At 71.6% G+C, this 57,011-nt stretch carries 52 protein-coding genes, 1 other RNA gene and 4 pseudogenes (1 of these 57 running past the window's edge); 43 read left to right on the top strand and 14 right to left on the bottom strand.

Annotated elements, in window-relative coordinates; translation table 11 throughout:
• Positions 1-539 carry the 5' portion of a TIGR03089 family protein gene (locus Aau02nite_RS01025; protein ID WP_212986366.1) on the bottom strand. It extends 190 nt beyond the left edge of the window, so the window shows 539 of its 729 coding nt (coding positions 1-539); the start codon lies at positions 537-539; the stop codon falls past the left edge of the window.
• A gap of 172 nt (positions 540-711) precedes the next feature.
• On the opposite strand from Aau02nite_RS01025, the gene Aau02nite_RS01020 reads away from it, so the two are divergent.
• On the top strand, positions 712-1,857 hold the full coding sequence (locus tag Aau02nite_RS01020; RefSeq protein WP_212986365.1) for a glycosyltransferase family 4 protein: 1,146 nt from the start codon (positions 712-714) through the stop codon (positions 1,855-1,857).
• Between the two features lie 45 nt (positions 1,858-1,902).
• The gene (locus tag Aau02nite_RS01015) at positions 1,903-3,018 is read left to right on the top strand and encodes a mannose-1-phosphate guanylyltransferase (protein WP_212986364.1); all 1,116 of its coding nucleotides are present in this window, start codon (positions 1,903-1,905) and stop codon (positions 3,016-3,018) included.
• On the opposite strand, the gene Aau02nite_RS01010 is transcribed toward Aau02nite_RS01015, so the two are convergent.
• Genes Aau02nite_RS01010 through cofD form a run of 3 tightly spaced genes read right to left on the bottom strand, consistent with a single transcriptional unit; the run spans position 3,009 to position 5,592 of the window.
• Positions 3,009-3,584: an NUDIX hydrolase gene (locus tag Aau02nite_RS01010; RefSeq protein WP_212986363.1), complete on the bottom strand. Its 576-nt coding sequence runs from the start codon at positions 3,582-3,584 to the stop codon at positions 3,009-3,011. The genes Aau02nite_RS01015 and Aau02nite_RS01010 overlap by 10 nt on opposite strands.
• 20 nt (positions 3,585-3,604) lie before the next feature.
• Entirely contained in the window at positions 3,605-4,636 is a 1,032-nt protein-coding gene (locus Aau02nite_RS01005; RefSeq protein ID WP_212986362.1) for a coenzyme F420-0:L-glutamate ligase, read from the bottom strand.
• Positions 4,636-5,592: a 2-phospho-L-lactate transferase gene (gene cofD, locus Aau02nite_RS01000; protein WP_212986361.1), complete on the bottom strand. Its 957-nt coding sequence runs from the start codon at positions 5,590-5,592 to the stop codon at positions 4,636-4,638. The genes Aau02nite_RS01005 and cofD overlap by 1 nt, the downstream gene beginning before the upstream one ends.
• Before the next feature lie 130 nt (positions 5,593-5,722).
• Between cofD and Aau02nite_RS00995 the strand changes: the two genes are divergently transcribed.
• The 4 genes from Aau02nite_RS00995 (at position 5,723) to Aau02nite_RS00980 (ending at position 10,632) form a co-directional block, all read left to right on the top strand.
• Complete coding sequence (locus tag Aau02nite_RS00995) at positions 5,723-6,772, top strand: hypothetical protein (protein ID WP_212986360.1); 1,050 nt, start codon at positions 5,723-5,725, stop codon at positions 6,770-6,772.
• Between the two features lie 62 nt (positions 6,773-6,834).
• Entirely contained in the window at positions 6,835-7,398 is a 564-nt protein-coding gene (locus Aau02nite_RS00990) for a hypothetical protein (RefSeq protein WP_212986359.1), read from the top strand.
• A 149-nt stretch (positions 7,399-7,547) separates the two neighbouring features.
• Complete coding sequence (locus Aau02nite_RS00985; protein WP_212986358.1) at positions 7,548-10,061, top strand: bifunctional FO biosynthesis protein CofGH; 2,514 nt, start codon at positions 7,548-7,550, stop codon at positions 10,059-10,061.
• 313 nt (positions 10,062-10,374) lie between these two features.
• Positions 10,375-10,632, top strand: a complete 258-nt coding sequence (locus tag Aau02nite_RS00980) for a WhiB family transcriptional regulator (protein WP_015619224.1) — start codon at positions 10,375-10,377, stop codon at positions 10,630-10,632.
• A 44-nt stretch (positions 10,633-10,676) separates the two neighbouring features.
• On the opposite strand, the gene Aau02nite_RS00975 is transcribed toward Aau02nite_RS00980, so the two are convergent.
• Positions 10,677-11,162: a metallopeptidase family protein gene (locus tag Aau02nite_RS00975; RefSeq protein WP_438841085.1), complete on the bottom strand. Its 486-nt coding sequence runs from the start codon at positions 11,160-11,162 to the stop codon at positions 10,677-10,679.
• A 175-nt stretch (positions 11,163-11,337) separates the two neighbouring features.
• On the opposite strand from Aau02nite_RS00975, the gene Aau02nite_RS00970 reads away from it, so the two are divergent.
• Entirely contained in the window at positions 11,338-11,703 is a 366-nt protein-coding gene (locus tag Aau02nite_RS00970) for a DUF3499 domain-containing protein (RefSeq protein ID WP_023358955.1), read from the top strand.
• Here Aau02nite_RS00970 and Aau02nite_RS46095 read toward each other — a convergent pair.
• A pseudogene (locus tag Aau02nite_RS46095) lies at positions 11,684-12,230 on the bottom strand (polysaccharide deacetylase family protein). The gene Aau02nite_RS00970 and the pseudogene Aau02nite_RS46095 sit on opposite strands and share 20 nt — an antisense overlap.
• 526 nt (positions 12,231-12,756) lie before the next feature.
• Entirely contained in the window at positions 12,757-13,311 is a 555-nt protein-coding gene (locus Aau02nite_RS00960) for a DUF3455 domain-containing protein (RefSeq protein WP_212986357.1), read from the bottom strand.
• 114 nt (positions 13,312-13,425) lie between these two features.
• Between Aau02nite_RS00960 and Aau02nite_RS00955 the strand changes: the two genes are divergently transcribed.
• Positions 13,426-13,944 (top strand): GNAT family N-acetyltransferase, encoded by a 519-nt coding sequence (locus Aau02nite_RS00955; protein WP_212986356.1) that lies wholly within the window; start codon positions 13,426-13,428, stop codon positions 13,942-13,944.
• Here the strand turns inward: Aau02nite_RS00955 and Aau02nite_RS00950 are convergent.
• Positions 13,941-15,377: an aldehyde dehydrogenase family protein gene (locus tag Aau02nite_RS00950; protein WP_212986355.1), complete on the bottom strand. Its 1,437-nt coding sequence runs from the start codon at positions 15,375-15,377 to the stop codon at positions 13,941-13,943. The two genes, Aau02nite_RS00955 and Aau02nite_RS00950, sit on opposite strands and share 4 nt — an antisense overlap.
• 57 nt (positions 15,378-15,434) lie before the next feature.
• On the opposite strand from Aau02nite_RS00950, the gene Aau02nite_RS00945 reads away from it, so the two are divergent.
• The 22 genes and pseudogenes from Aau02nite_RS00945 (at position 15,435) to hpf (ending at position 39,026) form a co-directional block, all read left to right on the top strand.
• A complete protein-coding gene (locus Aau02nite_RS00945; protein WP_212986354.1) occupies positions 15,435-16,580 on the top strand; it encodes an SUKH-3 domain-containing protein in 1,146 nt (381 codons plus the stop codon).
• A gap of 72 nt (positions 16,581-16,652) precedes the next feature.
• Positions 16,653-17,924, top strand: a complete 1,272-nt coding sequence (locus tag Aau02nite_RS00940) for a GAF domain-containing protein (protein ID WP_212986353.1) — start codon at positions 16,653-16,655, stop codon at positions 17,922-17,924.
• 39 nt (positions 17,925-17,963) lie between these two features.
• A complete protein-coding gene (gene adh / locus Aau02nite_RS00935; protein ID WP_212986352.1) occupies positions 17,964-19,487 on the top strand; it encodes an aldehyde dehydrogenase in 1,524 nt (507 codons plus the stop codon).
• Positions 19,488-19,490: 3 nt separating this feature from the next.
• Positions 19,491-19,865: a DUF779 domain-containing protein gene (locus Aau02nite_RS00930; protein WP_212986351.1), complete on the top strand. Its 375-nt coding sequence runs from the start codon at positions 19,491-19,493 to the stop codon at positions 19,863-19,865.
• Between the two features lie 67 nt (positions 19,866-19,932).
• Positions 19,933-20,619: an endonuclease V gene (locus Aau02nite_RS00925; protein WP_212986350.1), complete on the top strand. Its 687-nt coding sequence runs from the start codon at positions 19,933-19,935 to the stop codon at positions 20,617-20,619.
• 78 nt (positions 20,620-20,697) lie between these two features.
• The gene (locus Aau02nite_RS00920) at positions 20,698-22,077 is read left to right on the top strand and encodes a phosphomannomutase/phosphoglucomutase (protein WP_212986349.1); all 1,380 of its coding nucleotides are present in this window, start codon (positions 20,698-20,700) and stop codon (positions 22,075-22,077) included.
• Positions 22,078-22,124: 47 nt separating this feature from the next.
• Entirely contained in the window at positions 22,125-22,307 is a 183-nt protein-coding gene (locus Aau02nite_RS00915) for a Trm112 family protein (protein ID WP_212986348.1), read from the top strand.
• Positions 22,307-23,527, top strand: a complete 1,221-nt coding sequence (locus Aau02nite_RS00910) for an SIS domain-containing protein (RefSeq protein ID WP_212986347.1) — start codon at positions 22,307-22,309, stop codon at positions 23,525-23,527. Before Aau02nite_RS00915 ends, Aau02nite_RS00910 begins: the two co-directional genes overlap by 1 nt.
• Positions 23,524-24,480, top strand: a complete 957-nt coding sequence (locus Aau02nite_RS00905) for a cation diffusion facilitator family transporter (RefSeq protein ID WP_212986346.1) — start codon at positions 23,524-23,526, stop codon at positions 24,478-24,480. The genes Aau02nite_RS00910 and Aau02nite_RS00905 overlap by 4 nt, the downstream gene beginning before the upstream one ends.
• Positions 24,481-24,502: 22 nt before the next feature.
• Positions 24,503-25,690 carry a mannose-6-phosphate isomerase, class I gene (gene manA, locus Aau02nite_RS00900; RefSeq protein WP_246594805.1) on the top strand — a complete coding sequence of 396 codons (1,188 nt, stop codon included), beginning with the start codon at positions 24,503-24,505 and terminating at the stop codon, positions 25,688-25,690.
• A 50-nt stretch (positions 25,691-25,740) separates the two neighbouring features.
• A complete protein-coding gene (locus Aau02nite_RS00895; protein WP_212986344.1) occupies positions 25,741-26,307 on the top strand; it encodes a GNAT family N-acetyltransferase in 567 nt (188 codons plus the stop codon).
• Between the two features lie 370 nt (positions 26,308-26,677).
• Positions 26,678-28,165, top strand: coding sequence for an adenosylhomocysteinase (gene ahcY, locus Aau02nite_RS00890; RefSeq protein WP_212986343.1), 1,488 nt, complete (start codon positions 26,678-26,680; stop codon positions 28,163-28,165).
• Between the two features lie 251 nt (positions 28,166-28,416).
• Complete coding sequence (locus tag Aau02nite_RS00885) at positions 28,417-29,265, top strand: helix-turn-helix domain-containing protein (RefSeq protein ID WP_246594804.1); 849 nt, start codon at positions 28,417-28,419, stop codon at positions 29,263-29,265.
• Positions 29,266-29,308: 43 nt separating this feature from the next.
• Positions 29,309-29,509 carry a DUF397 domain-containing protein gene (locus Aau02nite_RS00880; RefSeq protein WP_212986342.1) on the top strand — a complete coding sequence of 67 codons (201 nt, stop codon included), beginning with the start codon at positions 29,309-29,311 and terminating at the stop codon, positions 29,507-29,509.
• Between the two features lie 143 nt (positions 29,510-29,652).
• Positions 29,653-30,510, top strand: coding sequence for an iron uptake transporter permease EfeU (gene efeU, locus Aau02nite_RS00875; RefSeq protein WP_212986341.1), 858 nt, complete (start codon positions 29,653-29,655; stop codon positions 30,508-30,510).
• A gap of 14 nt (positions 30,511-30,524) precedes the next feature.
• Positions 30,525-31,667, top strand: coding sequence for an iron uptake system protein EfeO (gene efeO / locus Aau02nite_RS00870; RefSeq protein WP_212986340.1), 1,143 nt, complete (start codon positions 30,525-30,527; stop codon positions 31,665-31,667).
• 9 nt (positions 31,668-31,676) lie between these two features.
• Positions 31,677-32,948: an iron uptake transporter deferrochelatase/peroxidase subunit gene (gene efeB, locus Aau02nite_RS00865; RefSeq protein WP_212986339.1), complete on the top strand. Its 1,272-nt coding sequence runs from the start codon at positions 31,677-31,679 to the stop codon at positions 32,946-32,948.
• Between the two features lie 103 nt (positions 32,949-33,051).
• Positions 33,052-33,741: an MtrAB system response regulator MtrA gene (gene mtrA, locus Aau02nite_RS00860; protein ID WP_212986338.1), complete on the top strand. Its 690-nt coding sequence runs from the start codon at positions 33,052-33,054 to the stop codon at positions 33,739-33,741.
• 54 nt (positions 33,742-33,795) lie between these two features.
• Positions 33,796-35,496 carry an MtrAB system histidine kinase MtrB gene (mtrB, locus tag Aau02nite_RS00855; protein ID WP_212986337.1) on the top strand — a complete coding sequence of 567 codons (1,701 nt, stop codon included), beginning with the start codon at positions 33,796-33,798 and terminating at the stop codon, positions 35,494-35,496.
• A complete protein-coding gene (locus tag Aau02nite_RS00850; protein ID WP_212986336.1) occupies positions 35,493-37,310 on the top strand; it encodes an LpqB family beta-propeller domain-containing protein in 1,818 nt (605 codons plus the stop codon). Before mtrB ends, Aau02nite_RS00850 begins: the two co-directional genes overlap by 4 nt.
• Positions 37,311-37,326: 16 nt before the next feature.
• Positions 37,327-38,158, top strand: a pseudogene (locus Aau02nite_RS00845) (ComF family protein).
• Between the two features lie 247 nt (positions 38,159-38,405).
• Positions 38,406-39,026 carry a ribosome hibernation-promoting factor, HPF/YfiA family gene (gene hpf / locus Aau02nite_RS00840; RefSeq protein WP_212986335.1) on the top strand — a complete coding sequence of 207 codons (621 nt, stop codon included), beginning with the start codon at positions 38,406-38,408 and terminating at the stop codon, positions 39,024-39,026.
• Positions 39,027-39,069: 43 nt separating this feature from the next.
• On the opposite strand, the gene Aau02nite_RS00835 is transcribed toward hpf, so the two are convergent.
• Both Aau02nite_RS00835 and Aau02nite_RS00830 read right to left on the bottom strand, forming a co-directional pair.
• Positions 39,070-40,203 (bottom strand): GNAT family N-acetyltransferase, encoded by a 1,134-nt coding sequence (locus Aau02nite_RS00835; protein WP_212986334.1) that lies wholly within the window; start codon positions 40,201-40,203, stop codon positions 39,070-39,072.
• Positions 40,200-41,192 carry a GNAT family N-acetyltransferase gene (locus Aau02nite_RS00830; RefSeq protein WP_212986333.1) on the bottom strand — a complete coding sequence of 331 codons (993 nt, stop codon included), beginning with the start codon at positions 41,190-41,192 and terminating at the stop codon, positions 40,200-40,202. The genes Aau02nite_RS00835 and Aau02nite_RS00830 overlap by 4 nt, the downstream gene beginning before the upstream one ends.
• Before the next feature lie 185 nt (positions 41,193-41,377).
• On the opposite strand from Aau02nite_RS00830, the pseudogene secA reads away from it, so the two are divergent.
• A pseudogene (gene secA, locus Aau02nite_RS00825) lies at positions 41,378-43,898 on the top strand (preprotein translocase subunit SecA); the annotation flags it as partial.
• A gap of 71 nt (positions 43,899-43,969) precedes the next feature.
• Positions 43,970-44,269: pseudogene (locus Aau02nite_RS48015) on the top strand (SEC-C metal-binding domain-containing protein); the annotation flags it as partial.
• Between the two features lie 306 nt (positions 44,270-44,575).
• Here the strand turns inward: Aau02nite_RS48015 and Aau02nite_RS00820 are convergent.
• From Aau02nite_RS00820 to Aau02nite_RS00810, 3 genes are all read right to left on the bottom strand, one after another.
• On the bottom strand, positions 44,576-45,160 hold the full coding sequence (locus Aau02nite_RS00820; RefSeq protein WP_246594803.1) for an Rv3235 family protein: 585 nt from the start codon (positions 45,158-45,160) through the stop codon (positions 44,576-44,578).
• A 108-nt stretch (positions 45,161-45,268) separates the two neighbouring features.
• On the bottom strand, positions 45,269-45,502 hold the full coding sequence (locus tag Aau02nite_RS00815; protein ID WP_438841084.1) for a helix-turn-helix transcriptional regulator: 234 nt from the start codon (positions 45,500-45,502) through the stop codon (positions 45,269-45,271).
• Positions 45,503-45,568: 66 nt separating this feature from the next.
• Complete coding sequence (locus Aau02nite_RS00810; RefSeq protein ID WP_212986331.1) at positions 45,569-46,039, bottom strand: Lrp/AsnC family transcriptional regulator; 471 nt, start codon at positions 46,037-46,039, stop codon at positions 45,569-45,571.
• 93 nt (positions 46,040-46,132) lie between these two features.
• Between Aau02nite_RS00810 and Aau02nite_RS00805 the strand changes: the two genes are divergently transcribed.
• Complete coding sequence (locus Aau02nite_RS00805) at positions 46,133-46,552, top strand: rhodanese-like domain-containing protein (protein ID WP_212986330.1); 420 nt, start codon at positions 46,133-46,135, stop codon at positions 46,550-46,552.
• 107 nt (positions 46,553-46,659) lie between these two features.
• Positions 46,660-47,163 (top strand): DUF6912 family protein, encoded by a 504-nt coding sequence (locus Aau02nite_RS00800; protein WP_438841086.1) that lies wholly within the window; start codon positions 46,660-46,662, stop codon positions 47,161-47,163.
• A 4-nt stretch (positions 47,164-47,167) separates the two neighbouring features.
• Here the strand turns inward: Aau02nite_RS00800 and Aau02nite_RS00795 are convergent, their stop codons facing one another.
• On the bottom strand, positions 47,168-48,274 hold the full coding sequence (locus Aau02nite_RS00795) for a hypothetical protein (protein WP_212986329.1): 1,107 nt from the start codon (positions 48,272-48,274) through the stop codon (positions 47,168-47,170).
• A 124-nt stretch (positions 48,275-48,398) separates the two neighbouring features.
• Here Aau02nite_RS00795 and pruA point away from each other — a divergent pair, with 124 nt between their 5' ends.
• The 9 genes from pruA to ssrA all read left to right on the top strand — a co-directional run bounded on the left by pruA (position 48,399) and on the right by ssrA (position 56,865).
• The gene (gene pruA / locus Aau02nite_RS00790) at positions 48,399-50,027 is read left to right on the top strand and encodes an L-glutamate gamma-semialdehyde dehydrogenase (protein ID WP_212986328.1); all 1,629 of its coding nucleotides are present in this window, start codon (positions 48,399-48,401) and stop codon (positions 50,025-50,027) included.
• A gap of 276 nt (positions 50,028-50,303) precedes the next feature.
• Positions 50,304-50,819 (top strand): PadR family transcriptional regulator, encoded by a 516-nt coding sequence (locus tag Aau02nite_RS00785; RefSeq protein ID WP_125809187.1) that lies wholly within the window; start codon positions 50,304-50,306, stop codon positions 50,817-50,819.
• Positions 50,820-50,885: 66 nt separating this feature from the next.
• Positions 50,886-51,998 (top strand): peptide chain release factor 2, encoded by a 1,113-nt coding sequence (gene prfB, locus Aau02nite_RS00780; protein ID WP_212986327.1) that lies wholly within the window; start codon positions 50,886-50,888, stop codon positions 51,996-51,998.
• A gap of 164 nt (positions 51,999-52,162) precedes the next feature.
• Positions 52,163-52,843, top strand: coding sequence for a cell division ATP-binding protein FtsE (ftsE, locus tag Aau02nite_RS00775; RefSeq protein WP_023358989.1), 681 nt, complete (start codon positions 52,163-52,165; stop codon positions 52,841-52,843).
• Positions 52,844-52,904: 61 nt separating this feature from the next.
• Positions 52,905-53,780: a permease-like cell division protein FtsX gene (gene ftsX / locus Aau02nite_RS00770; RefSeq protein ID WP_212986326.1), complete on the top strand. Its 876-nt coding sequence runs from the start codon at positions 52,905-52,907 to the stop codon at positions 53,778-53,780.
• Positions 53,781-53,898: 118 nt separating this feature from the next.
• Positions 53,899-55,164: a M23 family metallopeptidase gene (locus Aau02nite_RS00765; RefSeq protein ID WP_246594802.1), complete on the top strand. Its 1,266-nt coding sequence runs from the start codon at positions 53,899-53,901 to the stop codon at positions 55,162-55,164.
• 87 nt (positions 55,165-55,251) lie between these two features.
• A complete protein-coding gene (gene smpB / locus Aau02nite_RS00760; protein ID WP_212986325.1) occupies positions 55,252-55,728 on the top strand; it encodes an SsrA-binding protein SmpB in 477 nt (158 codons plus the stop codon).
• Between the two features lie 45 nt (positions 55,729-55,773).
• Positions 55,774-56,436 carry a cellulose binding domain-containing protein gene (locus Aau02nite_RS00755; RefSeq protein ID WP_212986324.1) on the top strand — a complete coding sequence of 221 codons (663 nt, stop codon included), beginning with the start codon at positions 55,774-55,776 and terminating at the stop codon, positions 56,434-56,436.
• A 53-nt stretch (positions 56,437-56,489) separates the two neighbouring features.
• Positions 56,490-56,865: a transfer-messenger RNA gene (gene ssrA / locus Aau02nite_RS00750) on the top strand.
• Positions 56,866-57,011: the final 146 nt, after the last annotated feature.

Genomic DNA, 57,011 nt, shown 5'->3' with positions numbered 1-57,011 from the left:
TCGGTGGCGGTGCGGCAGACCGAGAGGTGACTCTCCTCGACCGGGCCGGCCAGCGCGCGGTCGTTCTCGCCGACGGGTGCCGAGGGGACGAACCGGTCGCCGAAGCCGCGGACCTCGACGGTGTAGTCGATGAAGCCGGGCGGGACCTGGCGCAGCGGGGCGGCCAGCGGGAGCAGGCCGGTCGCGTACCGGTCGCCGGTGGACCAGCTGGCCGCGATCTCGACGTGCTCCGGTGTGGTGAAGAGCACCTCCACCGGCTGCGGGTCGGGGCCCAGGTCCGCGGCCAGCCCGGCCGCCCACCCGCCGAGCAGCACTGCCGCCGTCTGCCAGTGCGGCGGCAGCAGGACGGCCACCGAGTCGCCGGAGCCCAGGCCCACGCCGTCCACCAGCAGATTGGCGGTCTTGGCGACCCAGTTGTCCATCGTCACGCCGGACAGCTCGGTGCGGTCGCCGCTCGCGTCGTCGTACCAGGTCAGCAGGGGAGTGGTGGGGCTGGTGCGCACGGCCGCCGCGAGGGCCGCCGGAATCGTCTCAATCATCGGTGCTGACGATAGTCCGTTGACGGTGGGTGACCGTTTGATCTCGGGTCGGCGCGGCTGTGCGACGCCGGCGCGAACCTCGTAAGTCCACCGGCGTCGCGGTCGACACGAGACCCATCGAGCGGCGTACCCTTGCCAGTGGTCTGGCCCACAGCCCCCGAGGAGTTGCCACGTGACCGCCGGTCGTCCGCCCCGAGTCCTCGTCGACGCCACCAGCGTCCCCGCCGACCGGGGTGGTGTCGGCAGATACGTCGACGGCCTCCTGGGTGCCCTCGCCGCGTTCGGCCCGGACCGGGTGGACCTGGCCGTCGTCGCGCAGCGTTCCGATGCGGAGCGTTACTCCCGGATGCTGACCGGTGCCGAGGTCATCGCCGGCCCGTCCGCGGTCGCGCACCGCCCGGCCCGGCTGGCCTGGGAGCAGACCGGTCTGCCGCTGCTGGCTCAGCAGGTCGGGGCCAAGGTGCTGCACTCGCCGTTCTACACCTGTCCGCTGCGGGCCGGTTGCCCGGTCACGGTGACTGTGCACGACGCGACCTTCTTCACCGATCCGGAGCATTACGACAACACCAAGCGGACGTTCTTCCGCAGCGCGATCAAGACCTCGCTGCGCCGGGCCGCCCGGGTCATCGTGCCGAGCAAGGCGACCCGCGACGAGCTGATCCGCCTGCTCGACGCCGACCCGACGCACATCGACGTGGCCTACCACGGCGTCGACCACACCGCGTTCCACGCGCCGACCGAGGAGGAGAAGGCCAGGGTCCGCGCCCGCCTGGGCCTCACGGACGCCGGCTACGTCGCCTTCCTCGGCGCCAAGGAGCCCCGCAAGAACGTGCCCAACCTGATCCGCGGCTGGGCCCGCGCGGTGGCCGACTGGCCGCACCCGCCGGCGCTGGTCATCGCCGGTGGCCAGGGCCACGACGACGACATCGACCGGGCGGTGGCCGAAGTGCCGTCGCACCTGCGCCTGCTGCGCCCCGGCTACCTGCGGTACGCGGACCTGCCCGGCTTCCTCGGCGGCGCGCTGGTGGCCTGCTACCCGTCCTTCGGTGAGGGCTTCGGCCTGCCCATCCTCGAGGCGATGGCCTGCGCCACGCCGGTGCTCACCACGCCGCGGCTGTCCCTGCCCGAGGTCGGTGGCGACGCGGTGGCTTACACGACCGAGGACCCGGACCGTATCGCCGAGGACCTCGCCGACCTGCTGCACGACGAGCCGCGCCGGCTCACCCTGGCCAAGGCCGGCTTCGACCGGGCCAAGGAATTCAACTGGTCGAGCAGCGCGGAAGTGCACGTCGCGACCTGGAACAGGGTGGCGGCCTGAGACTTGGCGCCCAACAGTAACCTGCGCTCGTTACACTCCGTGCGCATGAGTGAGAACCAGGGCGCCCTGTACGCCGTCATTCCCGCAGGTGGCAGTGGTACTCGTCTATGGCCGCTCTCGCGGGCCGGTCACCCCAAGTTCCTGCACCCACTGACCGGCACGGACGCCTCCCTGCTGCAGGCGACCGTCGACCGGCTGGCCCCGCTGGCCGCTCCCGACAAGGTGCTGGTGGTGACCGGCGTCGCGCACGCGGTCGAGGTGTCCCGCCAGCTCGCCGCGGTCCCGGTCGAGAACATCATCGTCGAGCCGTCCCCGCGCGACTCCTGCGCGGCCATCGCCCTGGCGGCCGCGGTCATCGCCCGCCGCGAGCCCGAGGCCCTGATGGGCTCGTTCGCCGCCGACCACCTGATCGCCGACGGCCCCCGGTTCATCGCCGTGATCGAGCAGGCGATGGCCGGTGCCCGGCAGGGGCTGCTGATGACCCTCGGCATCACCCCGACCCGCCCGGAGACCGGCTACGGCTACGTCCAGTGCGGCGGCCCGGTCGGCGAGGGCTCGGTCCTGGCGGTCGAGGAGTTCAAGGAGAAGCCCTCCTACGACGTGGCCGAGAGCTACGTGAAGTCGGGCAACTACCTGTGGAACGCGGGCATGTTCGTCTGGCGGGTGGACGTCTTCCTGGCGGAGCTGGCCCGGCAGCAGCCGCAGCTGTACGCCGGCATCGCCCGGATCGCCCAGGCCTGGGACACGCCGTCCCGCGAGGAGGTCCTGGGTGAGGTGTGGCAGAACCTGCCCCGCATCTCGGTGGACTACGCGGTGATGGAAGGCGCGGCCGCGGTGGGCCGGGTCGGCACGGTCCCGGGCGACTTCGGCTGGAACGACGTCGGCGACTTCCACACCCTGGGCGAGGTGCTGGCCGCGGACAACGCGGGCAACGTGGTGGTCGGCCAGGACCCGTCGGGCAAGCAGTCGGTGCTGCTGCGCGAGACGGAGAACCTGGTCGTGGTCCCGAACTCCGGCCGGCTGGTGGCCGCGCTGGGCGTCCGCGACCTGATCATCGTGGACACCCCGGACGCGGTCCTGGTCTGCCCGCGCGACCGCGCCCAGGAAGTGAAATCGCTGGTCGACGACCTGCGCAACAAGGGCGACCTGCACTACATCTGAGCCGGCCCGGCCGGTGCGAGGCGGGCGAAGGCCGGCGCCAGCTGCTGGACGACACCGTCGGCCAGCGGGCTGGGCAGCTCGCCGGCATTGAACCAGGCCAGGTCCGCCGACTCGTCGCTGATCTGCTCGACCGCGCCCGGCGGGCAGACGGCGACGAAACGCACGTCGTAGTGGTGGGTCGGCCCGGCCGGCTCGCCCGCGGCCGGCGCACAGCGGACCGGGTGGATGTCGACGTCGATCGGGTCCGGGTCCAGCCGCAGCCCGGCGATCCCGGACTCCTCGGTCGCCTCGCGCAGCGCGGCCTGCGCCAGCGTGCCGTCGGTGGGCTCGCAGTGGCCGCCGACCTGCATCCACATGCCCAGCCGCCCGTGCAGGCAGAGCAGCACGCGGCGCTGCTCGTCGACGATGAGCGCGCTGGCGGTGACGTGCCCCGGCCGGTGCTCGCGGGTCATCGCGACGGGGCCGGCGGAGAGCAGCTCCAGGGTGCGCTTGCGCGCGAGGTCGGCTGCCTCCGAGGTGGCCTGCCAGCGGCCGAGCGTCTCGGCGGCATCGTCGAACAGGGTCAAGGCGACATCCTTCGGGCGGGTCAGGCTCTGGCGACGGTGAGGACTGCGGTCGAGGCGTCGTAGGTGACGGTGGACGACAGGGCTTCGGCGGTGAGGGCGGCCCGGAGGCGGTGGACGTCGGCACCGAAGCGCATCAGGCCCGCCGCCGTCACGTCCTGGGGAGTGCAGCGCAGCACGCCCGGCGACTTCGTCTCCACGGTGGTGCCCGCGGCGAGCGATTCCGCCACAGTGGTCAGGGCGCGGCCGATCGCCGCACTGTCAGCCGCGTGCGGGGCCTCGGCGTCCGCGGAATCCGGGAGGGTCGCCGCGGTGCGCAGGCCGGCGGCCCGGGCTTCCGCCGTACCCAGGGAGAACATGTCGCTGGCCGCGTCGCGCAGCAGAGCGACCGCGCCGGCACCCTGCTCGGCGCCCGCTCCCGGGTAGCCGCGCACCACCGCGACCGGCACCTGGTCGCTCTTGCCCTTGACCAGTTCGCCCGCCCCGGCCAGCTCGTCGATCACGGCCATCTGGGTGAGCTGCAGCTCGTTGCCGTACGGATCGATCTCGCCCCGATGGTCGCGGAGCGGCTCGATGCCCGCCGCACCCAGCGCGACGTCGGTCAGGCCGTTGCGCCACGCCCGGCCCATCGTGTCCGACACGATCACGCCCACCCGCAGGCCCCGCTCGATCAGCGCGTCGCGCAGAGCGCGGGCCGAGGCGTCCGGATCCGCCGGCAGCAGCACCAGGTGGGTCTTGTCGACGTTGGACGCGTCGATGCCCGCCGCCGCCATCACGAAGCCGTGATGGGTCTGCACGATCGCCGTCGGCCCGCGTCGGGCCACCACCCGGCGGGTCTCGGCCAGCAGGGCCCGCTCCCGGGCCTCCTCGCGCTCCGGGCCGTCGGCCGGCACTTCGACCAGGCGGCCCTCCGCCTTCGACACGATCTTGCTGGTCACCACCAGCACGTCACCGTCGCGCAGCCAGGGCGCGTTGGCGGTGATGAGCGCGGCCAGGTCGTCGCCGGGCGTCACGTCGCCGATGCCGCGCACCGGCAGCACCTCGAGACCGTCCATCAGGCGACCCCCGCCAGCTCCAGGGCCGCGGCGACCATCCGCGCCGTCGCGGCCTCGTCGGTCATCCACAGCGGCACCGCCCGGGTCGTCACGCCCGGGATCGTCGTGCCCTCGTCGGCCGTGTCGACCAGCCAGCCGTCCAGCAGGCCGTTGTCGGTGCGGCCGGCGTACAGGCCGCCGACCCCGGCCGCGCTCACCTCGACGCCGAGGGTGGCCAGGCAGCGGTCGGCCATGCCGCGCACGGCCGCGCCGCCGATGATCGGCGACACCCCGACGACCGGTGCCGGGCCGTCCAGGACGGTCTCCTTGAGCAGCGGTACGGCGAGAATCGGCGCGATGCTGACCACCGGATTGCTCGGCGCCACCAGCACCACGTCCGCGTTGCCGATGGCCTCCAGCACCCCGGCCGCCGGTTTCGCCGCCTCCGCACCCACGAAGACGAACCGGTGCGTGGGCACGTCGCCGCGGTAGCGCACCCACCACTCCTGGAAGTGGATGGCCTTGCGCTCGCCCTCGACGTCCACGACCACGTGGGTCTCCAGCCGGTCGTCGGTGGCCGGGAGCATGGTGATGCCCGGCTGCCACCGTGCGCACAGGGCCGCGGTGACTGCCGACAGGGGATAGCCGGCGTTCAGCATCGTCGTGCGTACCAGATGGGTGGCCGTGTCCTTGTCGCCCAGGCCGAACCAGGTCGGCTCGGCGGCATACCTGGCCAGCTCCTCCTTGACGACCCAGGTCTCACCGACGCGGCCCCAGCCGCGCTCGGGATCGGCCGCGCCGCCCAGCGTGTACATCACGCTGTCCAGGTCGGGACAGATCTGCAGGCCGTGCATGCGCACGTCGTCGCCGACGTTCACCACCGCCGTGACGTCGGCACCGATCTCGCGCGCGTGGGCGCGCACACCCACCAGGAACCGGGCGCCACCGATCCCCCCGGTCAGGACCACGATCCGCATCCGACCATCCTTGCGCACCGCGGCCCGATCCGCGGCCCACGGGGCGCGGGTGTGACGTGCGTATCGGGTCTAGGCTGAGCCGGCTTGTCCTCGATCCCGTATCTCTCATCCCCGTGTCAGGAGTTCAGCTGTGACCAGCACACCGCCGCCGCAGCCCGCACAGCCCCCGGGGCGCCCGGTGACCCAGGTGATCCGGCCGCTGCGTGACCTCACCGCGTACGCCCTGGTGGCCGCGCCCGCCGTCTGGCTGTTCGTCGCGGTGATCCGGCTGATCCCGTCCGGGGTGGGCCAGGACTTCCTCACCCGGGTGCAGAACAGCTTCTACAGCTTCGTGAACGTCGAGCTCGTCGCGCTGCCGCTGGCGGCGGTGCTGCTGGCGACGCTGGTCCAGCCGGTGCACAAGCACGCCAAGCTGATCACCATCGCGGCCCTGGTCGAGTACGCGGTGGCGGCCTTCTTCGCGGTCGTCTTCGGCTTCCTGATCGGCCTGGTGAAGATCGCCGCCTGGAGTGTCCGGGTGGCGTTCGAGGAGTTCCTGGTCCGCGCGGCCTGGCTGGCGGTGTTCGCCGCAGCGGCGTACGCGGTGTACCTGATCTGGCGCAACCTGTTCTACACGCCGAAGCCGAAGGCCCAGCCCGGCATGTACGGCCAGCCCCAGCAGTGGCAGCAGCAGCCGTACGGCCAGCCCGGCTACCCCCAGCAGCCCGGCCAGCCCGGCTTCCCGCCGCCGCCCGGCCACCCGGGTTACGCCCAGCCCGGCCCGCACCAGCCCGGCCCGAATCAGGCCGGCGTGACGCAGCCCGTGCAGCAGCCGCAGCCCGGCCAGTGGGGTCAGCCCCCGGCCGGTCAGGGCTGGGGAGCACCGACCTCCGGGCAGCAGACGGTGACCCCGTCCTCGGCCCCGCCGGCTTCGGCACCGCCCGCCTCTGCGCCGCCCGCCTCGGCCCCGCCGGTGTCGGCTCAGCCGGCCCCGGCCACCCCGCCGGGACCTTTCGCCCCGGCACCGGGACATCCGCAGGCACCGGGCGCCTACAGCCAGCAGGCGTACCCGCCGCCCACCTACGGCCAGCCGCAGCAGCCGGGCGGCTACGCGGACCCGACCCAGGCGCTCCCGCACCACAACCCGGACGACGACGACCGCACCCGCGTCGTGGGCGAGGAACCCCCGCCCCGTCAGTGACCCGCTCCGACCGACGACGGCGCCCTGAACGGGGCGCCGTCGCTGTTCCCTGGAGACCCAGCTTGCAGGCGCAAGACCCCGACAAGGCCGGACAGCGCCGCCCGGCTGAGCAAGCAGCCCAGCCCTGGACCACGCCCAGAGAGGACGCGGTGCTCGCTGCTCGAAGCGGCGACCGCCCGAAGGTCGCCGCCCGCCAGGCCGCGGTGCTCGCGGCGCAGCGTCTGGACCGTGCCGAGGCCGCCGCTCGTGAGTCGGCCCTGCTCGCGGGGCAGCGCCTGGACCGCACCGAAGCCGTCGCCCGAGAGACGACCATCCGCGAGGCGCAGCGCCTCGATCGTGCCGAAGCCGCCGCCCGCCGAACGGCAGCCGTCGCCGCGCAGCGCTTCGCAGCCGCCGAGGCCGCCGCCCGCCGGACCGCCGCCGTCGCGGCCCAGCGTCTCGATACCGAGGAGGCAGCATTGCGCCGGGCGGCACTGCGCATCCGCGAACGCGAGGCGCAGGCGATCCGCGAGTCAGCACTGCGGGCCGCCCAGCGCCAGGTCGCCGTCGACGCCGCCCTGTTGCAGGCCGCGGTCCGCGCCCGGCGCCCGGACGACAGCCTCCCGGCGGCCGCTGAACCCGCGTGATCCGTCTAGGACCACACCCGTCCGGCGGCGGCGTCAGCACCGACCGGACCGGGAGCGCGAAGGAGTCGGCCGCCGGGCGTGTTTCAGACCACTGCCAGGACCGGGTCCGCTCGTACGCAGTTGTTCTCGATCCGGCCTAGGCTGCACAGGTGGCAGACGTGACTGAGGCCAGCATCCGTCGCGCGCTCAAGCGTGCGACCGACGGCAAGGCGATCGATGCCGGTGAGGCGACGGCTCTGCTCGCCGCCGACGGGCCGCTGTTCGACGACCTACTCGCGGTGGCCGGCGGGGTCCGCGACGCGGGGCTGCGGGAGGCCGGCCGCCCCGGCGTGGTCACGTACTCGAAGAAGGTCTTCATCCCGCTGACCCGGCTGTGCCGCGACCGCTGCCACTACTGCACCTTCGCGACGGTGCCGCACCGGCTGCCGGCGGCCTTCCTGGAGCGCGACGAGGTGCTGGCGATCGCCCGGGAGGGCGCCGCCCAGGGCTGCAAGGAGGCCCTCTTCACCCTCGGCGACCGGCCCGAGGAGCGCTGGCCGGCGGCCCGGCAGTGGCTCGACGAGCGCGGCTACGACTCGACCCTGGACTACGTGCGGGCCTGCGCGATCGCCGTGCTCGAGGAGACCGGTCTGCTGCCGCACCTCAATCCGGGCGTCATGAGCTGGGCCGACCTGCAGCGGCTGAAGCCGGTCGCGCCGAGCATGGGCATGATGCTGGAGACGACCGCGACCCGGTTGTGGTCCGAGCCCGGTGGCCCGCACTACGGCTCGCCCGACAAGGAGCCCGCCGTCCGGCTGCGGGTGCTCGACGACGCCGGCCGGGTCGGTGTCCCGTTCACCACCGGCATCCTGATCGGCATCGGCGAGACGCCGGCCGAGCGGATCGACGCTCTGTTCGCGATGCGCCGCACGGCCCGCGAGTACGGCCACATCCAGGAAGTCATCATCCAGAATTTCCGCGCCAAGCCGGACACGGCGATGCGCGGCATGCCCGACGCGGAGCTGCGGGAGCTCGCCGCGACGGTGGCGGTCGCCCGGATCATCATGGGCCCCCGGGCCCGCCTCCAGGCTCCGCCGAATCTCATCGCCGGCGAATACTCGCTGCTGCTGCGCGCGGGCATCGACGACTGGGGCGGCGTTTCCCCGGTGACGCCCGACCACGTCAATCCCGAGCGCCCGTGGCCGCAGATCGAGGCGCTGCGCGAGCAGTCCCGCGCGGCCGGCTTCGAGCTGCGCGAGCGCCTCACCATCTATCCCGAGTACGTCCGCCGCGGCGAGAGCTGGCTCGACCCCCGCCTGGCCGCGCACGTGGCCGCGCTGGCCGACCCGGCGACCGGGCTGGCCCGCGAGGACGCCATGCCGGCCGGGCTGCCGTGGCAGGAGCCCGACGACGCGTACGCGGGCGGCCGCACCGACCTGTTCGCCACGATCGACACCGAGGGCCGCACCGGCGACCGCCGCGGCGACTTCGACAGCGTCTACGGCGACTGGGACGAGGTGGCCGCGCACATCTCCGCCGAGGCCGTCGCCGCCGGTGCCGGCCACGTCGTGCCCCGGATCGAGTCCGACGTGCTGGCCGGCCTCAAGCTCGCCGCCGAGGACCCGGCCGCGCTGCTGGACCCGGCGCACGAGGCCAAGGCCATGGCGCTGTTCAATGCGGACGGCTCCGCCCTGGACGAGCTCGCCCGCCTCGCCGACGATCTGCGCAAGGACGTCAACGGCGAGGACGTCACGTACGTGGTCAACCGCAACATCAACTTCTCCAACGTCTGCTACGTCGGCTGCCGGTTCTGCGCGTTCGCGCAACGCGAGCAGGACGCGGACGCCTACCGGCTGTCGGTGGAGCAGGTCGCCGACCGGGCCGAGGAGGCCTGGCGCGACGGTGCCACCGAGGTCTGCATGCAGGGCGGCATCGACCCGAAGATGCCCATCACCGCGTACGCCGATCTGGTGCGGGCCGTCAAGCGCCGGGTGCCGGGCATGCACGTGCACGCGTTCTCGCCGATGGAGATCGTCACCGGTGCGGCGAAGGCCGGGGTGTCGGTGCGGGAGTGGCTGACCGAGCTGCGCGAGGCCGGGCTGGACACGATCCCGGGCACCGCCGCCGAGATCCTCGACGACGACGTGCGCTGGGTGCTGACCAAGGGCAAGCTGCCCGCCTCGGCCTGGATCGACGTGGTGACCACCGCGCACCAGGTGGGCCTCCGGTCCAGCTCGACGATGATGTACGGCCACGTCGACCACCCCCGCCAGTGGCTGGGCCACTTCCGGGTGCTGGCCGGCATCCAGGACGTGACCGGCGGCTTCACCGAGTTCGTGGGCCTGCCGTTCATCCACACCAACGCCCCGATCTACCTGGCCGGCATCGCCCGCCCCGGGCCCACCTGGCGGGAGAACAGGGTGGTCCACGCGATGGCCCGGATCCTGTTGCACGGCCGGATCGGCAACATCCAGTGCTCCTGGGTGAAGCTCGGCGACGAGGGCACCATCGCGATGCTCAACGGGGGCTGCAACGACCTCGGCGGCACGTTGATGGAGGAGACGATCTCCCGGATGGCCGGGTCGGAGCACGGCTCCGCCCGTACGGTTGCGCAGCTGAAAGAGCTGGCCGCAGCGGCCGGACGGCCCGCCGCCGAGCGCACGACGGTCTACGGCCGCCGCTAGATCACCCGCAAGGACACCCCTAGTCAACAGGTTACAAAATGGGGTAATTTGGACTCGACGCGCCGACCTCGCGTTACCTTCCGGTGGCCCGGACAGATAGGGCTGGAACGGGACCGCGAGGCCGTCATGGCGCCTCGGGGAAACGGGCCTATTTATCAGGTTCGGCTTGACGACGCACGTCTTACACGCGTGTAATTTCGGTGGGGTTGTGGGAAAGGCGCGTCGCGAACCGCGTATTTCCCGCAAGAAACACGCCGCGTGCGTGGGGGGTCAGCGCAGGCATCGCTGCCGGCGCGGAAAAGGAGGCACGCCGATGGAAGCGCAGGTTGAAGGGGTGGACCTGCTCGGGGACGCGCCCGAGTGGCAGGAGCGGGCCCTGTGCTCGCAGACCGATCCAGAGGCTTTCTTCCCGGAGAAGGGCGGTTCGACGCGCGAGGCGAAGCGGATCTGCGGCCGGTGCGACGTCAAGGCGGAATGCTTGGAGTACGCGCTCGGTCACGATGAGCGCTTCGGAATCTGGGGCGGGCTGAGCGAACGGGAACGCCGCAAGCTCAAGCGCCGCGTGGCCTGACCCGCTTCTGCTGCGGACGCCGGGGGGCCGTCCAGAGCAAGTGGTCAGGAAAGTTCGTCCGGGTCCACACCCAGCAGGTTGGCGACCTGCTCGATGATCACGTCATGCACGAGGTCGGCGAGGTCCTCACGGTCCATCGCCCGGAACTCCAGCGGTCGCCGGTAGAGCACGATCCGCGGGGGCAGTTCCTGGCGTCCGGGCCGGCCCGGCAGCAAGCGGGCCAGGGGCACCTCGCCGTCCTCGAGCACGTCGGAGTCGTAGACGTTCAGATCCGGGGGCACGTCCTCGACGGCGAACTCGACGCCGGCGAGCTCCTTGGCATAACGCCGTTCGAGGCCCTCGACCGTGTCCAGGACGAGATCGTCGAAGATCTCCGCCTTGGTCCGGGCGAGCGGCACCGTCGCCGGCACGAGCCGGCCGCGGAGCCCACGCCCGTGGCGGTCGCGGCGGGCGGGCCGGCCGGGTCCGGCGGCGCGGGGCGACCGGCCGGGATCGGCACCGGACCGGCGGCGGTCGGGGCTGGTAGTCACGTCGTCAGCCTAGCCCGCACCGGCCGTCGTCCGTGGTCAGGCCGTGTCCACCGCGTTTCGTCCCCGGGAATTCGTCCCATTGGGACGGCGTGTCGGTGCGCCATGTCGAAATCGTGATGCATGGTGGGTCGGCGTGTCGCGGCTACCGGCCGCCGCGGGGAGATAACGTGCCGCCGTGAGGTCACCACGGCGCTGCTCCCGGAACGGCTGTCCCCGACAGGCGGTCGCCACTCTGACCTACGTCTACAGCGACTCCACCGCGGTGGTCGGCCCGCTGGCCGCGTTCGCCGAGCCGCACACGTACGACCTGTGTGAGCCGCACGCCCGCAGCCTGACCGCCCCGCGCGGGTGGGAGCTGGTGCGCCACGACGGTGACTTCGCCCCGCCGCCGCCCACCACCGACGACCTGGTCGCGCTCGCGGACGCCGTCCGCGAGGCGGCCCGCCCGGCGCCGCCGCCGCGTCCGGAGGAGCACGACAACCTGCCGGGCCACCAGACCGGCCGCCGCGGCCACCTGCGCGTCATCCCGCCCTCGCACTGAGGCCCCGGCCGGGCAGCGCGACGAGCCGGTAGCGCTGCTGCAACCACGGGATCAGCTCCCGGTACGCCGCGATGGTGGCCGGCTGCCCGTAGTCGTGGGACAGCACGATCGCCCCCTTGCCCACGTGCTTCTTGACCGCGTGCACGATCTTGGCCCGGTGCGCCGCGGCCGACTCGCCGCCCGGGTGCTCCCAGTCGCGCGGGTCCACCTGCCAGTAGATCGACGTCATGCCCAGCTCGGCGGCGACCGCCACGAAGGCCGGCGTGAAGTGCCCGCCCGGCGCCCGCAGGTAGCTGATCCGCGCCCCCGGCACGGCCCGCCGGATGGCGTCGTTGGTGCGCTGCAGATCCGCCCGGATCACCGCGGGCTTCTTCCGGCCCAGCGTCAGGCTGTGCCGCCAGGTGTGGATGCACAGGGTGTGGCCCTCGGCGGCGATCCGCCGGACCAGCCCCGGGGTACGCCGCGACGTTCTGCCCGACCACGCAGAAGGTGGCCTTGACCCGCTTCTGCTCGAGCAGGTCCAGCATCCGCGGCGTCTGCCCGGGGTCGGGCCCGTCGTCGAAGGTCAGCGCCACACCGGCCCCGCCGGTGCGCATCAGGCTGCCGGCCGGCCCGCCGGCGTGGGCCGGGACGCGCTTCGGCGGCTTCTTCCGCGAGGGGGCCGGGCCCTTGACGGGGACCGCAGCGGGCTTCGCCGGCTCATGCCGGGCCGGCTTCGTCGGAGTCTGCGCCGCGGCCCCGGCGGTGGACCGCGACGGCGCCGGGGCGGCCGAGGTGGCCGGGGTGGCGCTGACCCGGGGCGGGTCCCTCTCGGCGGCCAGGGCCGGGCCGCAGCCGGCCAGGACGCTCAGCGTGAGGCCGAGCAGCAACACCTTGGGGGTACGCATCGCAGACGAGCTCCGTCCGTCAGTCACCAACGAGGACGGAGCAGATATGGTCCCGTGCGCTGCCGCGAGGTTCGGTCCCCCGCAGGGCTGGCACTCATCGGGGAGACGACCGGTCCGGCCGGTGACGAAGGGGCAACGCCCCCGGCCGGATCCACGGTTCACCGGGTCACTTGCGCCAGAACACGTACAGGGCGCCGTAGGGGACCGCCTTGGTCGTGCCGTCGGTGCAGGCGCCGGCCGGAGCCACGCCGCCCGAGGTGTAGAGCCGCTGGATGTGGGTGGCCCCGGCCAGCAGCCCGTCGGTCGCGCCGCTGTGGCTGTTGATCGTGAGCAGCAGCTCCGCGATCGTGCCGGTGCGCGCCCGCTCCGCCGTCTTCGTCGCCGTCACCAGGGAACCGTCGCGCACGGACTGCCAGCTCGGGCCCTTGAAGTGGTGCAGCAGGCCGCCGGGGCCGGCCAGTTTGGCCTCGGGCACCGAGGCCCCGGTGAAGACACCGCCGGTGCAGGTGTAGGTCTGGGTGCCCCGGGTGACCCGGTAGCTGCCGAGCCGCACCGCGCCGGCGGGAGGATCGATCACCGACGGCGAGGCGACCGGCCGGGGCCGGGGCCCGCCGGCGAGCTCGGCGGCGGAAGCGTTGTAGCTGACCGCGCCGACGGCCACCAGCATGGTGGCGGCGGCGGTCAGGGTGACGGCACGGACGCGCGTTCGGGTACGGGGCATGGCAGTGATCTCCTCCGATTGGTGTGTCGCACCGGGGTACGCGCGCGACGCGGGCACGGATCGCCGGTTGCCCGAAAGACGACCGTCATTGCCCGGATGGACGATCCTGTGTGGATGACAGATCTCGACCTGCGCCCGGTGACCGAAGCGGACCTGCCGATGTTGCGGCGGTTCGCCGTCGAACCGGGGCTGATCGGCAACGACTGGTTCGGCTTCCGCGACCCGCGGGCCCAGGACCGCCGCTTCGCCCTGGACGGTTATCTCGGTACCGACAACGGGCGGCTCATCGTCACGACCGAGGAACAGGCGGCCGGCTTCGTCACCTGGTCCGAGGGCCGGTACGGCGGCGCGGCGAGCTACTGGGAGATCGGCATCGTGCTGCTCCCTGAGCGGCGCGGCCGCGGGCTCGGCTGGCGTGCCCAGGCCCTGCTCTGCGACTACCTCTTCCGGCACACCCCGGCCCAGCGCATCCAGGCGGGCACCCAGCCGGAGAACGTGGCCGAGCAGAGGTCGCTGGTCAAGGCCGGCTTCCAGCTCGAAGGCACGGTCCGGGCGGCGGAGTTCCGGGCGGGCCAGTGGCGTGACGGGCTGCTCTACAGCCGCCTGCGTACGGACCCGCCGGTGGCGGTCTAGAGGGCGATGCCGGTCAGCACCATGACGCGCGGCTCGGTGTAGTCGTCCATCGCGCTGGCCACACCCTCCCGGCCCACCCCGCTGCCCTTCACCCCGCCGTACGGCATCTGGTCCGCCCGGTAGGACGGCACGTCGCCCACGATCACGCCGCCGACCTGGAGATCCCGGTGCGCCGCGAACGCCGTCTGGATGCTGTGGGTGAAGATGCCCGCCTGCAGGCCGTACGCTGAGTCGTTGATCGCCGCGAACCCGGCGGCGTCGTCCGCGACCTCGGCCACCACCAGCACCGGGCCGAAGATCTCCTCGGTGATCACCTTGGCGCCGGCCGGGACGCCGGTCAGCACCGTCGGCGGGTACGTCGCACCGTCGCGCTTGCCGCCCACGGCCACGGTCGCGCCCGCCGCCACCGCCTCGTCGACCCACTCCTCGACGCGTTTCGCCGCGTCCTCGCTGATCATCGGTCCGACCTCGACCGCCGGGTCCTGCGGGTCACCGGTGCGCAGTGCGCTCACGGCGTCGAGCAGCCGGGGAAGGAAGCCGGTGAGCCCGGCGTGCACGTAGACCCGCTGGACGGCGATGCAGCTCTGGCCCGCCTGGTACGTGCCGAAGGTCGCCACCCGCTGCGCCGCCCAGCTCAGATCGGCGTCGCTGTCGTAGTCGCCGCAGAGCAGGACCGCCGCGTTGCCACCCAGCTCGAGCGTCACGTGCTTCTCCGGCGCGGACCGGCGGATCTGCGCACCGACCGGGCCGGATCCGGTGAACGACACGATCGGCAGGCGCGGATCCGCCACCAGGGCCGCGGCGCGGTCGTTCGGGATCGGCAGCACCGAGAACAGGCCGGCCGGCAGCTCGGTCTCGGCCAGCAGCTCCCCGAGCAGCAGTGCGGTGAGCGGGGTCGCGGGCGCAGGCTTGAGCACGATCGGCGCGCCGACCGCGATGGCCGGGGCGATCTTGTGGGCGACCAGGTTGAGCGGGAAGTTGAACGGGGAGATGCCCAGCACGGGCCCGCGCGGCACGCGCTTGACCAGGGCGAGCCGGCCCACACCGCCGGTGTCGGTGTCGAGGCGCTGCAGGTCGCCGGTGAACCGGCGGGCCTCCTCGGCCGCCCACCGGAAGACCGACACGGCCCGGTCGGCTTCCAGCCGGGCCCATTTCAGCGGCTTGCCGTTCTCGGCGGTGATCAGTGCGGCGATCTCCTCGCGGCGTTCGGCGAGGCGGCGCGAGACGTGGTCGAGGGCGGTCGCGCGCACGTGCGCGGGAAGGGCCGCGGCCCGGCCGGCGACCTCGGCCGCCGCCGCGACTGCGGCCTCGACCTGCGCCGGCGTGGCCCAGGTGGTCCGTCCGACCGGGCGTCCGTCGTACGGGTGCGTCACTGTCACTTCGCCGTCACCGTGCGCTGCTTCGCCCGCGACATAGAACGCTGTGGTGTCCACCCGGTCAGCCTATGTCGCCACCCGCCGGTATGGTCGGCGCTCGGCCCGGGAGGATCGATGACTATGCAGCTGGTGCTGCCCAGCGGTGTGACCTTGCAGCGCCGCGACGCTCCGGCGGACCCGCGTGACCTGCCGCCGCATGTGCTCGAACGCATCGCGCTGCGCTGGGCGGAGCGCGCCGGGTGCGAGCCCGCACAGGTGGTGCTGGACGAGGAGGAGCTCGGCTGGGCGGTGCAGGCGCCCGGCAGCGGCGCGGGCTACACGACGTTCGTCGACAAGGTCACCGGCCGGGTCGTGAGCTTCGCCAATCCGGCCTACCTGGACGAGCAGTACCGCGCGCAGCTCGTCTACGAGCGGGGGGTGCCGCCTCGACCCGGCTTCGGTGGAACCGAGGTCGAGGTGCCGGGGGCGATCGCGGCGGTCTCGCTGGAGTCCTCCACGACCGTGCACGCGAGCAGTGTCCGTACCGCGGAGCCGCCGGTGTTGCATCCGCTCGTGCGGGCGCGGCTCGACGCCGTACCGGCCCGGGCCCGGGTCCGCGGCGCCGAGTGGCATCCGGAGCTGGTGGCTTTCTCCGAGCTCGTCAACGGCCCGGCCGACGTGGCCGAGTACGTCCGGCTGTGGCGGGTGCGCGAGCCGGCCGACCCCCGTCAGGGCCATGCCAACGGCGGTCCGTGCGCGACCTGTACGGAGGTCCTCGGCTACCGCCCGCTGTGGCCGTCCGATCGGCCCGGTGGCAAGACGGGGGAGTCGGCCTGGCAGCGCCTGCTCGCGCGGCGCCGGCTGCACGGCCGTCCGGCCCCGGCGAAGGAGCGCGTGGCCGAACGGATCGAGCAGGTGCGGGCGGTCCGCGGGGCCGAGCACGAGCACACGGTCTCCCCGGCGGCGGTCGAGGCGTTGCAGCGGTATCTCGGGGCGGAATCCTCGGTGCAGGTGCCCGGCCGCTCGGTGCGGACCGCGCCCTTCCACATCGATCCGGGCTGGGCCGCCGACACCGCCGACACGCTGGGCCGGGTGGCGCGCCGGGTCGGCGCGCCGCTCTTCCCGCTGGGCACCGCCGGCTACGAGGGTCTGCTGGCCATCGACCCGGGACGGCGGGTGTTCCTGATCGACGAGACCGGCGAGTGGCTGCTCGGCACCGGGCTGCCGGCCGCGCTCGACACCCTGCTGCTGGGCCGGGCCGCACCCCGGGTCGACGGCTGATCATGGCCCCGCTGAACAGGTGGTTGTCGTAGGGCGTGATGCGGGTCACGATGGACGGGACTGGAGGTGCGCATGTCCAACCCGTGGCTCGCGCTCACCCTCGGCACCGACCCCGCGGAACGGATCACCCAGGTGGGCCGGGCCCACGAGCGGTTCGTGACCGGTGAACAACCGGTGACCCAGGTGCGCGATGTGGTCGCCGCGTCCTGGCGGCGCTCGGCCGGAGCGCTGGTCAGCCCGGACAGCACCGCACCGATCGAGCTCAGCGACGGCGACCTGGAGGCGTACCGGGCCGCGCACCCGCTGGCCCGGGTGCTGCCGATCTTCCGGGACCTGCTCGGCGGGCTGGCCGACGACGGCGACCACCTGATGGCCGTCTGCGACGCGCACGGGCGGCTGCTCTGGGTCGAGGGCACCGCGTCGGTGCTGCGTGGCGCCGAGTCGATGAACTTCGTCCCCGGTGCCCGCTGGGACGAGGCGCACGCCGGCACCAACGCGCCCGGCACCGCGCTCGCCGTCGACCACCCGTTGCAGATCTTCGCCACCGAGCACTTCAGCCGCGGCGTCCAGCGCTGGACCTGCGCCGCCGCGCCGATCCACGACCCGGCGACCGGCCGGCTGCTGGGCGCGATCGACGTGACCGGCGGCGACCACCTGGCCAACCCGCACAGCCTGGCCCTGGTCCGGGCGACCGCGCTGGCCGCCGAGGCCTACCTGGGGGCGCAACCGGCCCGTGGTGCCACGGTGTCGGTGCTGGGGCGGGAGGACGCCGTGCTGTCGATCGGCGGCAAGCGGCTGCGACTCGGTCGCCGGCACTCCGAGCTGCTCGTGCTGTTGCTGGTGCACCCCGAGGGGCGCACCGGTGATCAGCTCGGTTTCGACCTCTATGCCGACGACGCCAATCCGGTGACCGTCCGCGCCGAGCTCTCCCGGCTGCGCCGCATCCTGGGGCCCGAGCTGCTGGACTCGCGGCCCTACCGGCTCCGGGCCGAGGTCGACGCCGACTTCCTGACGGTGACCCGGCTGCTGGAGCGCGGACTGGTCGCGGACGCGCTGGCCGCCTACACCGGTCCGCTGCTGCCCTCCTCGGACGCCCCCGGGGTGGCCCGGCTCCGCCGGCTGGTCGACTCCCGCCTGCGCGCGGCGGTGCTGAGCTCCGGCGACCCGCGCCTGGTGCAGACCTGGCTGGGCGAACCCTGGGGCACCGACGACCTCGGGATGTGGGAGGCCTACGCCGCCGCCCTGCCACCCCGTTCGCCGGCTCTGCCGCTGGCGGTGGAGCGGATCGCCCAGCTCGCACTTGAATACGGTCTTGCAACCTCTGTGCAACGTCGGCGTAACTAGCGTCACTTCGTATCCGAACCAGGTACGGAGGACACGCGCATGGCTATCTACTCCCCGCCCGGCTCTGACGGTGCGGTCGTCAGCTACGAATCCCGTTACGACCACTGGATCGGTGGCGAGTACGTACCTCCCGTCAAGGGCCAGTACTTCGAGAATCCCTCGCCGGTGAACGGCCAGAACTTCTGTGAGATCGCCCGGGGCACCGCCGACGACGTCGAGCGGGCCCTCGACGCGGCGCACGGCGCGGCCGACGCGTGGGGCCGCACGTCCGTCTCCGAGCGGGCGAACATCCTCAACAAGATCGCCGACCGGATGGAGGCGAACCTCGAGCAGCTCGCCGTCGCCGAGACCTGGGAGAACGGCAAGCCGGTCCGCGAGACCATGGCCGCCGACATCCCGCTGGCCATCGACCACTTCCGGTATTTCGCCGGCGCGCTGCGGGCCCAGGAGGGCACCCTCGGCGAGATCGACGACGACACCGTCGCCTACCACTTCCACGAGCCGCTCGGCGTGGTCGCCCAGATCATCCCGTGGAACTTCCCGATCCTGATGGCGGTCTGGAAGCTGGCGCCCGCGCTGGCTGCCGGCAACGCCGTCGTGCTCAAGCCGGCCGAGCAGACCCCGGCCTCGATCCACTTCTGGATGTCGCTGATCGCCGACCTGCTGCCGCCGGGCGTGGTGAACATCGTCAACGGCTTCGGCGTCGAGGCCGGCAAGCCGCTGGCCTCCTCGAACCGGGTGGCCAAGGTGGCGTTCACCGGCGAGACCACCACCGGCCGGCTGATCATGCAGTACGCCTCCGAGAACATCATCCCGGTGACCCTGGAGCTGGGCGGCAAGAGCCCGAACATCTTCTTCGACGACGTCAGCGCGCAGGACGACGATTTCATGGACAAGGCGCTCGAGGGTTTCTCGATGTTCGCCCTGAACCAGGGTGAGGTCTGCACCTGCCCGTCGCGTGCGCTGATCCAGCAGGGCCACTACTCCGACTTCCTCGCCGCGGGCGTCAAGCGCGTGGAGAACATGAAGCAGGGCAACCCGCTGGACACCGACACCCAGGTCGGCGCGCAGGCTTCCAACGACCAGCTGGAGAAGATCCTCTCGTACTTCGACATCGGCCGGCAGGAGGGCGCCAAGGTGCTCATCGGCGGGGCCCGGGCCGACCTCGGCGGGGACCTGGCCGGTGGCTACTACGTGCAGCCGACCGTCTTCGAGGGCGCCAACTCGATGCGGATCTTCCAGGAGGAGATCTTCGGCCCGGTGGTGTCGGTGACCTCGTTCTCCGACTACGCCGACGCGATCAAGACCGCCAACGACACCCTGTACGGCCTCGGCGCAGGTCTCTGGACGCGGGACATGAACACCGCGTACCGGGCCGGCCGGGCGATCAAGGCGGGCCGGGTGTGGACCAACTGCTACCACCTGTACCCGGCGCACGCGGCGTTCGGCGGCTACAAGCAGTCCGGCATCGGCCGCGAGAACCACAAGATGATGCTCGACCACTACCAGCAGACCAAGAACCTGCTGGTCAGCTACTCGCCCAAGGCGATGGGCTTCTTCTAGGCCATGGGAGCCCGAGTAGACGTGACGCCCGCGGCGGCCGACCTGATCCGGTCGCTGCGGGGACAGCACGGCCCGCTGATGTTCCATCAGTCCGGCGGCTGCTGCGACGGCAGCGCCCCGATGTGTTACCCGGAGGGGGAGTTCCGGACCGGCGGGAGTGATGTGCTGCTCGAGGAGCTGCACATCGAGGGGGTGGCCGAGCCGGTGTCCTTCTGGATGAGCACGTCGCAGTTCGAGGCCTGGCGGCACACCCACCTCACGGTGGACGTGGTGCCGGGCCGGGGCAGCGGCTTCAGTCTGGAGGCGCCCGAGGGGGTGCGCTTCCTGATCCGCAGCCGCATCCTCACGCCCGAGGAACTGGCGGCGCTGCCGTCGTGACCAGGCCCGGCCGGACGGTGGGAAACTGCCGCCCGGCCGGGTCGCCGCTGCGCTAGCGTCTGCGGCCGTGACCGACGACGACTGGCCGCGCACCGAGGCCGAGGCGCTGGCCGTGCAGGACGCCCTCCGGCCGCGACTGCTGGTCGGGCCCGGCCCGCAGCGGCCGGCGACCGTCGCGGGCCTGGACGTGGCCTACCACGAGGACGGCGAGCGGCTCGCGGCGGCGATCGTCGTGCTGGACACCACGGACCACCGCGTCGTGGACACGGCTGTGGTGCAGGGCCGGCCCGCTTTCCCGTACGTGCCGGGGCTGTTCGCCTTCCGGGAGATCCCGGCGCTGCTGGCCGCCCTGGACCGGCTCACCGTGCGACCCGACGTGCTGATCTGCGACGGCCACGGGCTGGCCCATCCCCGGCGGTTCGGGCTCGCCTGCCACCTGGGTGTGCTCACCGGTCGGCCGTCCTTCGGCGTCGGCAAGACCCCGCTGGTGGGCAGCTGGGCGCCGCCGGGTGAGCGCCGCGGCGACCGGTCGGACCTGGTCGACGACGGTGAGACCGTGGGGGCCGTGCTGCGGACCCGGGACGCGGTGAAGCCGGTCTTCGTCTCGGTCGGACACCGGATGGACCTGGACACCGCCTGCGCGCTCACCCTCGGGCTCACACCCCGTTACCGGCTGCCGGAGACGACGCGGGCCGCCGACCGGGCCTGCCGGGACGGACTGCTCGGCAAGGATGTAACAGTCCCGAGACGGTGACGCCATGCTGTTGCGACCCGGCGGTCACTCCCGCTCCGATAGTGTCGGCGGGTCGAATATCGTGCCGAGGAGTGACCGTTGTCTGATCTGTCCCAGCTCGTCAAGGCGTACGACGTCCGTGGCGTCGTGCCCGACCAGCTCAACGAGACCGTGGCCCGGGCCCTGGGCACGGCGTTCGTGGAGATGCTCCGCGAGTCGGGGGACGACGCGGAACGGATCGTGCTGGCCCACGACATGCGCGAGACCGGTCCCGCGCTGGTCGCCGCGTTCGCCGCCGGGGCCAACTCGGCCGGCGCCACCGTCGTGCACACCGGCCTCGGCTCGACCGACCAGCTCTACTACGCCTCGGGCGTGCTCGGCCTGCCCGGCGCCATGTTCACCGCCAGTCACAATCCGGCGCAGTACAACGGCATCAAGCTGTGCCGGGCCGGCGCCCGCCCGGTGGGCCAGGACAGCGGCCTGGTCATCGTCCGGCAGCGGGCCGAGGAGCTGCTCAACGACCTCGACGCGGTGGGCGAGGTGCCGCCGGCGATCGAGCACCGCGACCTGCTCGCCGACTACGCCCGGCACCTGCGCGGGCTCGTCGACCTGTCCGGCATCCGGCCGCTGAAGGTCGTCGTCGACGCCGGCAACGGCATGGGCGGCCACACCGTGCCGGCCGTGCTCGGTGACCAGGAGCTGGCCGCGCTGCCGCTGGAGATCGTGCCGCTCTACTTCGAGCTGGACGGCTCGTTCCCGAACCACGAGGCCAACCCGCTGGACCCGGCCAACCTGGTGGATCTGCAGGCCGCCGTCCGCGAGCACGGCGCCGACCTGGGCCTGGCCTTCGACGGCGACGCCGACCGCTGCTTCGTGGTGGACGAGAACGGCGACCCGGTCTCCCCGTCGGCGATCACCGCGCTGGTGGCCAAGCGGGAGCTGGCCAAGTTCCCGGGCAGCACGGTCATCCACAACGTGATCACCTCGGCCGCGGTGCCCGAGATCATCACCGAGAACGGCGGGGTCCCGGTCCGCAGCCGGGTCGGCCACTCCTTCATCAAGGCGGAGATGGCCCGGACCAACGCGGTCTTCGGCGGCGAGCACTCGGCCCACTACTACTTCCGCGACTTCTGGTACGCCGACACCGGCATGCTCGCCGCGATGCACGTGCTCGCCGCGCTCGGTGGCCAGCCGCAGCCGCTGTCGCAGTTCGCGGCCGAGTTCGAGCGTTACGCGGCCTCGGGGGAGATCAACTCCACGGTGGCCGACGCGCCCGCGAAGGTCGCCGAGGTCCGGGCCGCGTTCCCGGACGCCACGCTCGACGAGCTCGACGGCATGACCCTGCGGCTGAGCGACGGCGCCTGGTTCAACCTGCGCGCCTCCAACACCGAGCCGCTGCTGCGGCTGAACGTGGAAGCGTCGAAGCCGGACCGGATGGCGGCCCTGCGCGACCAGGTGCTCGCCATCGTTCGCGGTTAGGATCACCTGGATCCGCAAAGCCCGCGCACGTTATAAGGAGCCGTTCGGTGGCCCTCGACCCGCAGTTGCTGGAGATTCTGGCCTGCCCGGACACACACCACGCGCCGCTGGAGTACGACGCCGGCGCGCAGACGTTGACCTGCACCGAGTGCGGCCGTGTCTTCCCGGTGCGTGACGACATCCCGGTTCTCCTCCTGGACGAGGCGATCACCGAGGGGAAGGCTTCCTGATGGCGGGCCCGTTCGAGGGAGCCGGCCTGACCGGCCGCCGGGTGGCGGACGAGTCGCTGCTCTCCGACGAGAAGACCATGCTCGAGAACGACCCGGGCGGCATGCTGCGGGCCACCGCGTCCGCCGGCGCCCAGGTCCGGGAGTCGGCGGCCCTGGCCGCCGAGGCCAACCTGGGCGTGCTCGCCGACGAGGGCCGCCCCCGCGCGGTCGTCGTCGCCGGCATCGGCACCGCCGGCCTGACCGGTGACATCCTGGCCACCGTCGCGGGCCCGCGCTGCCCGGTGCCGGTCATCGGGCACCGCAGCGCCGGGGTCCCCGGCTGGGTCGGCGCGGCCGACGTGGTCATCGCCGTCTCGGCCAGCGGCCGCAGCCCCGAGGCGCTGGCTGCCGCGGACGCCGCCGCCCGCCGCGGTGCGCGCCTGGTCGCGATCGGTAACCCGGACTCCGAGCTGCAGGCCATGGCCGAGCGGGCCCGGGCGCCGTTCATCCCGGTGCCGCGGCGTGCCCCGGCCCGGGCCAGCCTCTGGGGCCTGGCCGTGCCGGTGCTGCTGGCCGCCCGCAGCCTGGGCCTGGTCAAGGTCAACGAGGCCGATCTGGCCGAGACCGCCGCCCGCCTGGACGCCGACGCCGAGCGCTGCCGCGCCGGCGCCGAGTCCTTCGTGAACCCGGCGAAGTCGCTGGCCCTGGGCCTGGCCGGCTCGATCCCGATCGTGTGGGGCTCATCGCCGCTGGCCACGGTGGCCGCCCGCCGGTTCGCCGACACCCTGGCCGCCAACGCCCGCTATCCGGTGATGGCCGGTGCGCTCGGTGAGGCCGGCCGTGGCCGGGTCGGCCTGCTCGACGGGCCGTTCGGTGGCCTGGCCGAGTCGTCGCGGGACATCTTCGCCGACCCCGACGAGCTGGCGGAGCTCAGCACCCGGCTGCGGCTGGTGGTGCTGCGCGACGGCGGTCTCAACCCCGAGGACGAGGCCGACGAGCCGGTGGCCGTCGAGGAGCGCCGCGCGGACGCGGTGCAGACCCTCGCGGAACGCCGTGGGGTGCGCTGTGACGTGGTCACCGCCGAGGGCGGCTCGGCCCTGGAGCGACTGGCCTCGCTGGTCGCGGTCCCCGACTTCGCCTCGATCTATCTGGCCCTGGCCCACGGCCTGGACCCGATGGCCGTGCCGGCCATCAACGAGATGAAGGAGCTGAGCAACCCGTTGCCGGAGGGACTCCAGTGAGTGCCAGCGGCGGCAACAAGGCGATCATCGCGGCGCTGGCCGCCAACCTGGGCATCGCGACCACCAAGTTCGTCGCCTGGCTGCTGACCGGCTCGTCGTCGATGCTCGCCGAGGCGATCCACTCCGTCGCCGACTCCGGCAACCAGGCCCTGCTGCTGCTCGGCGGCAAGCGCGCCAAGCGCGCGGCGACCGCGGAACACCCCTTCGGGTACGGCCGCGAGCGCTACGTCTACGCGTTCATCGTCGCCATCGTGCTGTTCAGCGTCGGTGGCCTGTTCGCGCTCTACGAGGCGTACCACAAGTTCCACGAGCGCGAGGGCATCCACAGCTGGCACTGGGTGCCGGTGGTGGTGCTGGTCGTGGCGATCGGGCTGGAGAGCTTCTCGTTCCGGACCGCGATCGTGGAGTCCAACCGCGTGCGCGGCACGACCTCCTGGGTCAAGTTCGTCCGCCGGGCCAAGGCGCCCGAGCTGCCGGTCGTGCTGCTCGAGGACGCGGGCGCGCTGCTCGGCCTGGTCTTCGCGTTGTTCGGCGTGGTGCTGACCCTGATCACCGGCGACGGCCTCTGGGACGCCGTCGGCACCGGCATGATCGGCCTGCTGCTGGTGGCCATCGCCTTCATCCTGGCCGTGGAGACCAAGAGCCTGCTGCTGGGCGAGGGTGCGAACCCCGAGGACGTCACGAAGATCGAGCAGGCCGTCCTGGCCGGCCGGGGCATCGAGCGCCTCATCCACATGAAGACGCTCTACCTGGGCCCCGACGAGCTCCTGGTGGCCGTGAAGATCGCGGTGCCGGAGTCGGAGAGCGCGGCGGGCGTGGCTCAGCACATCAACGAGACCGAGAGCCGGATCCGCGAGGCGGTGCCGGTCGCCCGGGTCATCTACGTCGAGCCCGACATCTATGACCCGCAGGCCGCGGCGGACGCCGTCGGCTCGGAATCCGCTACGGCGTAACTCTTCACGAAACGGGGCGGCTGTGGCTGCTGTTCTTCCACTGCGGGGCGTCATCCGGCCGTACGCCTGGGGCTCCCGGAACGCGCTGGCCGAGCTGCAGGGCCGGCCGGCGCCCACCGACGCCCCCGAGGCGGAGCTGTGGCTGGGCGCCCATCCGGGTGACCCGTCCACGGTGACCGGCCCGGACGGCCCGGTGAGCCTGGCCGCGCTGATCGGCGACGACCCCAAGGGTCAGCTGGGCGCGGAGGTCGTCGACGAGTTCGGCGCCCGGCTGCCGTACCTGATGAAGGTGCTGGCGGCCGAGGCGCCGCTGTCCCTGCAGGCCCACCCGGACGCCGAGTACGCGAAGCAGGCGTACGCGGCTCAGGAGGCCGACCCGCAGGCACCGCGCAACTACACGGACGCGTACCACAAGCCGGAGATGCTGGTCGCGCTCACGCCGTTCGACGCGCTCTGCGGCTTCCGGGCCCCGGACGTGTCCGCGGCGGTGCTCGAAGGGCTGGGCATCATGCGCCTGGCTCCCGTGATCGCCGCGCTGCGGGCCGGCCCGGCCGGTCTGCGCGACGCCGTCCGCGAGCTGCTGACCTGGCCGGCTGACGACCGCACAGCGCTGATCGCGGACGTGCTCACCGCGGCCCGCGCCTCCGGCGAGTACGCCCGGAGCTACACCCTGGCGGCCGACCTCGCCGGCCGCTACCCGGACGACCCGGGTGTGCTGGTCGCCCTGTTGCTCAACCAGGTCCGCCTGGCGCCGGGCGAGGCGATCTACATGCCGGCCGGCAACCTGCACGCCTATCTGAGCGGCACCGGCGTCGAGATCATGGCGGCCAGCGACAACGTCCTGCGCGGCGGGCTGACGCCGAAGCGGGTGGACGTCGACGAGTTGCTGCGGGTGCTGCGCTTCGAGGTCCTGGCCGACCCGATCCTGCCGGCGACACAGGTCGCGCCGGGCGTGCAGACGTGGCCGGTGCCGGTGCGCGAGTTCGCGCTCTACCGGCTGGAGCTCACCCCGGCCGGTCCGCCGGTGAGCCTGCCGGGGGAGGGGCCGCGCATCGTCCTGGGCGTCCGCGGCGACGTGTTCGTGGCCGAGGCGGTGGACGGCACTCCGGTTGAGGTGACGCCCGGAACGGCGGCCTACGTCCCGGCCGAGACGGGTCCGGCCACGGTGGCCGGCGTCGGCGAGGTCTTCGTGGCGGCCGTCGCCTCCTGACCCGTGCGCGCTCGCGGCGCCCGGTCCGGGGCTCTGCGAGGATTTCTCGCATGGGTAGTGCTGAGAACATCGATATCCGCCCGGGCACCGTCGCGGACGTGCCGATCGTGCTGGGGTTGCTCGACAAGGCGGTCCGCTGGCTCGTGGCGCGGGGCCGGCCCGGTCAGTGGGGCACGGAGCCGCTCTCGGCCAGGCCCCAGCTCCACGCCTCGACCAGCGACGCGGCCCGGGCCGGCAACCTGTTCCTGGCGTACCTCGGCGGGCAGCCGGTGGGTGCGCTGACGGTGGGCGACACGCCCGCCTACGTCCCGTCGGCTCCGGAGCCCGAGCTGTACGTGAATCTCCTGGTCACCGATCGCGACCACCCGGGACACAACGTCGGCGGGCTGCTGCTGGACCATGCCCGGCAGCTGGGCCGGGCCCGGGGGGTGGTCCTGCTCCGGGTGGACTGCTACGCCGGCGATGATCAGGCGCTGATCCGCTACTACGAGCGCCAGGGATTCCAGCGGGTCACGCCCTTCGAAGTCGCCCGGGAGAACGCCCCCGCCTGGCCGGGGCAGCTGCTCCAGGACCGCCTCGATGACGCGCCGTCACGTGCTGCCAAGACTATGACTTAAGGATTCGACCCGAAATTTCCCGATTTGCTTGACATGTTGTGTGCGGAGTGTGAAGCTATAAACACGCAGCGTCATTGGTGATCGGGGGGTCCCACGGACGCGCGCGGTACCAAACCGGGGGGATGAACGGGGCGGCGGATCTTCGGATCCGTCGCCCCGTTCGCTGTGCGGGGATCACGCGACGGGTCCTGCAGGAAGATCCTCCCGGCGGCCGGGAGACGGGCGCGGCGCCACGCCGACCGGCCCGGGTGCCGGTCGACCCGGTGCTGCGGGTGCCGGCTCCCGGCGCGTACCGGAAAGGATCCGGCGATCCGTGGCCGCCGGCGTAAAGTTGACGGCTGCCTTGACCCCCGATTTCGGAGGAGCTTGGATGACCAGCACACTCCCCGCCGCCGCCGGCGGGCAGCGCCCGAAGACCGTCGCCGAGGGCGACTACAAGGTCGCGGACCTCTCGCTCGCCGCCTTCGGCCGCAAGGAGATCGAGCTGGCCGAGCACGAGATGCCCGGCCTGATGTCGTTGCGCGAGGAGTACGGCCCCAGCCGGCCGCTGCGGGGCGCGCGGGTGACTGGTTCCCTGCACATGACGATCCAGACCGCGGTCCTCATCGAGACGCTGACCGCGCTGGGTGCCGAGGTCCGTTGGGCCTCCTGCAACATCTTCTCGACCCAGGACCACGCCGCCGCCGCGATCGTGGTCGGTCCGGAGGGCACCCCCGAGGCCCCGGCCGGGGTGCCGGTCTACGCCTGGAAGGGCGAGACGCTCGAGGAGTACTGGTGGTGCACCGAGCAGGTGCTGCTCTGGCCGGACGGCGAGGGCCCGAACATGATCCTCGACGACGGCGGTGACGCCACGCTGCTGGTGCACAAGGGTGCCGAGTTCGAGAAGCTCGGCACGGTGCCGTCCCCGGACGCCGCCGACTCGGAGGAGTACGCGGTGATCCTGGGCGTGCTCGCCCGGTCACTGCGGGAGGACGACCGGCGCTGGACCCGGATCGCCGCGAGCATCAAGGGCGTCACCGAGGAGACCACCACCGGGGTGCACCGTCTCTACGAGATGCAGCAGCAGGGCACGCTGCTGTTCCCGGCGATCAACGTCAACGACTCGGTCACCAAGAGCAAGTTCGACAACAGGTACGGCTGCCGGCACTCGCTGATCGACGGCATCAACCGGGCCACCGACGTGCTCATCGGCGGCAAGGTGGCGGTGGTCTTCGGCTACGGCGACGTCGGCAAGGGCTGCGCCGAGTCGCTGCGCGGTCAGGGCGCCCGGGTCGTCGTGACCGAGGTCGACCCGATCTGCGCGCTGCAGGCGGCGATGGACGGCTACCAGGTCGCGACCATGGAGGACGTGGTCGGGACGGCCGACATCTTCATCACCGCGACCGGCTGCTTCAACGTGATCACCAACGAGCACATGGCCCGGATGAAGCACCAGGCCATCGTGGGCAACATCGGCCACTTCGACAACGAGATCGACATGGCCGGTCTGGCCCGGCGCCCGGACGTGCAGCGCATCAATATCAAGCCCCAGGTCGACGAGTGGAAGTTCGCCGACGGGCACTCGGTGATCGTGCTCTCCGAGGGTCGCCTGCTGAATCTGGGCAACGCGACCGGGCATCCGTCGTTCGTGATGAGCAACAGCTTCTCGAACCAGACGATCGCCCAGATCGAGCTGTTCACCAAGACCGACGAATACCCGGTCGGCGTCTACGTGCTGCCCAAGCACCTGGACGAGAAGGTCGCCCGGCTGCACCTGGGCGCGCTCGGGGTCAAGATCACCGAGCTGACCAAGGAGCAGGCGTCCTACCTGGGCGTCGCGGTCGAGGGCCCGTACAAGCCGGACCACTACCGCTACTGAGGTGAGGACCGCCGGTTCGTGGAAAAGCGAACCGGCGGTTGCCGCCACCGGTCCGCTTCCCTGTCTGCCGGCCGCCCCCGCAGGCGGCCCGCAGGTGACCGCAAGGGACCCCGCGGCCCGGTGCGCTGCCTCCCGCCCGGCGACCCGCACCAAAGTCTGCCTTCCTCTCTCATTACGACACGGTTCCGGCCCGCCTGCAAGTGCAGAAGGTGTCGTGCAAGTTGCAGTAAGTCACCGGTACGGTGGGTCGCGTGGCGAGGCCGACATCGATGGCCGCACGCCGGGAGCTCGGTGACGAGCTGCGCCGGCTGCGTGGTGAGCGCCGGGGCGCCGAGGTCGCGGCCGTGCTCGGCTGGTCCGAGTCCAAGCTGAGCCGGATCGAGACGGCCCGGACCGGGATCAGCGAGGCGGACCTCGAACGCCTGCTCCGGCTCTACGCGTGTACGCAGGGCGAGCAGTCCCGCCTGCGGGAGCTGGCCCGGCGCGGCCGGGCCCGGGTGTGGTGGGCGCCCTACCGCTCGTCGGTCGCCGAGCCCTACGGCGAGTACGTGGCGTTCGAGGCCGAGGCCGTCGCCATCTGCGAGTGGGAGGCGCAGGTGGTGCCGGGCCTGCTGCAGACCGACGAGTACGCCCACGCGGTCATCGAAGTGGGTGCCGACCTGCACGATCCGGAGACGGTGCAGCAGCGGACCGCCCTGCGCATGGCCCGGCAGAGCGTGCTCACCCGCGACCCGCCGCCACGGCTCTGCGTGGTCCTCGACGAGTCGGCCCTGCACCGCGAGGTCGGCGGCCGGGACGTGCTGCGGCGCCAGGTACAGCGGCTCCACGACGCCAGTCAGCGGCCCGGCGTCGAGCTGCACGTGCTGCCGTTCGCGGCCGGAGCCCACGCCGCGCTGGGCGAGACGTTCGTCATCTTCGAATTCGGGGACTCCGAGCGGGCCCCGGTCGTGCACAGCGAGGACCTGGTCGGGGGCCAGTTGCGCACGAAGCACTCGGACGTGCGGGTCTACCGCGAGGCTTTCGCCGATCTGCGGCGCCGGGCGCTGCCGGTGGACGAGACTCGGGAACTGATCGCTCGAACGGGGCATGGCCTGAGGTAGCAGCGGGGCGTTACCCGAGGCGAGTATTCATCCGCGGAAGGGCATGACATTGCAGAACCAAGGCTTGACCTGGCGAAAGAGCTCCCGTAGCGCCGCCGCCGGGCATTGTGTCGAGATCGCCTCGGCCGCCGCCGCGGTGTTCGTCCGGGACTCCAAGGACGTCGCCGGGCCGGTCCTGGAATTCGGGACCCGGGACTGGGCCGACTTCCTCGCCGGCGTCCGCGCGGGCCGGTTCGACCGCTGATCTCCTGAGCAGGGCGGTCTTCCCCGCAGGGAGGCCGCCCTGACGTGTGACCGGCCTGATAGCGGCTCAGCTTGACGCATGCGGTTCGCCCGTGACTAAGGTATGCCGAGCCTTACTTAGGGATGCCTCAGCAACGGAGTGCCATGCTCGCCACCTACCTCATCGGCCTGCGTGAGGGGTTGGAAGCCACCCTGGTGGTCAGCATCCTCATCGCGTTCCTGGTGAAGTCCGACCGCAAGGACCGGCTCGTCCAGGTATGGGCCGGCGTCGGGCTCGCCGTGGCACTGTCCGTCTTCTTCGGCTGGCTGCTCAGCTACACCTCGACCACTCTGCTGCAGAAGTACGAACACCGCGAGCTGTTCGAGGCGGTCACCTCGATCCTGGCCGTGGTCTTCGTGACCTGGATGATCTTCTGGATGCGTAAGGCCGCCCGCTCGATCGCCGGTGAGCTGCGCGGCAAGCTGCAGGACGCGCTGGAGGTCGGCTCGATCGCGGTGGCCGTGATGGCGTTCCTGGCCGTCGTCCGCGAGGGCCTTGAGACCTCGCTGATCTTCTACTCCGCCGTGCAGGGCGCCGCCGACAACAGCCGCCCGCTCTACGCGCTGCTGGCCGGCATCGCCTCCGCGGTGGTCATCGGCTACCTGATGTACGCGACCGCGGTCCGGATCAACCTCTCGGTCTTCTTCACCTGGACGGGTGCCCTGCTCATCCTGGTCGCCGCCGGCATCCTCAAGTACGGCGTGCACGACTTCCAGGAGGCCAACGTGCTGCCGGGGCTGAACAACCTGGCGTACGACATCAGCGGCGTTCTCGACCCCTCGGCGTGGTACACCGCCCTGCTCAGCGGCATGTTCAACCTCACCCCGACCGCGTCGGTGCTCGAGACGGTCGCCTGGGCCGCGTACGGCATCCCGGTGCTCGTGCTCTTCCTCCGGCCGGCGCGCAAGAAGGCGCCGGCCGTCACCCCCGAACCCACCCCGGCGCCCGCGCCGCAGCAGTAGGAGAAGCCCCGCCCATGCGTACCACCCGAATCCTCGCGCTCGCCGCGGTCGGCGTCCTCGGCGGCGCCCTGGCCGCGTGCGGCGGCGACAAGGCCGACGACACCGCCGCCGGTGCCGCGGGCGGGCCGATCACCGTCAAGGCCTCCGACACGGCCTGCGAGGTCGCCCGGAACCAGACCGACGCCGGCACCAGCGTCTTCACCGTCACCAACGGCGGCAACAAGGTCACCGAGTTCTACGTGTACGCCCCGGGCGACCGGGTCATGGGCGAGGTGGAGAACATCGCGCCCGGCCTCACCCGTGAGCTGCACGTGGAGCTGCCGGCCGGCTCGTACGAGACCGCCTGCAAGCCCGGCATGATCGGCAAGGGCATCCGGGCCGCGCTGACCGTCTCCGGCTCGGCCGCCCCGCTGACCGACGATGCCAAGCTCGCCGACGCGACCGCCAGCTACTCGCGCTACGTCCGGAGCCAGACCGCGGCGCTGCTGCCCAGGACCGAGGAGTTCGTGGCCGCGGTCAAGGCCGGCGAGGTCGACAAGGCCAAGGCGCTGTTCCCGGTGACCCGTACGTACTGGGAGCGCATCGAGCCGGTCGCGGAGATCTTCGGTGACCTCGACCCGAAGATCGACGGTCGCGAGGAGGTCATCGAGGAGGGCATGGAGTTCACCGGCTTCCACCGCCTCGAGAAGGACCTGTGGGCGGCCAAGCCGGACGTCTCCCAGGACGGGCCGATCGCCGATCAGCTGCTGGCCGACGTGAAGGAGATCGTCGCCAAGGCCAACGCCGAGAAGCTCTCCCCGCTGCAGCTGGCCAACGGGGCCAAGGCGCTGCTGGACGAGGTCGCCACCGGCAAGATCACCGGCGAGGAGGACCGCTACTCGCACACCGACCTGTGGGACTTCAACGCCAACATCGAGGGTTCCAAGGCCGCCATCGCCTCGCTGCGCCCGGTCCTCGAAGAGCGTGACCCCGCGCTGGTCAAGACCCTCGACGCGGAGTTCGCCAACGTGGACACCACGCTGGCGAAGTACCGCGACGGCGACGGCTGGAAGCTGCACAACACCCTCAGCGAGGCCGACCTGAAGGGTCTCTCCGACGCGATCAACGCGCTCGCCGAGCCGATCAGCAAGGTTGCCGCGGTCGTCTCGAAGAAGTAGGGAGACCCGATGTCGGACAGCATCGTTTCGCGCCGGCGGGCCATCGCGCTCGCCGGCGTCGGCGTGGCCGGGGTCGCCGGCGCCGCCGCCGTCGGTGGTGCCCTGGTCAAGGGCGCGTCCGCCGAGGAGCCGCACCCGGTCGAGGGCGCGGTCGGGTTCACCGGCGAGCATCAGGCCGGCATCGTCACCCCCGCCCAGGACCGGCTGCACTTCGTCGCGTTCGACGTCATCACCAAGGACCGCGAGCGGCTGGTCGGCATGCTCAAGGACTGGACCACCGCCGCGGCCCGGATGACCGCCGGGCGCGACGCCGGCGAGATCGGCGCGGTCGGCGGCATCCCCGAGGCGCCGCCGGACGACACCGGCGAGGCCCTCGGGCTGCCGCCCTCGGCGCTGACCATCACGGTCGGGTTCGGCCCGACGCTGTTCCGCGACGCCACCGGCAAGGACCGTTTCGGCATCGCCGCCCGGCGCCCCGAAGCGCTGGCCGACCTGCCGCACTTCGCCGGTGACCGGCTGGACGAAGCCATCTCCGGTGGCGACCTGTGCGTGCAGGCGTGCGCCAACGACCCGCAGGTGGCCGTGCACGCGATCCGCAACCTGGCCCGGATCGGCATGGGCGTGGTCAGCGTGCGCTGGTCGCAGCTGGGCTTCGGGCGTACGTCGTCCACGTCCACCACGCAGGCGACGCCGCGCAACCTGTTCGGTTTCAAGGACGGCACCTCCAACCTCAAGCTCGAGGAGACCGAGCTGCTGCGCGAGCACCTGTGGGTGCAGCCGGGCGACGGGCCCGAGTGGATGACCGGCGGGTCGTACCTGGTGAGCCGCAAGATCCGGATGATCGTCGAGACCTGGGACCGGTCCTCGCTGGCCGAGCAGGAGATGATCGTCGGCCGGCGCAAGGGCTCCGGCGCGCCGCTGGGCAAGACCGGCGAGTTCGAGGAGCCGGACCTGGACGCCCGTGGTGCCGACGGCGAACCGGTGCTGGCCGTGAACTCGCACGTCCGGCTGGCCCACCCGAACACGAACGGCGGTGCCCGGCTGCTGCGCCGTGGCTACAACTTCGTGGACGGCTCGGACGGACTCGGGCGGCTCGACGCGGGCCTGTTCTTCGTCGCGTACCAGCGTGACCCCCGCAAGCAGTTCGTGCCGATCCAGCGCAGCCTGTCGCGCTCGGACGAGATGAACGAGTACCTCAAGCCGGTCTCCCAGGCGCTGTTCGCCTGCCCGCCGGGCGTGACCGGTCCGGTGGACTTCTGGGGCCGCGCGCTCTTCTCATAGCCTGGATTTTCGGGCGCGGGCGGGCCATGATCAGCAGCGTCGCCGGGGCATGATCGCCGGGCGGTCACACGGGCTTGAAGGGGACAGTGCAATATTGGATCGCATGAGAGCCCGGGTACTCGTCGTCGATGACGACCCAGCGCTGGCCGAGATGCTCGGCATCGTCCTGCGCAGCGAAGGTTTCCTGCCCTCCTTCGTCGCCGACGGTGAGCGCGCACTGGCGGCGTTCCGGGAGAGCCGGCCCGACATCGTCCTGCTCGACCTGATGCTGCCCGGTATGAGCGGCATCGACGTGGCGCGGGCGATCCGCACGGAGTCCGGCATCCCGATCGTCATGCTGACCGCCAAGAGCGACACGGTCGACGTGGTGCTCGGCCTCGAGTCCGGCGCCGACGACTATGTGGTCAAGCCGTTCAAGCCCAAGGAGCTGGTCGCGCGGATGCGCGCCCGGTTGCGCCGGGGCGAGGACGCCGCGCCCGAGATGCTCACCATCGGGCCGCCCGGCAACCAGATCACCATCGACGTGCCGGCGCACACCGTCTCCCGCGACGGCGACGAGGTGAAGCTGACGCCGCTCGAGTTCGACCTGCTGGTCGCCCTGGCCCGCAAGCCGCGCCAGGTCTTCACCCGCGAGGTGCTGCTCGAGCAGGTCTGGGGCTACCGGCACGCGGCCGACACCCGCCTGGTCAACGTGCACGTCCAGCGGCTGCGCGCAAAGATCGAGCCGGACCCGGAGCGCCCGGAGATCATCCTTACGGTCCGTGGTGTCGGGTACAAGGCGGGGACCGGATAAGAGCCGGAAGGGGCTAACCTTGCCCCCGAGATGCATGCTCCCGCCTGGCTTCCGATGCCCGTCCGCCGCACCCTGAGGGTGGTGCGGCGGCAATGGCGTATCGGCGTGCGCCACGGCCGCCGGCTGTCCGCCCCCGCCCGCCGCGCCTGGCGCCGCTCGCTGCACCTGCGCGTGGTGACCCTGACCCTGGTGACCTCCAGCCTGCTGGTCGGCGGCTTCGGCTGGTTCATCGCCGACCGCAGCACCCAGATCCTGCTGGACCGCGCCGAGGACGAGGTCCAGGCGCAGATGGAGGGCAAGGTGAGGTACGCCTACCAACAGCTCTCCGTCCACCGTCAGGTGCGCGACCAGGAGCTGCCGGCGACCATCATCGCCACGGTCGACCGGCTCGCCGACGGCGACTCCACCGAGAGCGGCGGCGCGATCGTCTCGCTGCGGGCCGACACCATCCCCGAGATCAAGCCGGACTCCTCGATCACGGTCGAGACCGAGCCGCTGATCACCCGCGAGATGGTGCGCGAGGTGGCCGAGTCCGAACAGGTGGCCCAGCAGATCCGCACCCTCGAGGTGGCCGGGACCCGGACCAAATACCTGGTGTACGGCTCCCCGGTGCCCACCAGCTTCGGCCACGTCGAGCTCTACTACCTCGTGCCGCTGACCACCGAGGACCGGGCGGCCAACCAGATCCGCACCACCGTCCTGGTCACCGGCCTGGCCCTGGTCATCCTGCTGGGCATCGTGGCCTGGCTGGTCACCCGGATGGTCGTCACGCCGGTGCGGGTCGCCGCCCGTACCGCCCAGCGGCTCTCGGCCGGCCTGCTCGACCAGCGCATGCGGGTCGACGGCGAGGACGACCTGGCCCTGCTGGCCGCCTCCTTCAACCAGATGGCGGCCAACCTGCAGCGCCAGATCGTCCGGCTGGAGGAGATGTCCCGGCTGCAGCGGCGGTTCACCTCCGACGTGTCGCACGAGCTGCGCACCCCGCTGACCACCGTCCGGATGGCCGCCGACCTGATCTTCTCCGAGCGCGAGGAGTTCGACCCGGCGGTGGCCCGCAGCGCCGAGCTGCTGCAGGCGGAGCTGGACCGCTTCGAGAGCCTGCTCACCGACCTGCTGGAGATCAGCCGGTTCGACGCGGGCTTCGCCGCCCTCGACGCCGAGCACAGCGATCTGGTGCCGATCGTCGAGCGGGTCGCGGAGCGCCTCGCCGGGCTGGCCGAGCGGGTCGGCGTCAGCATCGAGCTGCGGCTGCCGGAGACCCCGGTCATCGCCGAGGTCGACCCCCGCCGCATCGAGCGGGTGCTGCGCAACCTGGTCGGCAACGCCGTCGAGCACGGCGAGGGCCGGCCGGTGGAGGTCACGCTGGCCACCGACGAGGCCGCCGTCGCGGTCACCGTGCGCGACCACGGCGTCGGTCTCAAACCGGGGGAGGAGCGCCTGGTGTTCAACAGGTTCTGGCGGGCCGACCCGTCCCGGGCCCGGCAGACCGGCGGCACCGGGCTGGGCCTGTCCATCTCCGTCGAGGATGCCCGGCTGCACGGCGGCTGGCTGGAGGCGTGGGGCGAGCCGGGCGGCGGCGCGCAGTTCCGGCTCACCGTGCCGGTGCGCACCGGCGACCGCCTGGTCGCCGCGCCGCTGCCGCTGATCCCGCGGGACCGCGCGGTGGACGCGGTGCCGCCGGCGATCGCGGCGGCGCCGGCCGCCGCCGACGAGATCACCGACGAGCCCGCCGAGACCGCCGAGGTGGTCCGGTGACCGGGCGGCTGCGCATGGTCCTGGCTGCTCCGCTGGTGGCCGCGCTGCTGGCCGGCGGCTGCGGCATCCCGGACAGCACCGAGGTGCAGCGGGTCGGGCCGGGACCCTCCACCGGCGTCTCGACCGGTGGGGACGTCGCCCCCACCCGGAACGACCGGCTGGCCAGCTCGGATCCGTCCACCTTCGTGCGCCACTACCTGGAGGCGGCGGCCGGCGACCCGAACACCGCGATGGAACGCGTGAAGCAGTTCCTCTCGTCCACGGCGGCCTCGTCGTTCAAGCCGGCAGCTGCCGAGGTGAGAGTCATCCACCTCGTCGATACCCCGCTGGTCAACCCCGGCAGTGTCGATGTGCGGCTGCGCGCCCAGACGGTCGGTGTGCTCAACCCCAACGGCATCCTCGATCCGGCCGCGGACGGCTCCGCACAGGAGTACAGCTTCACCGTGTCGAGTGCGGCCGCTCAGAGCGGGCTGTTCGTCACCAAGGCGCCCGACGTGCTGCTGATCTCCGACGACGCCCTGGACGATTTCTACGAACGGCGCAAGCTCTACTTCTGGAACCACGATTACACCAGCCTGGTCCCCGACGTGCGGTACCTGCCCCGTGACCTGCCGTCGGAGCAGCAGCCCAACGAGATCATCAAATGGCTGATCGCCGGGCCGTCACCCTCGCTCGGCAACGCCGTGGAGCCGCTGCCCGAGGGCACCATGCTGGACGGCAACGTGCCGGCCCCCAGCGACCAGAAGCTGCAGATCAACCTCAGCGGCCAGGCGGTGCGCCCGCCCGACGACCCGGCCAAGCTGGAGCGGCTCCGGCGCCAGCTCATGTGGTCGCTGCGGTCTGGCCAGTGGTCCACCCTTGAGCTCAAGGTCGGCAACCAGAACAGCATCGAGTACACCGGCACCGACTACTTCACGAGCAATGCGGCGTACGTGCTGCCCGCCACCCCGGAGCGGTTCCTGGTCTACAACGGTCAGGTCCGCCGGATGGCCGGCTCGCCGAACGGCTCCGATCCGGTTCCCCTGCTGCGCCCGGAGGACAACCGTTTCGTCCGGGCGGCGGGGCTGGCCGGGTCCGGCGCGCGCCGATTCGCCGCTCTGGTGGTCAACTCCGGCGGCCGCGAGGAACTGCGGGTGGGTTCCGGTGCCGCCGACGGGCAGGTCGCCCTGACCCGGGTCAGGCTGCCGAAGGGCACGACCGGCCAGCCGGTCTGGGCGATCACCTCGGCCGAGCCCGACGTGCCGGCCATCGGCCTGCTCACGATCGGCGGCCGGCTCTACAGCTTCACCTCCGACGGCTCCCCGTTGACCAGGGTCGACGGCGCCGGCGACGGCATCTCGACGGTGGCGGTCGCGCCCGACGGCCGGCGCGTCGCCCTGGTCTCGCGGGGCCGGCTCTTCGTCGCGGCGCTGTCCACCGGCGGGGCCGGCGTGCGGATGCTGTCGGCGGAGCAGATCCTCACCGCGCCGTTGAGGCAGGTCAGTGCGGTCGACTGGAGCAGCGAGACCTGGCTGACGGTGGCCGGGGCCCGGGCCGACAAGAACCGGGTGGCCATCTTCGAGATGACCATCGACGGTTCCTTCGTCTCCCAGCGGCTAGCCGACATCGGTACGGAGAGCGTTAGCTACCTGACGGCGTACCCGGCCCGCCCGGTCAGCGGCACGGACAGCTCCGACACGATCGCCTACGTGGCCAACGGGGACGCCTTCGACGTGCTGTCCGACCCGGTCCGGATCACGGTGCAGGACCTCGCCGTCGCGGTGCCGAACCCGCCGAACGGGGTCAAACCCACGGCGCCGTTCTTCCTGCGCTGAGCGGACCGGTATGCCGATGCCACGGTTGTCCCGGCTGGGTGCCGACCTGGCCGACCTGGTGCTGCCGGGTGCCTGTGCCGGCTGCGGGGCCGAGCGGGTGCCCCTGCGCTTCGGGGTGTGCGCCGGCTGCGTGGCGTCCCTGGAGGCCCTGACGCCCTATCCGACCGCTCCGGTGCCACCACCACCCGGGACCGTTCTGCACCGCTGTCGGGCCGTACGCGGGGCCGTTGCGGGGTGTGCTGCTGGCGTACAAGGAGAAGGGCCGGCACCGGCTCGCCCGGCCGCTGGGGTCGCTGCTCGCCGTGGCGGTCGCCGAGGCCGCCCGGCGGGGTGGCGCCGGCCGGCACACGCCGGTACGGCTGATCCCCGTCCCGTCGACCGCGGCCGCCGCGCGCGAACGCCACGGCGATCACATGGCGCGATTGGCCGCACACACCGTACGGCGGCTGCGCGCGGCCGGTTGGAACGCTGACGTCCTGCGGCCGCTGCGGGCACTGCCGCGACCGGACTCTGCGTCACTGGACGCGGCCGGCCGGGTGGCGGCGGCTGAGAGTTCGCTGCGAATCAGCGAGTCGCGGATCCGGATTCCGCGACGCGGGCCGACGATGAGAGGCACGCTGATAGTGGTCGACGACATCGTGACGACCGGGGCCACGCTGGCCGCGGTCGCGAGTCGCCTCCGGGAGGCGGACATGCAGGTCACCGGGGCCGCGGTGGTGGCGGCCACCAGGCTGCGCACCGGCCGGGGCCCGATCCGGGTCCGGGCGCCCACCGCCGGCTCGCCAGGGCCGAAAGTCACCAGGTCCGTTCCCCGAACGAGGGGTGACGGGCGGGCGTCGGCAGGTTAGCGTCTTGGTGACGAGGGTAAGCGTCCACGACTTACCCGCCACCGGAGCCAAGCCGACAGCCCGCCTCGTCAGGGGCCCGGCCCGCCGCACCGGAAAGGAGCGTCCTCGTAAGCCGATCCGGTGATTTGCGTGGGTTCGCTCCAAGATCCCGGGCAGCATCGCAGTCGGCACACCGCGTCGCAGTACGGCGCCCCCGGCACCCCGTCGCAGGGCGCCCGCAGGAACGTAACGTTGGGGGAGGTCACGAGTGGACATTGTCGTCAAGGGCCGCAACGTAGAGGTTCCCGATCACTACCGGGAACATGTCGCCGACAAACTGTCGAAGATCGAACGCTACGACCAGAAGCTCATCAGAGTCGACGTGGAGCTCTTCCACGAGCGCAATCCCCGGCAGGCAGACATCTGCCAGCGCGTCGAGATCACCGTGGTGACCAGGGGGCCGGTGATCCGCGCCGAAGCGTGCGCCAAGGACTTCTACGCCGCGCTGGACATGGCTTTCAACAAGCTCGACGGCCGCTTGCGCCGCGCCGCGGACCGTCGCCGAGTGCACCGCGGACGGCACGCGCCGGTATCCGTCGCCGAAGCCACCGCCAAGCTCCCCACCGACCTGCCGAGTCTGACGCCGCAGCACGACGAGTCGACGGTCGCGACCGACCTCACCGAGCACGAGGACAATCAGCCCTGGCGCATCGTGCGGGAGAAGGAACACCCCGCCGATCCGATGACCGTCGACGACGCTCTCTTCCAGATGGAGCTCGTCGGTCACGATTTCTATCTGTTCCACGACAAGGAGAGCGGCCGGCCCAGCGTCGTGTACCGGCGCCGAGGGTACGACTACGGCATTCTCAGCCTGGAAGCAACGGCCTGAGCTGAGGAGAAGCCCTCCGGCTGGCGTGCGGCGATCCCGTGCGTCAGCCGTCGAGGCGCGCCACGTCCGCCAGCAGATCCTCCGCCAGCAGCGCGAACTGCACGTCGTCGCTGCGCCGGCCGGCCGTGCCCGGCAGCCGGGAGCGCAGGTACGCCTCCCGTTTGAAGCCCGCCTTCTCCAGCACCCGCTGCGAGGCCAGATTGGCCGGCAGGGCACCCGCGATCAGCCGGGCGACACCCGTCTCGGCGAAGGCCCACAACGACACCAGCTGCACCGCCCGGGTGGGGTAGCCGCGTCCCCGCCAGGCGGGCAGCATGCTGTACCCGAGCATCGCCTGCCCGGTGCTCGGCTCCTGGTAGTACAACCCGATCTCACCCGCGTCGCAGCCGGTGGCGGCGTCCACGATGACCATGTCCGCGCGCTCACCGGCGAGCCAGTGCGCGGCCGCCCAGGCGCACCGCCGGGTCACGTCCCGGTCGGTGGGCGGAACCGGCGGCACGCTGGTGGCCACGACGTCCGGCACGTTGTGCAGCTCGGCGTAGAAGCGGGCGTCGCCGGGAGCCAGCGGGCGCAGCGTCACCACGCCGTCGCTGAGCTCGTCACCCGGGAGATCGGGCAGCAGCCGGTCGGTCGGTCCGGGCTCGTCGCCGGCCAGCCGGGCGAAGGCGAGCAGGTCGTCGCGCCCGCCGTCGCGGTTGGGCAGCACCGCGCGGCGTACCCCCTCCGGCCGGAACCCGGCCGCGAGCGCGACCCGCTGGCTGGGCGCGTTCTCCCGGTGGGTGAGCAGTTCGATGCGGGCCATGCCGGTGTGGAACGCGTGCTCGGTCAGCGTCCGCACCGCCGCCGCCGCGACGCCCCGCCCGCGTGCCCACGGGCCGACCCAGTAGCCCACCTCGCACTGACCCCGGTGCGGGACGACCTTGTCCAGCCCGATCCCGCCCAGCAGCCGGTCGGTGACCGGGTCGGCGATGGCCCAGAGGCCCCCGCCGTCGGCGAACATGCCCGGCGCCACGTCGCTGACGTACTCCCGGGCCTGGGCGTGGGTGAAGGGGACCGGCAACGGTGGCATGAAGCGCTGCAGCACCGGATCGGCGTAGCCGGCCACCAGGTCGTCGACGTCGCGCAGGGCCAGGCCGCGCAGCCGGACGCCGGGTCCCGCCAGGGTTGCCACGATCATGCCGAGTCACCTTCCACCAGCGAGCCCACCCAGCAGTCGCGCCGTCCGCCGCCGGTCCGCAGGGCCTGCCGCAACACACCCTCGACCGTGAAGCCTGCCTTCTCCGCCACCCGGCGTGACGCATCGTTGCCGACCTCGGCGCGCCACTCGATCCGGCTCAGGCCCAGGCCGGCGAAGCCCCACCGGCAGATCTCGCGCACCGCGGCACCCGCGTGACCGCGCCCGCGGGAGCGCGGCGCGATCGCGAAACCGATCTCACCCACCCCGGCGTCGCCGGGCCGGATCCGCAGATCCACCGACCCGACGTACGCGTCCGCGGCGTCGGCGACGGCGAAGACCGCCTCGACACCCCGGGCCCACCGGCGGGGGACGTTGCGGTCCACGTGCGTGCGGGCGTCCTCGCGCGTGTACGGCTGCGGCACCCCGAACCAGCGCGCGGTCTCCGGGTCCGAGCGGCACTCGACGATGCCCGGGATGTCGCGACGGGCCGGCGGGCGCAGGGTGACCACTCCGGCGGGCAGCGTCGGGTGGGCCCCGGCGAACGTGCGGGCTGCCCGGCGTACCGGATCGGGGACGTCCGTGCCCGCGGCCGTGAGGTCGCCCGGGAGCAGGGCGGCCAGCCATTCGTCCGGTGCGCCCGGCCCGGCGCCGGGCTGCTCACCGATCATCGTGAAGCCGAGCCGCAGCGCCGTCAGCCGGGCGGGGTGGTTGCCGACCGTGGCCCGCCAGTCGACCCGGGCCAGGCCCAGGCCCGCCCCGAAGGCCCACCGCAGCAGGGCCCGGCCGGCGCGCTCGGCGACCCGGCGGCCGCGCGCCCGGGGCTCCGTCCAGTAGCCGAGGGCGGCCGTGCCGGCGGCGCGGTCGATCCCGGTGAGCGCCACGCTGCCGGCCAGCCCGTCGTCGTCGAACACGCCCAGGTGCAGTGCCGCGTCCTCGGTGAGCCGGGGGCGCAGGAGCAGTTCGTCGGTACGGATCCGGACCGTTTCCACGCCGACATCGTGCCCCGACACGCCCTGGCCCGCCAAAAGGTTGCAGCGGGCCGTCCTGATGCGCTGTCAGCGAACTTGTCGCCCTGTTTCGCCGTCTTTGTGAAGTTAACCGGAGGCTCGGGTCACGGTCACCCAGACAAGACGCCTACGATGGTTCGGCAGACCGTCTAGGGGAGCGTTGACCCGTGTCGATTTTGGAAAAATTCCTGCGCGCCGGCGAAGGCCGCATGGTGCGACGGCTCAAGTCGATCGCAAACGCGGTCAACTCGATCGAGGACGACTACACCGACCTCACCGATGACGAGTTGCGCGAGTGCACCGAGCAGTTCAAGGAGCGCGTCGCCGACGGCGAGTCGCTCGACTCGCTGCTGGTGGAGGCGTTCGCGGTGGCCCGTGAGGGTGCCCGGCGGGTGCTGGGGCAGCGTGCCTTCGACGTCCAGCTCATGGGCGGCGCCGCGCTGCACTTCGGCAACATCCCGGAGATGAAGACCGGTGAGGGCAAGACGCTGACCGGCGTCTTCCCGGCGTACCTCAACGCGCTGAGCGGCGAGGGCGTGCACATCATCACGGTCAACGACTACCTCGCCCAGCGCGACGCCGGGTGGGTCGGCCGGGTGCACGTCTTCCTCGGCCTGACCGTCGGCGTGATCCTGCCGAACAGGCCGGCCGCCGAGCACCGGGCCGCCTACGAGTGCGACATCACGTACGGCACCAACAACGAGTTCGGCTTCGACTACCTGCGCGACAACATGGCGTGGTCGGCGGCCGAGCTGGTCCAGCGGGGCCACAACTTCGCCATCGTCGACGAGGTGGACTCCATCCTCATCGACGAGGCCCGCACCCCGCTGATCATCTCCGGCCCCGGCGAGCACTCCGCCCGCTGGTACGGCGAGTTCGCCGCCCTGGTGGCCCGCCTGCAGAAGGGCAAGGACGGCGAGGGCGACTACGAGGTCGACGAGGCCAAGCGCACCGTCGCGGTCACCGAGCGCGGCGTCGCCCGGGTCGAGGACCGCCTCGGCATCGACAACCTGTACGAGTCGGTGAACACCCCGCTGGTCGGTTACCTCAACAACGCCATCAAGGCCAAGGAGCTGTACCGCAAGGACAAGGACTACATCGTCGACGAGAACGGCGAGGTCCTGATCGTCGACGAGTTCACCGGTCGCATCCTGCACGGCCGCCGCTACAACGAGGGCATGCACCAGGCCATCGAGGCCAAGGAGGGCGTCGAGGTCAAGCAGGAGAACCAGACCCTGGCGACCATCACGCTGCAGAACTATTTCCGGCTCTACAACAAGCTCGGCGGCATGACCGGTACGGCGCAGACCGAGGCCGGCGAGTTCAACCAGGTCTACAAGGTCGGCGTCGTGTCCATCCCGACGCACCGCCCGATGATCCGCATCGATCACCCGGACGTCATCTACAAGACCGAGAAGGCCAAGTTCAACGCGGTCATCGAGGACATCGCCGAGCGTCACGCGACCGGGCAGCCGGTGCTGGTCGGCACGGTCTCGGTGGAGAATTCCGAGATCCTCTCGACGCTGCTGCGCAAGCGCGGCATCCCGCACAGCGTGCTGAACGCCAAGTTCCACGCGCAGGAAGCCACGATCATCGCGCAGGCCGGCCGCAAGGGCGGCGTCACGGTGGCCACCAACATGGCCGGCCGCGGCACCGACATCCTGCTCGGCGGCAACCCCGAGTTCCTCGCCGCGAGCGAGCTGCGCCAGCGCGGCCTCGACCCGGTCGAGGACGCGGAGGAGTACGCCAAGGCCCTCGAAGAGGTGCTGCCGGCCTGGAAGGAAGCCTGCGAGGCCGAGGCCGCCGAGGTCACCGCGGCCGGCGGCCTGTACGTCCTGGGCACCGAGCGGCACGACTCGCGCCGCATCGACAACCAGCTCCGCGGCCGCTCCGGCCGTCAGGGCGACCCGGGCGAGTCCCGGTTCTACCTGTCGCTGCAGGACGACCTGATGAAGCGGTTCCGCGCGGGTGCGGTCGAGGCGGTCATGGACCGCTTCAACATCCCCGAGGACGTGCCCATCGAGTCGAAGATGGTCACCCGGCAGATCCGCAGCGCCCAGACCCAGATCGAGGGCCAGAACGCGGAGATCCGCAAGAACGTCCTCAAGTACGACGAGGTGCTGAACAAGCAGCGCATGGTCATCTACGCCGAGCGCAAGCGCGTGCTCGACGGCGAGGACATGCACGACCAGGCCCAGCACATGATCGACGACGTGATCGAGGACTATGTCCGCGCGGCCACGTCCGACGGCTACGCCGAGGACTGGGACCTCGACCAGCTCTGGGTCAGCCTCAAGCGCCTCTACCCGGTCAGCGTCACCATCGACGACCTGGTGGAGAACAGCGGTGGCGAGCGCAGCACCCTGGACCAGGAATACCTGATCGAGGAGCTGAAGAAGGACGCCCAGGCGGCGTACGCGGCCCGCGAGGAAGAGCTCGGCGAGGACGCGGTCCGCGAACTCGAGCGCCAGGTCCTGCTCGCGGTGATCGACCGCAAGTGGCGCGAGCACCTGTACGAGATGGACTACCTGCAGGAAGGCATCAGCCTGCGGGCGTACGCCCAGCGCGACCCGGTGGTCGAGTACCAGCGCGAGGGCTTCGACATGTTCAACCAGATGATGGAGGGCATCAAGGAGGAGGCCGTCGGCTTCCTCTTCAACCTGGAGGTCCAGGTCGAGGAAGCCCCCACCGTCACGGTCGACCCGAGCCAGGCGGTCGCTCTGCCGGGCACCTCGTCCGACGGCGAGGGCGACTCGCGGGTCGAGGTCCGGGCCAAGGGGCTGGGCGGCAACCGTCGCCCGCAGGCCCTGCAGTACACGGCGCCGACCATCGACGGCGAGGCCGGTGCCGGGGCTCCGCAGATCCAGCGCGAGCAGCAGGCTCCGGCTCTGGGGCTCGGTTCTCCCGTCGTCCCGGCCGGTCCGGCGCACGGCCCGGGTAACCGGTCGCGGACGTCCGGGCAGGCCGAGGCCAGCAACGGGCCTTCCCGGAACGCTCCTTGCTACTGCGGGTCCGGCAAGAAGTACAAGCGCTGCCACGGCGCTCCGGGTGCTGTCTGATCTCCGTTCTTCCTGATTCCGGCCTCGCGGGTGTTTTCCCGCGGGGCCGGTTTCTTCTGCTGGTTGCAGCGGGGCTGACGAATACCCAGTTGAGGGCTTCCGGGGCGGTGGGGAGGCCGTCCGTCACGAGGGCGGCGCCGGCGAGGATTTCGTCGTGGAATTCGGCCGGGGCCTGGCTGAGGTCTTCCCTTGAAGCGGGAGGCGCCGGGGGCTGGGCGATCCCCGCCCCCCAAGCCCCACCATGCAACCACCGGATGAAGCCCGAAACGCCCACCGCCGAAAGTGCTCGATAGGCGCCCCGGGAGCTCAGATGAAACGCAGAACGGTCGCCTGCCAGACGTCGTCATGAAGCTCCAGCCGCAGGGCCAAGGCATGAGTCCGGTCGCCCAGGACAAGGACGGCCGCTGCCTCCACGGCTCCCTCTCGCGGCTCGCACAGACGAAGGCGGACCACCGCGGCCGGGGCCGGGCGGCGCGGGCGGGGACCTCGGCCCGAGGTGCGGGCCTGGCGGGCCTCGGTCACCAGGCGCGCGCCCGCCAGCCCCTGGGCCACGACCGTCGCCGCCTCGCGGGGCTGGGACAGGCTGCGGAGGTGGGCCGCCGGGCGGTAGCCGTTCAGGACCTCGACGCAGGTGCTCACGAAACGGCGTACCGCCATTTTGGCCTCGGCGGACGCGCCGGTCACCACGGTGCGCCGGACCGGTGGCGGCGGCTCGGGTGGCTGCTGCGGGGGTCTGGCCGGGATCGTCCAGTCGAGGGCCAGCTGGTGCGGTGACGGCCAGGCGCGCGGATCTCGTTCGTCGTCGAACGGGGGCTCGTGGCGGGGCGCCGGACGCAGCCTGATCGCGGGTCTCGGACCTTGCCTTGTCACCTCGACCGTCGACATGGGCATCCGCCAATCCTTGCGTTTGCTTCCGTTTGCCTACGACGACGAGTGTGGCGGGGCGCGTCGAGGTACGTCAATGGCGGGCGTCAGCCCTGTGGACAACGGAGTGCGGAGTCAGTCGGCGTCGGTGTCGCGCTCACTGAGCGGGTTCTGCTCCACCCAGGAGGCCGTCTCCGCGTACTTCTGCTCGATGTACTGCTCGAGCTTGGCGCGTTCCACGCGCCACTGGCCGCGGCCACCGATCTTGATCGCGGGCAGTTCGCCCTTGCGGACCATGTGGTAGACCTGCGAGTCCGAGACGTTCAGCTCGGCCGCCACGTCGGAGAGCAGCATGAACCTGGACTCCACGCCTGATCTCCCCACGCCGGTCCGCCCGGCTCGCTGCCGATGTCGCTTCAGTTTGCCACCGTTTGCCTATGACGGTGGACTCTGATCCCCAGGCGCCAGGGCCCGGCCGGTCAACGGGCTGGAGTAGACCACGCTGGTGGTCACCGCGCCGAGACCCGAGATCCGGCCGGTGACCTCCTCCAGGTGGCGCATCGAGCGCGTCAGCACCTTCAGCACGAAGCAGTCCTCGCCCGTCACGTGGTGCGCCTCGATGATCTCCGGCGTGGTGTCCAGCAGCGCGTGGAACGGCCGGTAGTTCCCGGTGGGGTAGCGCAGCCGGACCATGGCCATCACCTGCAGCCCGACGCGTTCCGGGTCGACCACCGCGCGGTAGCCGGCGATCACCCCGGCCTCCTCCATCCGGCGGATCCGTTCGGCGACCGCGCTCGGCGACATCGCCACCACCCGGGCCAGATCCGCGTAGGAGGCCCGGCCGTCGCGCTGCAGCTCTTCGAGCAGGCGCCAATCGGTCCGGTCGATTGTGGGATCAACGGCCATGGCGGGAAACTACCGTTGAATCAAGTGCCGTGCCAAGCAGGGACCGTGGAGAGGCCCTGCTGGTGATGCGTTCGCAGAATTAGCGTCAGCGCCATGATCACTCCTACGCGAGCGGCCGAGATCTTCGCCGCACGGCTCGCCACCGAGACCGACGTCTCCGACGTCCAGGCCGCACTGAGCACCGGGGCACCCGGCTTCGTGCTCATCGACACCCGCTCGACCGCCTCCTGGGAGCAGGGCTACATCCCGGGCGCCCTGCACCTGCCCACCGCCGACATTCCCGAGCGCGCCGCTGAGCTGCTCGACCCGTCCGTCCCCGTCGTCACGTACTGCTGGGGTCCCGGATGCAACGGCGCCACGAAGGCCGCCCTCGCGTTCGCCCAGCTGGGGTACACGGTCCGGGAGATGATCGGCGGCGCCGAGTACTGGGTGCGGGAGGGGTTCGCTCTGCGTACCCCGGACGGTGAGGTCGCCCGGGCGGCCGACCCGCTGGTGTCGCCGTGCGGGTGCTGACCGGCCGCTGAAAACGCGGTACGGACACGACCGGTGGAAAGGCCCTTCCGGTAGCGTCCCCGGCGGTGTACTACGGGGACGGTCAATCGCAGGGGGGAACAGTGCCGATCACCGATCTGGTCCGGGTCTACGTGCCGGCCACCGTACCGATGCTCGCCGAGATGCGGGCGTCCGGGCAGCTCGGCGCGGGAGCGACGGTCGCGCACGCCGTGACCCCGGCGCTGCGCGAGTGGTACGCCGAGGGCGACGAGGAGGAGCTGGAGTACGTCGCCTTCACCCGCGCCGCGCAGGCCGCTCTGCAGCTGCTCCGGCACGACCCGAAGGCCCCGCGCCGGCGGGTGGTCGTCTCGGCCGACGTGGCCTCGACCGCGCTGGTCCGGGAGGACGTCGAGCTCGGCTCCAGCACCGTGCGCCTGCCGCAGGCGGTGTCCCTCAAGGAGGTCGCGTCGATCCACGTCGACGGTGAGAGCGCCGCCGAGGACGTCGGCGCCGCCGCCGACGTGGTCGAGGAGGCGCTGGCCGGCGATCCCGACGCCCAGTTCACCGTGGACGGGGCCGAGGACCACGAGCTCGAGTGGTACGCGGTCAGCGAGCTGGACGAGCTGCTCTGACGGCTCAGTCGTCGTGCCGCGACGGCACGGTCTGCGGCTCGTCGGCCCGGGCGGCCGGCTCACTCCCGGCCGGCTCGCTCTCGTCGGGATCGGCCGGTCGCTCGTCGCGGGCCGCCCGCTCGATCTCGTCCGGGTCGGCCTGCCGGGGTGCGGCAGCCGGTGACGCGGGGGCGAGCTCCGCGGCCGCGGTGGCGGGGCCGAGCGTCCGGCCCACCGCGATGATCGCCGCGAAGGCGCCCACGAAGAGCACGATCAGGCCGTTGTTGAGCCGCGAGCCGCTCAGCATCTGCTGGACCGTGAGCTCCAGTTCGCTGACCTTGCCGGCCAGCTCCAGCACCCGCGAGCCGGCGGTCCGGGTCAGCCCCTCGCCGATCACCAGCAGCAGGCCGGGGCCCGCGCCGGCCAGGGCGTACAGCGGCCAGGGCAGGTCCGGGCCGGCGGTGCGGCGCCGGGCCCGGCGCAGCACGCGGTACGCCACCAGGGCGCCGGCCACGCCGCTGAGCACCGACTGGACCAGGCCGAACCAGCCGGCGGCGCTGGTCCGTGAGGCCGCGGAGTCGCCGGAGCCGAGCGCCGGCAGCAGCATGTCCTGCAGGACGTTGAGCACGAAGCCCACGACGAAGACCGCGACCGCGCCCCAGCAGACCGCCGCGGTCACCCGCCGGTAGCGGAACCCGGCCAGGGCGCCGCCGATCGTGGCCGCGGCCGCCACGGTGCCGCCGACGACCGCGTACAGCCAGCCCTCGGTGTTGATCGTGATGATCGAGAGCGCGCCCAGCAGGCCGACCGCCAGGCCGGTCCCGGTCGCGATGATGAAGCGGACCGTGACGCCCGGGGTGCGGCCGCCGCGGGTCAGGAAGGCCAGGACGGCCAGGGCGACGGCGGCGCCGGTGACCAGGCTCGCCGAGACCGCGCCGGGCATCGCGTACGCGGTGGAGGTCACCTCCATCTCGGCGCTCGCGCGACCGGTGATGGTGGCCCGGGCCGACCAGAGCATCGTGGCCGTCCAGACGATCCCGACGGCGGCGAGCAGCACCCCGCGGGAGGGTGCCTCCTCCGCGCCGTCCTGAGCGCTCTGAGCCGCGTTGACCTCGCTGTCCGCCTCACTCATGCCCCTCAGCGTACGCGGGCCCCCAGCGGCCCGTGAGGGCACCGGAACGCCGTTGTCCGCGTGCGAGGATGGACCGCGACACACAATGTCGTGACCAGGAACCCACAAGGTTGAGGAGTACGTGATGGACGCCCTGCTTGCCGTGCCGGAGCCGCGGAACGAGCCGGTCCGCAGTTATGCCCCGGGCAGCCCGGAACGGGCCTCGTTGCAGACGCGGCTGGACGCGATGGCCGGCGAGCGCCTGGACCTCACGATGACGATCGACGGCAACCGCAAGCTCGGCGGCGGCGCCTCGATCGAGGTCGTCCAGCCGCACAAGCGCCACCACGTCCTCGGCGTCGCCGGCAATGCCACGCACGAGGACGCCGCCGCCGCGGTGGCCGCCGCCAAGCGGGCCGCGAAGGGCTGGCGGGCCCTGCCGTTCAGCGAGCGGGCCGCGGTCTTCCTGCGCGCCGCCGAGCTGCTGGCCGGCGGCTGGCGCGACACCCTCAACGCGGCGACGATCCTGGGCCAGTCGAAGTCGGTCCACCAGGCGGAGATCGACGCCGCCTGCGAGCTGATCGACTTCCTGCGCTTCAACGTCGCGTTCGGCGAGCGGATCCTCGGTGAGCAGCCGCAGTCCTCGCCCGGGGTGTGGAACCGCTTCGACCACCGCCCGCTCGAGGGCTTCGTCTACGCGATCACCCCGTTCAACTTCACCGCGATCGCCGGCAATCTGCCCTCGGCCCCCGCGCTGATGGGCAACACGGTGGTCTGGAAGCCGTCGCCCACCCAGCAGCTCTCGGCGCACTTCACCATGCGGCTGTTCGAGGCGGCCGGGCTGCCGCCCGGCGTGATCAACATGGTGACCGGCGACGGCCTGGCCGTCTCCGACGTGGTGCTGGCCGATCCCGACCTGGCCGGCATCCACTTCACCGGCTCGACGGCCACCTTCCGGCACCTGTGGCGCGAGGTGGGGTCGAACATCGACCGCTACCGGTCGTACCCGCGGCTGGTGGGGGAGACCGGCGGCAAGGACTTCGTCTTCGCGCACGCCAGCGCCGACGCGGACGCGCTGCACACCGCGCTGCTCCGGGGCGCGTACGAGTACCAGGGCCAGAAGTGCTCGGCCGCGTCCCGGGCCTACGTGCCGCGTTCCATCTGGGAGGGCGGCCTACGCGACCGGCTCGCGGCCTCCGTCTCCGCCATCCGGTACGGCGACGTCACCGACCTGTCCACCTTCGGCGGCGCGGTGATCGACGGCCGGGCCTTCGCCAAGCACGCCGCGGCGCTCGACCGGATCAAGAACAGCGCCTCCTGCACCGTGCTGGCCGGCGGCACGGCCGACGACAGCGAGGGCTGGTTCGTGGCACCGACCCTCGTGGAGTCCACCGACCCGGCGCACGAGGTCTTCACGACCGAGTACTTCGGTCCCATCCTCGGCGTGCACGTCTACGAGGACGACGCCTTCGCCGAGACCGTGGCCCAGGCGGAGTCCGTCTCGCCGTACGCGCTCACCGGCTCCATCTTCGCCACCGATCGCTCGGTCGTGGACTGGGCGGCCACCGCCCTGCGCGACGCGGCGGGCAACTTCTACATCAATGACAAGCCGACCGGTGCGGTGGTCGGGCAGCAGCCCTTCGGCGGCGCGCGCGGCAGTGGCACCAACGACAAGGCCGGCTCGGTGCTGAACCTGCACCGGTGGGTGTCGCCCCGGACCATCAAGGAGACCTTCGAGGCTCCGACGTCCTGGCAGTACCCCCATATGGGTTGATCGTCCTCGTTTGCGGGCCGCTGCGTGTTCTTCACGTGGCGGCCCGCCGTTTTTCCGGGGCCGGGCGAGGACTTTGCCGGGTTGGCGACCTAGAGCGCCGTCTGACCGTTTTCGTGAACCATTTTACCTCGTGAGAGTCGTCCTCAACGGCAAAACGCCGGGTCCCGACCCTCGTGGTCGGACTGTCTGTGCGGGACAGTCGCTTGTGGAGACGCAAATTGGACGGATCGGGCGAAATCCTGGACGCCGGGACGACAAAGTGGCAGCTTAGAAGGCATGCCCGACTCTCAAATCAATCCCACGGCTGCCGCCCTTCTGGGCCTGCTCCACGAGGGCCCGATGACCGGTGGACAGCTCATGGCGGCTGCCGAACGCCGCCTCGGGCCGTACTGGTCGATGACGCGGAGCCAGGTCTACCGCGAATTGCCCGTGCTGGCCGAGATGGGCTTCGTCCGCCTCGGCAAGCCGGGACCCCGGTCCAGCCAGCCCTACGCCATCACCGCCAGCGGCAAGCGCGCGTTCAGCCGCTGGCTCGCCGAGTCGCCCGGTCGCGACGCGATCCGTAACCCGGTCGCGCTGCGGGTCGCCTTCGGCCAGCAGCACTCCGGCAACCAGCTCAAGACGCTCTACACCGGGGCCAACGAGTACCACTCGGAGGCCCTGGCCATGGCGCGCGAGCAGGCCAAGGAGGCCAAGAAGGCCGGCGACGCGTACGGCGCGGCCGCCCTGGAGTTCGCGGTCGCGTACCACAAGGCGGCCCTGAGCTGGCTGAAGGTCGCCCCGGCGGAGTAACACCCATATCAGGAAACAACGGCCGCCCGGCCGGTTGACCGGCCGGGCGGCGTATTCTCGACAGTCGTGAGTGCAGCCGACTTTCCCGAACAGCTCAAAGCCCTCGACGCCACCCTGCGCAACATCGAGAACGTCCTCGACGTGGACAAGTTGCGCCGAGACAAGGCGGAGCTCGAGGAGCAGGCCTCCGCCCCCGACCTGTGGGACGACCAGGCGCGCGCCCAGGAGGTCAACTCCCGGCTGTCGTACCTCAGCGGCGAGATCTCCCGGCTGGAACGGCTCCGCCTGCGCATCGACGACGCCGAGCTGCTGCTCGAGATGGCCCGGGAGGCCGGCGACGAGGACTCCGTCGCCGAGGTCGGCCAGGAGCTCGTCTCCCTGAGCAAGGCCGTCGAGGAGATGGAGGTCCGCACCCTGCTCTCCGGTGAGTACGACTCCCGCGAGGCCGTCGTGGCCATCCGCGCGGGCGCCGGTGGCGTGGACGCCGCCGACTTCGCCGAGATGCTGATGCGGATGTATCTGCGCTGGGCCGAGCGGCACGGCTACCCGACCGAGGTCTACGAGACCTCGTACGCGGAGGAGGCCGGCCTCAAGTCCGCCACCTTCGCCGTCAAGGTGCCGTACGCCTACGGCACGCTCAGCGTGGAGTCCGGCACCCACCGGCTGGTGCGGATCAGCCCGTTCGACAACCAGGGACGGCGGCAGACCAGCTTCGCCGGCGTGGAAGTCATGCCGGTGGTCGCGCAGACCGACCATATCGACATTCCGGACAACGAGTTGCGGACGGACGTCTACCGTTCGTCTGGTCCTGGTGGACAGAGCGTTAACACCACCGACTCGGCGGTGCGCCTCACGCACATTCCGACGGGCATCGTGGTGACGTGTCAGAACGAGAAATCACAGCTGCAGAACAAGGCCTCCGCGATGCGGGTGCTCCAGGCGCGACTGCTCGAACGCAAGCGCCAGGAGGAGGAGGCGAAGATGGCCGGCCTCAAGCAGGACACCACCGGATCGTGGGGCGACCAGATGCGCAGCTACGTCCTGCACCCGTACCAGATGGTCAAGGATCTGCGCACTGAGCAGGAGACGGGCAACCCGAGCTCGGTCTTCGACGGCGACCTCGACGAGTTCATCGAGGCCGGCATCCGGTGGCGCAAGCAGACCCAGATCAAGGCCTGAGCGGGCGCCGACACGCCGCCTGACCGTTCGTTCAGGCGGCGTTCTCCGCCTCGGTGATCCGGGGTGCCCGCGCGGGGGAGGGTCGCCTCGTCGGCTCTGAATGTGCCAAAATCCAGCCCCCGCCGGACTTGGCAGTTCCGTTACACCGCGTAGACTCTCGACCCGTGATTCAGCTCGAGAACGTGACGAAGACGTATCCGAAGGCGTCTCGGCCGTCGTTGGACGATGTCAGCGTCGGTATCGAGAAGGGTGAGTTCGTCTTCTTCATCGGCCCCTCCGGTTCCGGCAAGTCGACGATCATCAAGCTCCTGCTGCACGAGGTGGCCCCCTCGCGCGGCAAGGTCGTGGTGAACGCGAAGGATGTCACCACCATGCGGTCGTGGAAGATCCCGCACTTCCGGCGCTCCATCGGATGTGTGTTCCAGGACTTCCGCCTGCTGCCCAACCGCACCGCGTACGAGAACGTGGCGTTCGCCCTCGAGGTGATCGGCAAGACCAAGGCCGTCGCCCGCCGGGTGGTGCCCGAGGTTCTCGAACTCGTCGGCCTGGGCGGCAAGGAGCACCGCTACCCCCACGAGCTCTCGGGTGGTGAGCAGCAGCGCGTCGCCGTGGCCCGGGCGTTCGTCAACCGGCCACTGATCCTGCTGGCCGACGAGCCGACGGGAAACCTCGACCCCGACACCTCCATCGAGATCATGCGGCTGCTGGACCGGATCAACCGGACCGGTACGACGGTCGTGATGGTCACCCACGACTCCAACATCGTCAACCAGATGCGCCGCCGGGTCATCGAGATCGAGAGCGGACGGATCGTCCGCGACCAGGCCCGAGGCGTGTACGGCTGACAGCCGGGCCCCGCCCACCCTGCAACTGAAGTAAGCCGCGGAGTCCCGGAAGGAACCCCCGATGCGTTTCAAGTACGTCCTCAACGAGGTGCTGGTCGGCCTGTGGCGCAACGTCACGATGACCATCGCCATGATCATCACGATGTCGGTCTCACTGACGATGCTGGGCGCCAGCGTGCTCATGTACATGCAGGTCGACCAGATGAAGAACTACTACTACGGTGAGATCGAGGTCTCGATCTTCCTGCGTGAGGACGTCACCGCCGCCCAGCGCGCCTCGATCGAGCAGGTGCTCAGCACCAACCCGCTCGTCGCCGAGAAGACGTACGAGTCGCGCGAGCAGGCGTACGAGAAGTTCCAGGTGCTCTGGCGGGACTCGCCCGACTTCGTCAAGTCGGTCACCCCGGACAGCCTGCCGGAGTCCTGGCGGGTCAAGCTCAAGAACCCGGAGCAGTACGCCGAGTTCAACGCGCAGATCGAGGGCACCCCGGGCATCCAGGACATCGTCGACCAGCGGGAACTGCTGGACAAGGTGTTCAAGATCTTCAACGCGATCCAGGTGATGGCGCTGGTGGTCGCCGGCTTCATGGCCCTGGCGGCGCTGTTGCTGGTGGGTAACACCATCCAGGTGGCGGCGTACAGCAAGCGCCGTGAGGTCGCGGTCATGAAGCTGGTGGGCGCGTCCAACTGGTTCATCCAGGCCCCGTTCGTGCTCGAGGCGGTGGTAGCCGGCCTGATCGGCGCGATCCTGGGCTTCGTGTTCATCTTCGTCGGCAAGGTCGTCCTGCTGGACGGCCGATTGCAGGCCCTGACGAACGTGCTGACCCCGATCCCGGACGGGAACGTGTGGCTGATGTTGCCGCTGCTGGCCGGGGTGGGCGCCGGCGTCAGCGCGATCACGGCCTGGATCACTCTGCGGTTCTACCTGAAGGTCTGACCCGATCCGTCCGATCGCCGTGCACCCCGTCAGGGGTGCGCGGCGATTGTGGTTTTTCGAGTGATTAGCCGCCCGAACCGGCAAATTGTCACTATTGGTCAGAGTACGGTGACTCTTCGTGGACTCCAGTCACTCGCGACCCAACCGGTTCAGGGCCCTGCTGGCTGCCGGCCTGAGCGTGGTCTGCGCCGCCGCGGTGGCGCTCGCCGCTCCCACGGCCGCTGCCGCGGAGCCCGGGGACGACGCCAAGCGCGCGAGCCGCGCCGTGGACCGTGCCGAGGCGATCCTCGAACACGCCACCGTGACCGCCCGCAACGCCGCCCGCCGTCTGGCCGCCGCCACCGCCGCGCTGCCCGAGGCCCAGAAGAAGGTCGCCACCAGTCGCGGCGTCGTCGCGGCGGCCTCGGTCCAGGCGGCGACCGCCCGGCGGAAGGCCGACACCGCCCGCGCCTCCTACAACGCCGTCGCGAGCCGCTTCGAGCAGGCCCAGAAACGGGTCGTGACGGCGCGCGACCGGGTCGACGAGATCGCCGCCGCGTCCTACATGGGCGGCAACTTCGCCACCATCAACCTGCTCGTCGGCGCGCGCGGGCCGCAGGACGCCATGGATCGCCTCGGCCTGGTCGACCAGGTCATGCAGAAGCAGCAGGAGAGCGTCGGCGAGCTGGTCGGGGCGCGGCGGGCCGCGCGGATCGAACAGGACCGGGCCGGGCTCGCCAAGCGGGTCGCCGAGGACGCCGAGCGGGAGGCCGCCGACAAGCTGGCCGCCGCCAAGCAGGCCCGGGTCGCCGCCCAGCAGGCCCGCTCCGCGGTCGTCAAGCTCGCGCAGAGCCGCCGCTCGGCACTGGTCGTCGCGCGCTCCCAGCGGGCCGCCGTCCTGGCCAAGTACGAGGCGGCCAAGGCCGAGGAGGCCAGGATCCAGGGCGCGCTGCGCGACTGGGACGACAAGAACGGCGGCGGCGGGGACTACGTCGGCGGCAATCTGCTGATGCCCGTACGCGGCTGGAAGTCCAGCGACTACGGCAACCGCTACGACCCGTACTACCGGGTCTGGCAACTGCACGCGGGCACCGACTTCGCCGCCGGCGGCGGCACCCCGATCCATGCGGCGGCGGGCGGCCGGGTCGTGCAGGCCGGCTGGGCGGGCGGGTACGGCAACTACACCTGCATCAACCACGGCAAACGCGGCGGCCGCGGCTTCTCCACCTGTTACGGCCACCAGTCCAAGATCCTGGTCCGCGACGGCGAGTACGTCCGCCGCGGCGAGGTGATCGGCCGGGTCGGCACCACGGGCGCCTCCACCGGGTACCACCTGCACTTCGAGACGCGCTTCGGCGGCGTACCGAAGAACCCGGTGGACTATTTACCCGGATGCCTCTGCTGAGGGTCCGCGCGTACCATTGAGGGTCCGGCCGGTCGGCCGGGCCTTTTCTTTGTCTTCCGTCTGCTGCGACCCGCAAGGAGCACACCGATGCCACGCGAACAGGGGCGCAAGGTCGTGGCCTCGAACCGCAAGGCTCGGCACGACTACGCCATCCTCGACACCTACGAGGCCGGCATGGTGCTGACCGGCACCGAGGTCAAGTCGCTGCGGGCCGGCCGGTCCTCGCTGGTCGACGCGTTCGGCCACGAGAACAACGGCGAGATCTTCCTGCACGGCATGCACATCCCGGAGTACACCCAGGGCACCTGGACCAACCACGAGCCCCGGCGGGTCCGCAAGCTGCTGCTCAAGCGCGACGAGATCCACAAGATGATGGGCAAGCTCCGCGAGGACGGCCTCACCCTGGTGCCGCTGTCGGTCTACTTCCAGAACGGGTACGCCAAGGTCGAGCTCGGCCTGGCCAAGGGCAAGAAGGCGTACGACAAGCGCCAGGACCTCGCCGCCCGGGATGCCCAGAAAGAGATCAACAAGGCGCTGGGCCGCCGTAGCAAAGGCATGGCCTGACCGGTAATGTCGCCGCGGCCCACCCGTCGCGCGAAGGGACCGCAGTTGCCCGGCAAGCACAACACCGTCATCCCCCTGCGCCGTTACACCTTCATCGCGGGGGCGGCGACGCTCCTGGTCGTCCTGGTCTCCTGGGTGGCGGTCCGAGCCGTAGGGCCGGCTCATTCGGACAGCCGCGTCCCGCTGATGGTCCAGCCGACGATGCCCCTGGGTGGTCCCGGGGCGTCGGTCCCGCCGTCGTCCGTGGTGCCCACGTCCGCGGTGCCCACCTCGGCCTCGGCCTCGGTTTCGCCCAGCCCGGTCTCGCGCTCCCCGCGCGCCTCCCGCTCGCCGAGCAAGAAGGCGACGACCAGGCCGGCACCGCGCCGGACGACCTCACCGCCGGCGCCGGCGGCGTCGTTCACCGCGGCGTACCGCGCGGGCGGCAACTGGGAGCGGGGCTTCGTCGCCGGCGTCGAGATCACCAACAAGAGCGGCCCGGCCCGCACCTGGACGGTCAGGCTCGCCTTCGACCCCGACGCCGGTGTCCGCATCGGCAACACCTGGAACGCCCGCGTCACCCGCGAGGGCGACACCTTCGTCTTCACCGGCGGCCCGCTCGCGCCGGCCGCCACGGCGATGCTCGGCTTCGAGGCGTCGAAGCAGGTCAGAGGCCGGATCCAGCCGACATCCTGCACCGTCGACGGCGCGCCGTGCCGGCTGAGCTGATACCGGAATGAAGTCCGGGGCCGGACGCGTTAGAGTTGGCGGGTACACAACTGGGGGGTGACTGGTTTCGACTTCGTACGTGGAGACAGGGGAAGCGAGCCGAGGAAGCCGACGTCGTCTCGAGAATCGGTCGTCGGAAACCAATAAGCGCCGATTCCAATCGCGCTGAGTTCGCTCTCGCCGCCTGAGGCGAGTAGCGACTCTGTCGGGCTGAGAACACCTTCGTCTCAGACTTCCGGCATCAGCTAGAAGGTTGGCCAACCGGTCCCGGTCGCGGGGACCGCACGGCGAGATTAATCAGCGACTGGGCCCGTCACGGCATCTTGCTCACGTGAAAGCCGGGGCCGAGTAGAGGCATAGTGAGCTGCGCTCGGAGAAGCCCTGACGAAACAACGAAGGACCCGGGTTCGATTCCCGGCACCTCCACGGCTGACGGCCCCTTGTTCGCGGAAAGCGCGAACCGGGGGCCGTTTCGTATGTCTGCTCCGGGGGCCGAGCCCCCGGACGCCCCGCGGTGCGGTGGTTGCGCTTGGTGGGTCGGCTCCGGGTCGGGGCGGGTCGTTTCGCTTGGCGGC

It is taken from the genome of Actinoplanes auranticolor (assembly GCF_018332655.1).
In the GTDB taxonomy this organism is placed as follows: Bacteria; Actinomycetota; Actinomycetes; order Mycobacteriales; family Micromonosporaceae; genus Actinoplanes; species Actinoplanes auranticolor.
The sequence above is the reverse complement of the archived record's forward strand: the minus strand, read 5'-3'. Positions and strand labels throughout refer to the sequence as shown.

Coding starts and splice junctions, on each gene's coding strand:
- Aau02nite_RS01015 (WP_212986364.1), top strand. CDS start 1,903: ATGAGTGAGAACCAGGGCGCCCTGTACGCCGTCATTCCCGCAGGTGGC.
- Aau02nite_RS01005 (WP_212986362.1), bottom strand. CDS start 4,636: ATGGACGGTCTCGAGGTGCTGCCGGTGCGCGGCATCGGCGACGTGACG.
- cofD (WP_212986361.1), bottom strand. CDS start 5,592: ATGCGGATCGTGGTCCTGACCGGGGGGATCGGTGGCGCCCGGTTCCTG.
- Aau02nite_RS00980 (WP_015619224.1), top strand. CDS start 10,375: ATGGAAGCGCAGGTTGAAGGGGTGGACCTGCTCGGGGACGCGCCCGAG.
- Aau02nite_RS00960 (WP_212986357.1), bottom strand. CDS start 13,311: ATGCCCCGTACCCGAACGCGCGTCCGTGCCGTCACCCTGACCGCCGCC.
- Aau02nite_RS00955 (WP_212986356.1), top strand. CDS start 13,426: ATGACAGATCTCGACCTGCGCCCGGTGACCGAAGCGGACCTGCCGATG.
- Aau02nite_RS00945 (WP_212986354.1), top strand. CDS start 15,435: ATGACTATGCAGCTGGTGCTGCCCAGCGGTGTGACCTTGCAGCGCCGC.
- Aau02nite_RS00940 (WP_212986353.1), top strand. CDS start 16,653: ATGTCCAACCCGTGGCTCGCGCTCACCCTCGGCACCGACCCCGCGGAA.
- adh (WP_212986352.1), top strand. CDS start 17,964: ATGGCTATCTACTCCCCGCCCGGCTCTGACGGTGCGGTCGTCAGCTAC.
- Aau02nite_RS00930 (WP_212986351.1), top strand. CDS start 19,491: ATGGGAGCCCGAGTAGACGTGACGCCCGCGGCGGCCGACCTGATCCGG.
- Aau02nite_RS00910 (WP_212986347.1), top strand. CDS start 22,307: ATGGCGGGCCCGTTCGAGGGAGCCGGCCTGACCGGCCGCCGGGTGGCG.
- Aau02nite_RS00895 (WP_212986344.1), top strand. CDS start 25,741: ATGGGTAGTGCTGAGAACATCGATATCCGCCCGGGCACCGTCGCGGAC.
- ahcY (WP_212986343.1), top strand. CDS start 26,678: ATGACCAGCACACTCCCCGCCGCCGCCGGCGGGCAGCGCCCGAAGACC.
- Aau02nite_RS00880 (WP_212986342.1), top strand. CDS start 29,309: ATGACATTGCAGAACCAAGGCTTGACCTGGCGAAAGAGCTCCCGTAGC.
- efeU (WP_212986341.1), top strand. CDS start 29,653: ATGCTCGCCACCTACCTCATCGGCCTGCGTGAGGGGTTGGAAGCCACC.
- efeO (WP_212986340.1), top strand. CDS start 30,525: ATGCGTACCACCCGAATCCTCGCGCTCGCCGCGGTCGGCGTCCTCGGC.
- efeB (WP_212986339.1), top strand. CDS start 31,677: ATGTCGGACAGCATCGTTTCGCGCCGGCGGGCCATCGCGCTCGCCGGC.
- mtrA (WP_212986338.1), top strand. CDS start 33,052: ATGAGAGCCCGGGTACTCGTCGTCGATGACGACCCAGCGCTGGCCGAG.
- mtrB (WP_212986337.1), top strand. CDS start 33,796: ATGCCCGTCCGCCGCACCCTGAGGGTGGTGCGGCGGCAATGGCGTATC.
- Aau02nite_RS00835 (WP_212986334.1), bottom strand. CDS start 40,203: ATGATCGTGGCAACCCTGGCGGGACCCGGCGTCCGGCTGCGCGGCCTG.
- Aau02nite_RS00820 (WP_246594803.1), bottom strand. CDS start 45,160: ATGCCCATGTCGACGGTCGAGGTGACAAGGCAAGGTCCGAGACCCGCG.
- Aau02nite_RS00810 (WP_212986331.1), bottom strand. CDS start 46,039: ATGGCCGTTGATCCCACAATCGACCGGACCGATTGGCGCCTGCTCGAA.
- Aau02nite_RS00805 (WP_212986330.1), top strand. CDS start 46,133: ATGATCACTCCTACGCGAGCGGCCGAGATCTTCGCCGCACGGCTCGCC.
- Aau02nite_RS00795 (WP_212986329.1), bottom strand. CDS start 48,274: ATGAGTGAGGCGGACAGCGAGGTCAACGCGGCTCAGAGCGCTCAGGAC.
- pruA (WP_212986328.1), top strand. CDS start 48,399: ATGGACGCCCTGCTTGCCGTGCCGGAGCCGCGGAACGAGCCGGTCCGC.
- Aau02nite_RS00785 (WP_125809187.1), top strand. CDS start 50,304: ATGCCCGACTCTCAAATCAATCCCACGGCTGCCGCCCTTCTGGGCCTG.
- ftsX (WP_212986326.1), top strand. CDS start 52,905: ATGCGTTTCAAGTACGTCCTCAACGAGGTGCTGGTCGGCCTGTGGCGC.
- smpB (WP_212986325.1), top strand. CDS start 55,252: ATGCCACGCGAACAGGGGCGCAAGGTCGTGGCCTCGAACCGCAAGGCT.